The following is a 50,964-nucleotide window of genomic DNA, read 5'->3' as shown; positions in this document are numbered from 1 at the left end:
CTTTCAGCTCCAAAAACGAGTTTGCCGAAACACCAAAACCTAAACAGGAACCTGGAAAGGAAAACTTGGTGCCCATGGCGGGAATCGGACCCGCGACCTCTCCCTTACCAAGGGAGTGCTCTACCACTGAGCCACATGGGCGAGGACGTCGGCTGCGCCGCCGTCATCTGAAAATCAACACCAGCCCGTTCGGCCAACTGGAGCGGGAGACGGGAATCGAACCCGCGTCATCAGCTTGGAAGGCTGGGGTTCTACCATTGAACTACTCCCGCCGCGCTGTCAGTTGCACCAACCGCTGGCTAACAATCTCTGCTCAATCACTTCGTCGCTGGTGGAGGAGGCTGGATTCGAACCAGCGTAGGCGTAAGCCAACAGATTTACAGTCTGCCCCCTTTAGCCACTCGGGCACCCCTCCGTCGCGAAGCCTTTGATTATGCCACGGTTTTTTGACGCCGTGCAGCCCCCGTGCGCATCGCGGGGTCAAGTCACCAGACGACGGGGCTCTGGCCTTGCCCGACCAGCCAGCGGTTGACTTCCGAAAAGTGCCCGCAGCCCAGGAATGGCGTGGGCGGGCGTCGGGCCGACAGGGGCGAGGGATGGTTGGCCTCCCGGACCGCATGGCGCCGGGTGTCGATGGCGGCGCGTTTTTTCTGGGCGTGCGCACCCCAGAGCAGGAAGGCCTTGGCCGGCCCGGTCTGGCTGCAGTGGCGGATGACCGCATCGGTGAACGCTTCCCAGCCCTGCCCGGCGTGGCTGACGGGCAGGCCGTCCTCGACCGTGAGGCAGGTGTTGAGCAGGAGCACGCCCTGCTCGGCCCAGCGCACCAGCGAGCCGTTGGCGGGCAGCGGCAGCCCCAGGTCGCGCTGGAGTTCCAGAAAGATGTTGCGCAGGCTCGGCGGCGGCTTGATGCCCGGCGCGACCGAGAAGGCCAGCCCCTCGGCCTGCCCGGCACCGTGGTACGGGTCCTGCCCGAGGATGACGACGCGGACGCCATCGGGCGGGGTGAGTGCCAGCGCCCTCAGCGGGTGGGGCGGGTAGACGGTGGCACCGGCCTGCAGCCGCTGCCGCAGATGCCCGGCCAGGGCGCGACCGGGCTGCGAAGCCGCAAAGGCATCGCGCAGGCCGGCCCAGCCGGGGTGGACCGGCCACGCCGCCAGATCGGCATCGGTCAGCCGGTCGTGAAACACGGCTGCGCTCAGGCGAACAGCTCGGCCAGTGCCAGGCCCGGTTCGGGCGCGCGCATGAAGGCCTCGCCCACCAGGAAGGCGTGCACGCCGGCTTCGCGCAGGGTCTGCACGTCGGCGCGCGAGAGGATGCCGGACTCGGTGATGAGCAGGCGATCGGCCGGCACGTCGGCCTTCATCGACAGCGTGGTGTCCAGCGACACCTCGAAGGTGCGCAGGTTGCGGTTGTTGATGCCCACCAGCGGGGTCTTGAGTTTCAGGGCACGGTCCAGCTCGGGGCGGTCATGCACCTCCACCAGCACCGCCATGTGCAGGCTGCGGGCGATGGCCTCCAGATCGGCCATCTGCGCGTCGTCCAGACAGGCCGCGATCAGCAGGATGGCATCGGCCCCCATGGCTCGGGCCTCGAACACCTGGTAGGCGTCGACCATGAAGTCCTTTCGCAGCACCGGCAGGTCGCAGCTGGCGCGGGCCTGCTTGAGGTAGTCCGGGCTGCCCTGGAAGAACTGGCGGTCGGTCAGCACCGACAGGCAGGCCGCGCCGATGCTGCCGTCGCCCTCGGCGTAGCTCTGGGCGATGTCGGCCGGGATGAAGTCCTCGCGCAGCACACCCTTGCTGGGGCTGGCCTTCTTGACCTCGGCGATCACCGCGGCCTGGCCGCGCCCGATGCGCTGGCGCAGGGCACCTTCGAAATCGCGGGTCAGCACCCGGCTCTCGGCGTCGGCCCGCACCAGCTCCAGCGGCTTCTTCTTGCGGGCGGCCGCGATCTCTTCGTGCTTGACCGCCACGATGCGGTTGAGGATGTCGCTCATGTCGGGTCCGTTCAGGCGGCAAAGGCCTTGAGTTGTTCGAGCTTGGCCAGCGCGGCACCGCTGTCGAGCGTCTGGCGGGCCAGGGCGATGCCGGCCTTCATGTCGGGAGCCACATTGGCGGCGTACAACGCCACGCCGGCGTTCAGACAGACGATATCGGTGGCGGCCTTCAGCGCCGGGTCGGCCCGGCGCTCCAGCACGCCCATGAGCATGGTGCGCGAGGCCTCGGGCGTGTCCACGCGCAGCGCCCGGTTGCTGGCCATGGTCAGGCCGAAGTCTTCGGGGTGGATCTCGTACTCGCTGATCTCGCCGTCGCGCAGCTCGCCCACCAGCGTGGCCGCCCCCAGCGATACCTCGTCCATGCCGTCGCGGCCGTACACCACCACCGCGTGCTCGGCGCCCAGGCGCTGCAGGGCACGCACCTGGATGCCGACCAGATCGGGGTGGAACACGCCCATGAGGATGTTGGGCGCGCTGGCCGGGTTGGTGAGCGGGCCCAGGATGTTGAAGATGGTCTTGATGCCCAGTTCCTTGCGCACCGGGGCCACGTTCTTCATGGCCGGGTGGTGGTTGGGCGCGAACATGAAGCCCACGCCGACCTCGGCGATGCAGCGGGCAATCGCGTCGGGCGCAAGGTTGATGTTCACGCCCAGGCTCTCCAGCACGTCGGCACTGCCGCTCTTGCTGGAGACACTGCGACCTCCGTGCTTGCTGACGCGGGCGCCGGCCGCGGCCGCCACGAACATGCTGCAGGTGCTGATGTTGAAGGTGTGCGAGCCGTCGCCACCGGTGCCCACGATGTCGACCAGGTGGGTCTTGTCGGCCACGTGGACCTTGGTGGAGAACTCGCGCATGACCTGCGCGGCCGCCGTGATCTCGCCGATGGTTTCCTTCTTGACGCGCAGGCCGGTGATGAGCGCGGCCATCATGACCGGGGACATCTCGCCGCCCATGATCATGCGCATGAGGTGCAGCATCTCGTCGTGGAAGATCTCGCGGTGCTCGATGGTGCGCTGCAGGGCCTCCTGCGGCGTGATCTTGTGGCTGTGCATGGGTCGGTCTCCGGAGAGTTTTTTATGAGGCAGGGGAATCGGTCAGGGCCAGGCGCACGCCGAAGCCGATGAAGAGCACGCCGCTGGCGCGGTCCATCCAGTGCATGGCGCGGCGCACGCGGTCCACCCGGCGCGCCGCCCAGGCCGACAGCCAGGCGTAGCCCAGCGTGACCGGCAGCGCATTGATGCTGAACAGCACACCCAATGCCAGAAAAGCCAGGGTCTTGTTCGCCGCATCGAGGGCGATGAACTGCGGCAGGAAGGCCAGGAAGAACAGGGCCACCTTGGGGTTGAGCACGTTGGTGAGGAAGCCGCGCCAGAACACGCGCTTCAGCGGCGCGGCCTCGGTGGCGGCATCGGGGTTCCACTGGCCGGGGGCCGCGCGCAGCAGACGCCAGCCCATCCACACCAGGTAGGCCGCACCGATCACCTTGACCACGGTGAAGGCGGTGGCGGACGCGGCCAGCAAGGCCCCCAGTCCCACCGTGGCCACCGCCACGTGCACGAAGCAGCCGGCAAAGATGCCCAGCGCCGCCACCATGCCGGCGCGCGCACCCTGGCGCAGCGAGGTGCTGACGATGTAGAGCACGTCCGGCCCCGGGGTGAGGTTGAGCAGCCAGCCGGCCGCGATGAACAACAGGAGCTGCGGCAGATCGGGCATGGCGGAGTCCGGTTCAGTAGATGGCGGGTGCGCTGGCACTGCCGGAAGTGGGCAAGGCAGGCGCGGCGAAGAAGCGCCGCACGCTGGCCACGGCCCGGTCGATGCCGTCGGCATCGACATCGAGGTGGGTGACGAACCGCAGGCCGATCAGGCCGGTGGCCAGCACGCCGTCGCGCGCCAGGTGGGCCAGCAGGTCGGGACCCCGGCCACCGTCCACATCGACGAACACGATGTTGGTCCGGGCCGACCGCACACGCAGGCCGGCGATGCCCTGCAGGCCCGTGGCCAGCCGCTGCGCCAGCGCATGGTCGTCGGCCAGGCGCTGTACATGGTGGTCCAGCGCGTGGCGGGCGGCGGCGGCCAGCAGGCCGGACTGGCGCAGGCCGCCGCCGACCATCTTGCGCCAGCGGCGCGCGCGGTCGATCAGCTCGCGCGATCCGCACAGGGCCGAGCCCACCGGCGCACCCAGGCCCTTGCTGAAGCAGACCGACACGCTGTCGAAACGGTCGACGATGCGGCGCAGCGCGGCGGTCACGTCACCGCCCGGGCCGGCATCGGCCACGGCGGCATTGAACACGCGGGCGCCGTCCAGGTGGGTGGCCAGGCCGTGCTGCCGCGCCAGATCGGTGGCCTGCTGCAGGTAGTCCTGCGGCATGGGGTGGCCGTTCCAGGTGTTTTCCAGGCACAGCAGGCGGGTGCGGGCGAAGTGCGGGTCGTCGGGCTTGATGGCCGCGGCGATGTCGGCCAGCTGCATGCGGCCCTGCGCGTCCTGCACCAGCGGCTGCGGCTGGATGCTGCCCAGCACCGCCGCACCGCCGCCCTCGTAGCGGTAGGTGTGGGCGTTCTGGCCGACGATGTACTCGTCGCCCCGGCCGCAGTGGGCCATGATGCCGCACAGGTTGCTCTGGGTGCCGCTGGCCATGAACAGCGCGGCCTCCTTGCCGGTGAGTGCGGCCAGCTGTTCCTGCAGGGCGTTGACGGTGGGGTCGTCACCGAACACGTCGTCGCCCAGGGGCGCGGCCATCATGGCCTCGCGCATGGCGGGCGTGGGCTGGGTGACGGTGTCGCTGCGCAGGTCGACCGTCTTCATGCCTGCTCCAGGAAGTTCTTCAGCATGGCATGGCCGTGCTCGGTCAGGATGCTTTCGGGGTGGAACTGCACGCCCTGGATGGGCAGGGTCTTGTGGCGCACGCCCATGATCTCGCCGTCATCGGTCCACGCGGTCACTTCCAGCTCGGCCGGGCAGTCGCTGCGGCGGATCGCCAGCGAGTGGTAACGGTTGACGGTGAAGCGCGCCGGCAGGTGGGCGAACACGCCCTGCTGCGTGGTGGTGATGTCGCTGGTCTTGCCGTGCATGAGCTCCTGCGCCCGCACGATGGTGCCGCCGAAGGCCGCGCCGATGCTCTGGTGGCCCAGGCACACGCCCAGGATGGGCAGGCGGCCGGCGAAATGGCGGATGGCGGGCACCGAGATGCCGGCCTCGGCCGGCGAGCACGGGCCGGGGGAGATCACCAGCCGGTCCATCTGGCCGGCGTCCAGCCGGGCCTGCAGATCGTCCACCGTGACCTCGTCGTTGCGCACCACGGTCACGTCGGCACCCAGCTCGCCCAGGTACTGGACGATGTTGAAGGTGAACGAGTCGTAGTTGTCCACCATGAGGACTTTCATGCGGGTGCTCATTCCAGGCCCTCCTCGACGAGTTCGGCGGCGCGCAGCAGCGCACGCGCCTTGTGTTCGGTCTCGCGCCATTCCATCTCGGGCACCGAGTCGGCCACCACGCCGGCCGCCGCCTGCACATGCAGGGTCTGGTCCTTGATGACGGCGGTGCGGATGGCAATGGCCACGTCCATGTCGCCGGCATAACTCAGGTAGCCGCAGGCACCGCCGTAGATGCCGCGCTTGACCGGCTCGAGCTGGTCGATGAGTTCCATGGCGTGCACCTTGGGGGCACCGGTCAGGGTGCCGGCGGGGAAGGTGGCCTTGAGCACGTCCATGTTGGTCATGCCCTCGTTCAGGATGCCCTCGACGTTGCTCACGATGTGCATCACGTGGCTGTAGCGCTCGACCACGAAGGCCTCGGTCACCTTCACGCTGCCCACCTGGGCAATGCGGCCGATGTCGTTGCGGGCCAGGTCGATCAGCATGACGTGCTCGGCGCGTTCCTTGGGGTCGGCCAGCAGCTCGGCCTCGGTGGCCTTGTCCTTCTCGGGCGTGGCGCCGCGCGGGCGGGTGCCGGCCAGCGGGCGGATGGTGACCTTCTCGCCCTCGTCGGTGTGCTCCTGGCGCACCAGGATCTCCGGCGAGGCCCCCACCACATGGAAGTCGCCGAAGTGGTAGTAGTACATGTAGGGCGAGGGGTTGAGCGAACGCAGCGCACGGTAGAGCGAGAGCGGGCTCTCGGTGTAGCGCTTGCTGATGCGCTGGCCCACCTGCACCTGCATGAAGTCGCCGGCAGCGATCAGCTCCTTGGCGCGGTCCACGGCGGCCAGGTAATCGGCCTTGGCAAAGCTGCGCTCGGCCGGATGCCCCTGGCTGGCCTTGACCACGGGTGCGGCCACCGAGTACTTCAGCGCGTCCTTGAGTTCGCGCAGCCGCTTCTTGCCGTTGGCGTAGGCCTCGGGCAGGGCCGGGTCGGCATAGACGATGAGGTAGAGCTTGCCCGAGAGGTTGTCGATGACCGCCAGCTCCTCGCACTGCAGCAGCAGGATGTCGGGCGTGCCCAGGGTGTCGGGCGGGCAGGTGGCTTCGAGCTTCTTCTCGATGTAGCGCACCGCGTCGTAGCCGAAGTAGCCGGCCAGACCGCCGCAGAAGCGCGGCAGGCCGGGGCGCAGGGCCACCTTGAAGCGCTGCTGGTAGGCGGCAATGAAATCCAGCGGGTTGCCGTGGTTCGTCTCCACCACCACGCCGTCACGCACCACCTCGGTCCGGGCCTGGTCGCCGAAGCCGCTGGCCCGCAGCAGGGTGCGGGCCGGCAGGCCGATGAAGCTGTAGCGGCCGAAGCGTTCACCGCCCACCACCGATTCCAGCAGGAAGCTGTGGGCACCGTCGCCCCGGCCATGGGCCAGCTTGAGGTAGAGGGAGAGCGGGGTTTCGAGGTCGGCAAAGGCCTCGACCATCAAAGGAATGCGGTTGTAGCCCTGCTGGGTCAGGCTCTTGAATTCGAGTTCGGTGATCATGTCGGGTTCTTCTGCGGCACCGGCCCGGCAGAGGGGGACGGTGCGGGGTCCGGGGGGTTCCGGCCATCAGGCCGGGTCGGCGGATACCGGGCCGGGGCCGGGCATCCCGCGAGGGGAGGAGGACGTTTACGCTGGCTTGCGCCAGGGCCAGGCTCCCCGGCCGGGGCGGCACGGCAGCTCGCTGCAGAGGAACTCGGAGGGCGTCGACATGATCGGCACACTATAGCAAACGCCGCCACGACCCCCACGGCGGCAGACCCCAGCCATGCTTTTGTCTTAAGGCGCAACCCGGTGCCGCCCGGGCATCCCGCCGGGGACAATTCAAAAAGCACAACCGTTCGATTTTTTGCCATGAAGCTGACCGACCTGCGCCCGCTGGCGCGCCCCCTCATCGCCCTGGGCCTGGCCTGCGCCCTGACCGGTGCTCAGGCCGCCACCATCGACGTGGCCGGCGTCAAGCTGGAAGACCGCATCACCTTGGCCGGTTCGCCCTTGCTGCTCAATGGCGCCGGGGTGCGCTACAAGGCGGTGTTCCAGGTCTACACCGCCGGGCTGTACCTGGAGCGCAAGGCCACCACGCCGGACGAGGTGCTGAACGCACCCGGCCCCAAGCGCATGACCATCACCATGCTGCGCGACATCGACTCGGGTGAACTGGGCAAGCTGTTCTCGCGCGGCATGGAAGACAACATGGAGCGTGCCGCCTTCTCGCGCCTGATTCCCGGCGTGCTGCGCATGAGCGAGGTGTTCAGCAAGCACAAGAAGCTGGTGGCCGGCGACACCTTCCACATCGACTGGGTGCCCGGCACCGGCACGGTGCTGACCATCAAGGGCCAGGTGGAGGGCGAGCCCTTCAAGGAGCCCGAATTCCACCAGGCGCTCATGCGCATCTGGCTCGGCCCCAAGCCGGCCGACAACCTGCTCAAGGACGCCCTGCTGGGGCAGCAGAAGTCAGGCCAGCAGCGCCGGAACTGAGGCCAGCGAGTCCACCAGCGCATCGTGCGGTGCGCTGACAATCGGCTCGCCGTGGTTGTAGCCGTAGGTCACCAGCGCCACCGGGCAGCCGGCCGCACGGGCGGCCAGCGCATCGTTCTGTGAATCGCCCACCATCAGCGTGGCGGCCGGCTGTGTGCCCAGCGCCTCGCAGGTCTTCAGCAGGGGCAGCGGATCGGGCTTGACCCGCTCGAAGCTGTCGCCGCCGAACACCTGGACAAAGTAACGGTGCAGCCCCTTGGCCTGCAGCAGGTCGCGGGCAAAGGCCAGCGGCTTGTTGGTGAGGCAGGCCAGCGGCAGCCCCCGGGCCTGCAGCAACCGCAGGCCCTCCTCCACACCCGGGTAGACCGCACTGTGCGCGCCGTTGATGGCCCGGTAGTGCGCCTGGTAACGCGCCCAGGCCTCGTCCTGCAGGGCGGCGGCACCGGCCTCGTCGAGCCCGCCGAGGCGCAGGGCCGAGCGGATCAGGTGCGCCGAGCCCTTGCCGACCATGCGCTCGATGTCGGCCCGGGTGACGCCGGGGCGACCCAGATCACCCAGCGTGGCGTTGAGGGCGACGTCGAAATCGCCCAGGGTGTCGACCATGGTGCCATCGAGATCGATGATGACGGCCCCCACGCTCCACCGCTGCGCGGGTCGCTGCCCCCCGAGGGGGCTGACCGGGTAATTCAATGGTTCGATTCCGGGCGCCTTCATGAACGATCTCCCACGGCCTGATAAGCCTGGTGAGGATCGTTGGGCTCCTCCGGGCGGGTCATGACCAGACGCCCCTGACGCATCAAGGGCCGCAGATAACTCTGGCGAACCACCTCGGGGTTACGCCTCAGCACCTGTGCCAGTTGATCAACCGACCATGGCCGAAGACTGCACAGGGCGACCACCAGATCCTGGATCTCCTGGGGAGGATGGCGACGGCCGATACCCCCAAGGGACGCGGCCAGAGACCCTGGCAATCCATCCAGCAAGGCCGCCCTTGCCGCACTGGCTACGTCAGGCAGAAGCTTGCTGGGCAAGGCATCGGGGTTGCTAGTTAAGTCACCGGGGTTACCAGATAAGCGATCCGGGTTACCAGATAAGCCCTGTGGAATCAGGCGGTCGGACGCCACGTAGTAAGTCGCAGAACCGCGCCCTTTCTGAATCAGCAATCCGGCATCGCGCAGCCGCCTCAGAGAGGCACTGGCAGTCAAGGTATCGACCTTGGTCAGCGCCCTGAAGCTGGCATTGTCGATAGCCCCAGCCTCGCGCACCACGATGAGCGCTTTGGCTTCATCGCTGCTCAGCTGCGCATCCCTGAACCTGGCCAGCCACGCCACATCCTCCGCGCCCAGAAAATGGTGGAAGAAATACCGCGCCACGAACTGGTCCTGACCCCGGTCGGACTCGAAAAGGGGGGGTGTCAGACCGGCCAGCTCCATGGTCTCGCGCATCACCCGAATGCCACTGCCCTTGGTTTCGGCGAACCGGGTTTCATGCAACACGGCGGCGATGCGGGGGTTACGGGGCTCACTGCCGGGTTCACCCAGGTGCTCTGGTGACTTGAGCGAGAAGCCCGGATTGCGGATCTCCAGCCGGTTGGCATACCGGATGATCTGCACCGGACTGTGGCTGCGGTAGCTGCGGTGCATCAGGGCATTGACCAGCGCCTCCCGAATCACCCGCTGCGGGATCACCGGTTTGTCCTGCCTCTGCAAATCACCTTCCTTCAGATCGAAGCCCTTGGGCAAGTCATCGAGGACGGCCGCCTGGGCGCGGCGAATGAGGCGAAACATCGAATCACGCAACTCGATGGTGTCGAAGCGGCGCTCCGGATCGGGCACCCATTCGCGGCCGGGCACCCGGATGTAGTCGACGCGCATCAGCGGGAAACAGCGGCGCAGTGCCTTGGGGGTTCCGAACAGCATGAGACCCGCCAACGTAGGACGCCAGACAACCGGGCTGACTTGGGTGTCTGGAGCGATGCATCCCAACGCACGCAGCAGCTCTTCGTCACTCCAGCGCAGCTCTTCTGCATCGGGGTTGGCCTCGGCACGGGATTGGCGGTAATCGGCCAAGGCTTCCTCTGAAAGGTCCTCCAGCGTGGCATCAGGAACCAAACCAGCATCAAAACTGTCCCGCTGACGCCCCTGGTAGAACACCGCAAGGTCGTCATCGGTGCAATGCTGGTCAGTGCTTCCAATACGACGAAACGCGCCACGGGGCAGATTCTGACTCTTGAAGTGAACAGGTTTGTCCCTGGACTGTGCTTCGGGAACAAACACAACGATCAGGGCTTTTCCTTCCACCTGCTCCGTACTGAGCTCCACCCGGACCGGTACGTTGAAGACATCCCGGCACTGGGTGGCCAGCTCGGCACACAACCGGTCAGGCTGGGAAACACCCTCCGCCCGGTAGCTGGGGAACAAAGCCATGTCGTCGCGCACTGCACCCAGCAGCAACCAACCCCCTCCCAGTCCGGGTTCATTGGCAAATGCGCAGACCGTCTCCAGCAATGACCTTCCGACATCGCTGGCACGTTTGGCCTCGATGCGCTCTGTTTCGTCCAGCAGATTGAGGCTTTGCAGCAGTTCGATCGCTGTCGTCATGGCTGGGCCGGAATGGTTGAGACCGTCTTGCCGATCACGCCAGCGCAGCCCGCATCTGGTTGATGACGGCCTGGTAGTCGGGCTTGCCGAAGATGGCGCTGCCGGCCACGAAGGTGTCGGCGCCGGCATCGGCCACGCGGCGGATGTTGTCGGGCTTGATGCCGCCGTCCACCTCCAGGCGGATGTCGCGGCCACTGGCCTCGATGCGGCGGCGGGCCTGCTCGATCTTGCGCAGCGCCGAGTCGATGAAGCTCTGGCCACCGAAGCCGGGGTTGACGCTCATGATCAGGATGAGGTCGATGTCGTCGATCAGCCAGTCCAGCACATCCAGCGGCGTGGCCGGGTTGAAAGTCACGCCGGCCTTGCAGCCCCGGGCCTTGATGGCCTGCACGCTGCGGTGCGGGTGGTCGCTGGCCTCGGGGTGGAAGCTCACCAGATCCGCCCCGGCGTCGATGAAGGCACCGGCCAGGGCGTCCACCGGCTGGATCATGAGGTGCACGTCGATGGGCACCGGCGTGCCGTCGGGCTTCTTCGCGTGGGGCTTGAGCGCCTGGCAGACCATGGGGCCGAAGGTCAGGTTGGGCACGTAGTGGTTGTCCATCACGTCGAAGTGGATCCAGTCGGCGCCGGCCGCCACCACGTTGCGGACCTCCTCGCCCAGGCGGGCAAAGTCGGCGGACAGGATGGACGGGGCAATGCGGTAGGTGGGGGCGGACATGGACGTTTCCTGATGGATGACCGGCCTTCGGGCCGGAAAAGCCGCATTTTCGCAGGGCTTGCAGGGACTTGGCGGCGCCGCGTTAACATGCCGCCCATGCCCAAATACCTGTTCACCGTCGAGGCCGAGCCGCAGTACCTGAGCGAGCAGTCGGCACCCGAGGAAGACCAGTACGCGTTCGCCTACACCATCACCATCACCAATACCGGCGAGGTGCCGGCGCAGCTGATCGCGCGCCACTGGATCATCGACGACGCACGCGGCCACACCGAACAGGTCAAGGGCCTGGGTGTGGTGGGCCACCAGCCGCTGCTGCGGCCCGGCGAATCGTTCCAGTACACCAGCGGCACCCGCCTGGCCACCCCCACCGGCAGCATGCGCGGCAGCTTCCTGTGCGTGGCCGAGGACGGTGAACGCTTCGAGGCGCCGGTGCCCGAGTTCGCGCTGCGCGCCGATGGCGCCGGCCCTGGCGAAGCCCCCGCCCGCGTGCTGCACTGATCAGCACCCCCATCGCGCTGGCGGCCCGCGCATCTTTCATCTGACCGCATGATCCCACAGACCTTGCTCGCGGCCCTCGATGCCGACGCGCCGCTGGCGCAACGCCACCTCTGGCTCATGGAGACCCTGCGCTGGGTGCGCGGTGATGGTGCCGACGTGATCGGCGCCGTCGCCCGCATGCGCGCCCTGCTCGACGCGCTGGACGCCGACCCCGCGCTGCGCCAGCGCTGGCGCGCCTGGTGGCGGGTGTTCGGCGAGACGGTGGACATCACACCGCTGCTGGCCGACCACGGCTTCGCGCCCCGCACCGCCTTCCTGAGCGAATTCGGCCACCGGGTGCGGCGCAAGCTGCTGCCCGGCACCCCCGAGACCACCGACCTGGCCGAGCTGTTCAACCTGCTGCTGCCCACGGCCTTCGATGTGCAGTGGATCAAGGCCCTGGACACCGCCACCCTGCAGCGCATGCAGGCCACCCTGCTGGAGCCGGACGACAGCGCACGCTGGACCGCCGAACTCATGGACGCGCTCACCTACTGCGTGAGCCAGGTCAGCGCCAGCGGCTTTGCCTCCGAGGTGCGGGTGCGCATGTCGCCGCAGGCCCAGCGGGAGCGGGCCTTCCATGCCCTGCCGGCCACGCTGGAGTCGCTGCGACAGGCCGTGCAACAGCACGGCCCCCGCAGCCCCGAGGCGCTGCAGGCCGCCGAGGCGCTGACCGGCCAGCTCGATGCCTGCCGCCAGGCCGCCTACACCGTGTACGCCCACCTGGAAGACCACGGCGTGTCGGTCGGCATCGTGTTCCGGCTGCGCCAGCTGCGCGAGCGCATCGTGCGCATCAAGGTACTGCTGGACTGCCTGCAGAGCGAACAGCCGGGCCGGGCCACCGCCGCGCTGCTGGCCGAGCTGGTGCAGGTGGGGCTGGACAGCCGCAGCATCCGGGCCCTGATCGCTGCCAGCTCGCACCTGACCGCCGCCAAGGTGGCCGAACGCAGCGCCGAGAGCGGCGAGCACTACATCACCCGCAACAAGGCCGAGTACCGCGACATGCTGGGCAAGGCCGCCGGGGGCGGCGCGGTGCTGGGCTTCACCACCTGGATCAAGTTCGCGCTGTACGGGTTGAGCCTCTCGGCCTTCTGGGCCGGCTTCGCGGCCGGCCTGAACTACGCGGCCTCCTTCGTGCTGATCATGCTGCTGCACTTCACCGTGGCCACCAAGCAGCCCGCCGTGACGGCACCGGCCATGGTGGCCAAGCTGCGCGACATCAAGGCCACCGGCGCGGTGCGCCGCTTCGTCGACGAGGTGGCCAACCTGTTCCGGTCCCAGGTGGCGGCCATCGTGGGCAACATCGGCCTGGTGATTCCGGTGGTGCTGCTGATCAGTGCGCTGCTGCACTTCGGCACCGGCACCGCCATGATCGACACCGCCAAGGCCGAGCACACGCTGCACGACCTGAGCATCGTCGGTCCCACCCTGTTCTTCGCGGCCTTCACCGGGGTGCTGCTGTTCGCCTCCAGCATCGTGGCCGGCTGGGTGGAAAACTGGTTCGTGCTGCACAAGCTGGACTCGGCCATGGCCCACAACCCGCGCTTCACCCGGGTGCTGGGCCGCGAACGCGCCGGCCGCTGGGCCGCCTTCATGCGGCGCAACATCTCGGGGCTGACGGCCAACATCTCGCTGGGCTTCATGCTGGGTCTCACACCGGCGTTTGCACAGTTCTTCGGCCTGGGCCTGGATGTGCGCCACGTGACACTGTCGGCCGGCCAGATCACCGCCGCCGGCTTCGCCCTGGGCCTGGACGTGCTGACCCAGCCGGCCTTCTGGGGGGCGGTGGCGGCCGTGGTGCTGGTCGGACCGATCAACCTCACCGTGAGCTTCTACCTGGCCTTCCAGCTGGCGCTGCGCTCGCAGAACATCAGCCAGGTCAACCGGGCGCTCATCCGCGCCGCGCTGTGGCGCCGCCTGCGCGTCGCACCCCTGAGCTTCCTGGTGCCACCGGCCAACCCGCCCGAAGACGACGACACCGCCGAGGCCACCCCGCCGCAGCATGGGTGAGTTCGAGCTGATCCGCCGCCACTTCCAGCGCGCCGCGCCGGCCGACAGCGCGGTGGTGCTGGGCGTGGGCGACGACTGCGCCCTGCTGCAGCCCCCGCCCGGCGAGCAGCTGGCGGTGTCCACCGACATGCTGGTCGAAGGCCGGCACTTCTTTGCCGGCATCGATGCGATGGCGTTGGGCCACAAGGCACTGGCGGTCAACCTGAGCGACCTGGCCGCCATGGGCGCACGGCCGCTGGGCTTCACCCTGGCGCTGTCGCTGCCGGCGGTGGACGAGGCCTGGCTGTCGGCCTTCTCGCAAGGCTTGCTGGCACTGGCCGAGCGGCACGGCTGCCCGCTGGTGGGTGGCGACACCACGGCCGGCCCCTTGAACCTGTGCATCACCGTGTTCGGCAGCGTCCGGCCGGGCCTGGCGCTGCGCCGCGATGCCGCGCAGGCCGGTGACGACCTCTGGCTCTCCGGCTGCACCGGCGAAGCGCGGCTGGCGCTGGAGCGGCGGCTGGGCACGGCCTGGGCGCAGGCCGTGGCGCTGGACGCCCACACCCAGGCCACCCTGGAAGCTCGCCTGCACCGGCCCGAACCCCGGCTCGCCCTGGGGCGGGCGCTGGCCGGCGTGGCCCGGGCAGCGCTGGACGTGAGCGACGGCCTGGCCGGCGACCTGGGCCATGTGCTGGCCGCCAGCCGGGTGGGCGCCTGCATCGACGAAGCCGCCCTGCCCCTGGCCCCGGCGCTGGCGGGCCTGCCCGACACCTGGCGCCGCGAATGCCTGCTGCACGGCGGCGACGACTACGAGCTGCTGTTCACCGCCGACCCCGCCCGGCGCGCCGAGGTGCAGGCGGCCGCACAGGCCAGCGGCACGGCGGTGAGCCGCATCGGCCGCATCGAAAGCGCGCCCGGCCTGCGCCTGAACACGGCGGATGGCCGCCAGGTGGACTGGCCGCTGCGCGGCTTTGACCATTTCGGCACCTCCGGATAATCCGGGCATGTCCTTCCCCGACGCCAGCACCGCCGAAGCCCCTGCCGCACCCGCCCCGGTGCTGCGCCCCACCCTGTCCTTCCTGCTGGCCCACCCGGCGCACTTCATCGCGCTGGGAGGGGGTGCCGGCCTGTCGCGGCTGGCCCCGGGCACCGCCGGCACGCTGTGGGCCTGGGTGGCCTTTCTGGTGCTCAACCCGTTCCTGTCGGCCGCCGGCTGGGGCCTGCTGATCGCCGCCGCCACGCTGGTGGGCTGGTGGGCCTGCACCGTGACCGCGCGCCACATGGGCGTGGCCGATTCGGGCCACATCGTGTGGGACGAGGTGGTCGCCTTCTGGCTGGTGCTGTGGCTGGTCATGCCCACCGGTTTCTGGGGACAGCTGGTGGCGTTTGCGCTGTTCCGGCTGTTCGATGCGGTCAAGGTCGGCCCCATGGCCTGGGCCGACCAGACCTTCAAGGGCTTCGGTCCGCGCGGGGGCTTCGGCATCCTGCTCGACGACTTTGCCGCGGCTTTCTGCACCCTGCTGGTGATCGCGCTCTGGCGCTACTGAGGCTCCTCGCCATGCCCCTCGACATGCCGCCACACACAGCAGCCCTGGTCGAAGCCCTGGCCCATGCCCTCACCGCGCGCGGCTGGATGATGGCCACCGCCGAGAGCTGCACGGGTGGCCTGATCGCCGGGGCCTGCACCGACCGCGCCGGGTCCAGCGACTGGTTCGAGCGTGGCTTCGTCACCTATTCCAACGCCGCCAAGACCGAGCTGCTGGGCGTGCCGGCCGACCTGATTGCGGCGCACGGCGCCGTGAGCGAACCGGTGGCCCGCGCCATGGCCGCTGGCGCGCTGGCCCATGCCCCGGTGCAGCTGGCCGTGGCCGTGACCGGTGTGGCCGGCCCCGGCGGCGGCAGCGAAGCCAAGCCGGTGGGCACGGTATGGTTCGGCTGGGCCACACCGCAGGGCGTGGACACCGAATGCGTGCGTTTTGACGGCGACCGCGCCGCCGTGCGCCAGGCCACGGTGGCCCATGCGCTGGCCGGGCTGCTGCAGCGGCTGGACTGAACCCGCGTCTGCAGGCGATGGCCGAGCCGTTCAAGAACCTGATCTCGCCGGCCACGGTGCAGCACATGGCGCAGCACCTGGGCCGCACCACCCCCGGCTTCGACGCCGAACGCTTCCAGACCCTGGCGCTGCACCAGCAGGCGGAGCTGGAGCTCAAGGCCCGCATCCTGCGCATCGCCGATGCCCTGGCCGCGACATTGCCGCCCGATTTCAGTGCCGCCTGCGATGCGGTGGAGGCCGCCCTGGCCCCACCCCTGCCGCTGGACGCCCACGGCGAACCTGTCACCACGGAGGCCGCCCTGCACCCGCAAGGCCTGGCCGGCTGGAGCATCTGGGCGGTGGGCGAATGGGTGGCCCGCGCCGGCGTGCCGCTCGATGCCGCTTTGTGGCCCCGCGCCCTGGCCTGCCTGCACGCGCTCACCCAGCGCTCCACCGCCGAATTCGCCATCCGGCCCTTCCTGCAGGCGCACCCGCAGCGGGTCTGGCCCACGCTCATGGCCTGGGTGTCCGACCCCAGCGCCCATGTGCGGCGCCTGGCCAGCGAAGGCAGCCGCCCGCGCCTGCCCTGGGGCCTGCGCCTGCAGGCGCAGGTGGCCGACCCCTCGCCCGGCCTGCCGCTGCTGCAGGCCCTGCAGGACGACCCCAGCCGCTATGTGCGGCGCAGTGTGGCCAACCACCTCAACGACATCGCCCGCGACCACCCACACGTGGTGAGCGGCTGGCTGGAACGCCACCTGCCCGACGCGCCCGAACCCCGGCGTCAGCTACTGCGCCACGCCAGCCGGGGACTCATCAAGGCAGGCCATGGCCCCACCCTGGCGGTGTGGGGCCTGGGCGTGCCGCTGCAGGGGCAGGCCCGGTTCTCGCTGGACGCGGCGCAGGCGGCCATCGGCGGCGGCATCGGCCTGCAAGTCGAACTGCTTTCGACCTCCGACCAGGCCCAGGCCCTGGAGATCGACTATGTGGTGCACCACGCCCGCGAGCGGGGTGGCAGCTCGGCCAAGGTGTTCAAGGGCTGGCGCTGCCAACTTCAACCCGGGGCCGGGCTGACCCTGAACAAGCGCCACAGCCTGCGCCCGGTCACCACCCGCACCCTGTGGCCCGGGCCGCACCGCGTCGAACTGCGCATCAACGGACAGACCCTGGCCGAGGCCGGCTTCGAGCTGCGCCGCGCCACCCACTGAAGGACCCCGCATGAGCACACCCCACACGCCCTGGTTCGATGGCTTCACCCTGCACACCGTGGACCTGCCGCACGGCCCGGCCAGCGTGCGCGTGGGCGGCCGCGCCGATGCACCGGCCCTGGTGCTGCTGCACGGTTTTCCGCAGACCCATGTGCTGTGGCACCGCGTGGCGCAGCACCTGGTCGACCGTCACCGACTGCTGCTGCCCGACCTGCGCGGCTACGGCGCCTCGGCCGCACCACCGGATGCGCCCGACCATGCCCAGGCCAGCAAGCGGGCCCTGGCGCAGGACGTGGTGGACGTGGCGGCTGCCCTGGGCATCGACCGCTTCTTCCTGTGCGGGCACGACCGGGGCGGGCGCGTGGCGCACCGGCTGGCTCTGGACCATCCGCAGCGCGTGGCGCGGCTGTGCGTGATCGACATCGCACCCACGCTGGACATGTACGAGCGCACCGACATGGCCTTTGCCCGGGCCTACTACCACTGGTTCCACCTGATCCAGCCGGCGCCGCTGCCCGAGACCATGATCGGCGGCAACGCCCGTGCCTACCTGCACGCCAAGCTGGGCGGCTGGGGCACGGGGGGCATGAGCCACATCGAGCCCGAGGCGCTGCAGGCCTACGAGGCCGCGTTCTGCCGGCCCGAGGCCATCCACACCGCCTGCGAGGACTACCGGGCCAGCGCCGGCATCGACCTGGTGCACGACCGGGCCGGCCGCGAGCAGGGCCAGCGCATCGCCTGCGACACGCTGGTGCTGTGGGGCGAGCGCGGCGTGGTGCACCGCTTCTTCGATCCGCTGGCCCTGTGGCAGGCACAGTGCGCCGGCACGGTCAGCGGCCATGCCATGCCGGCCGGGCACTTCATTCCGGAAGAACTGCCCGAGGCCACCGCCGAGGCGCTGGCCCGCTTCATGGTGTGACGGCGCTCAGGCGCCGTGGCACTTCTTGTACTTCTGGCCGCTGCCGCAGGGGCAGGGGTCGTTGCGGCCGGGGGTGGGCGCCTGGCGCACCGGCTCGCTGCGCGGACCCAGGCTGCGCCAGATCTGGTGCAGGTCGTACACCGCCCAGATGGCCGCCCCGAAGGCATTGAGGCGCTCGTCGCTCACGCTGGGCGGGCCGTCTTCCACATGCAGGTTGACCTCGGGTTTTCCGGTGTCGTCCTCGGTCAGGGCCACGATGCGCTCCAGCGCCTCGTCGATCCACTGCGCCGTCTCGCGGTCGCGCACCGGCGCCCATTCCTCGCTCCAGTTCTCCACCACGAACATGAAGCCCAGCGCCCAGACCTGGGCGTAGGCCGGCAGACCGTCGTCGTCGATCTCGGGCCGCTCTTCGAGCGGCAGGGCGGCAATGGCACCGCGCACGTCCATCACCTCGGGGTGGTAGCTGCGCTCGTCCTCCAGCGTCTCCACCGGTGCCTGCAGGGCTTCGACCACCTCGGTCATGCGCCGATGCCACAGATCCATGAAACGTTGGTAACGATCGGTGCTGGCGAAGTGGGTGCCCTCCTCCTGCGGCACCGTGGGCAGATCGCCCACACCCAGCAGCACCGGCAGCCACTCGGCCGGCTCGACGGGGCGCCGGGTGCAGGCCAGCGCGGCCATGGCGCCTTCCAGGAATTCCCATTGCGGCACCTCGTCGTCGCGCTCGCGCAGCTCGTCCAGCAGCTGGTCCAGGGTGTCGAAATCGGTGGGCTCCAGCGGAGCGGCGGATGGGGTGGTCATGGTGCGCGGGGCGGTGAAAGACAAGGAATTGACCGGCAAAACCGTGTCAAAAGAGGCGAAAAAGGCCGGCCAGTGTAGCGGCGTGCGGTGGCAAGATGCGCCCATGCTCGACCGACTCAACCAGCTCTACCCGGTGCGCTACACCGCCCTGGCCTTCTGTGTGGTGGCCAGCCTGCTCAGCCTGTTCACCCTGGTGGGCTTCGGCATCGGGGGCCTGTGGTTCCTGGTGTTCACCGGCCTGAGCGTGCGGGGCTTCATGGACCTGCGCCAGACCAGAAGCTCGGTGCTGCGCAACTACCCGGTCATCGGCCACCTGCGCTTCATGCTGGAGATGATCCGCCCCGAACTGCGCCAGTACTTCCTGGAAAGCGACAACGAGGCCACGCCGTTCTCGCGCAGCCAGCGCAGCCTGGCCTATGCCCGGGCCAAGGCCGAGACCGACAAGCGCCCCTTCGGCACGCAACTGGACGTGCATGCCGACGGGCACGAGTGGATCAACCATTCCATCAGCCCCACCCAGCTGGCCTCGCACGATTTCCGCCTCACCATCGGCGGGCCCGACTGCACCCAGCCGTATTCGGCCAGCGTGTTCAACATCTCGGCCATGAGCTTCGGCGCCCTGTCGGCCCCGGCCATCGAGGCGCTGAACGCCGGTGCCAGACGCGGCGGCTTTGCGCACGACACCGGCGAAGGCTCCATCTCGCGCTGGCACCAGGTGCACGGCGGCGACCTGATCTGGGAGATCGGCTCGGGCTATTTCGGCTGCCGCGACACGCAGGGTCACTTCGACCCGGTGCGCTTTGCCGAACAGGCCACCGACCCGCAGGTGCGCATGATCGAGATCAAGCTCAGCCAGGGCGCCAAGCCCGGGCACGGCGGCGTGCTGCCAGGCCCCAAGGTCACGCCCGAGATCGCCGCGGCGCGCGGCGTGCCGGTGGGACAGGACTGCGTGTCGCCGGCCTCGCACAGCGCCTTCTCCACGCCGCTGGAGCTCATGGCCTTCGTGGCGCGGCTGCGCGAGCTCTCGGGCGGCAAGCCGGTGGGCATCAAGCTGTGCATCGGCCATGTGTGGGAATGGTTCGCCATGGTCAAGGCCATGCAGGTCAGCGGCACCACGCCGGACTTCATCGTGGTCGACGGGGCCGAGGGCGGCACCGGTGCCGCGCCACTGGAGTTCACCGACCACGTGGGCGCGCCGCTGCAGGAAGGCCTGCGGCTGGTGCACAACACGCTGGTGGGTGTGAACCTGCGCGACCGCATCCGCATCGGTTGCGCCGGCAAGGTGATCAGCGCCTTCGACATCGCGCGCGCCATGGCGCTGGGCGCCGACTGGTGCAACAGCGCGCGCGGTTTCATGTTCGCACTCGGCTGCATCCAGGCCCAGACCTGCCACACCGGGCGCTGCCCCACCGGCGTGACCACCCAGGACCCGCTGCGCCAGCAGGCGCTGGTGGTGCCGGACAAGGCCACGCGGGTGTTCCAGTTCCACCAGAACACGCTCAAGGCGCTGCAGGAACTGGTGCAGGCGGCCGGCCTGCAGCACCCGAATCAAATCGGTGCCCACCACCTGGTGCGCCGCCTGAATGCCAACGAGGTGAAGCTGCTGTCCAACCTGCTGCCCACGGTGGCACCGGGTGCATTGCTGGGCGACACCGGACCGGCGAGCGGCCTGCACCCGGCCTTCACCACCTGGTGGGCGCGCAGCCGCGCCGAAGCGTTTTCGCTGGGCTGAGACCGCCCCGGGGAGGGCGTCAGAGCCGGCGGGCGTCGTCGGCCAGCACCTCTTCGCGCTCCACCTGGCCGGCCGCGTTGTAGTGGCGCCGGCGCAGCAGCTCGCCGCCGGGGCCGTGCTCGTCGTCGCGCAGGCGCTGGCCCTTGGGGCCGTAGTAGCGCTGCCAGCCCCACAGCCGTCCGAAGCGTTCGGTGTTGACGGCGGCGGGCTGGCCGTTCTCCCAGAAGCTGCGGGTCAGGCGCTCCTCGTGCCGGCCCTGGCGGCGGATCTGCTGGTCCAGCTTGAGCTGGCCATTGAGGTACCACTGGCGCAGCCGCTGCTCGCGGCCCTGCGCCCAGACCACCTCCTGGGTGAGCTGGCCGCCATCGGCCCAGTCGCGCACCGTGCCCTCGCGGCCTTCGAAGGTGTCGGCCGGGCGTTCGATCAGCACCGTCTCGGAGCGCAGCCGGCCCGAGGGGTAGAACACGCGCTTGATGCGCCGGTCCGGCTGGCCGGCCTTCTGCTCGAAGACCTCGGAGCGCACGACCGATCCGTTCTCGCCCACCACCGTGAGTTCGCGCAGCACGCCACCCTGGAAGGTGACCGTGCCCAGGGTGCGCGCGGCATCGCGCTGCAGCGTGGTCTGGCGGGGCTTGCCGTCGTGGCCGCAGAGTTCCAGGTCTTCCGGCACCAGGTGCACCGGGGCGCAGCGCAGCTCGGTGGGGCGGCCGTCGGGCAGCCGCGTGAGCGAGAACTGCACCTTGGCGCCGGTGACGAACTGCAGCCGCTCCAGGGCGCCGTTGTCGTGAAAGGTTTTCTGCGGCCCGACCGGTGTGCCGGCCTCCAGCAGGGCCTCGCTGCGCAGCACGCCTCTGGCATCGAAGCGGCGCACGATGCCGTCGCGCTGGCCCAGGCCGTTGAGCTTGAATTCCTCGCGGGTGCCGTCGGGTGCGGTGCAGCGCAGGGCACCACCGCCCATGGGTTCGCAGCGGGTGCCGGGCGGGGCGTCTGCCGCGGCCAGCGGACCGGCAGCGCACACAGCCAGCAGGGGGCCGCTCAGGCGACGGAGGACGGTTCGGGCCACAGATCGGGCGGCGGGTCGGAATTCCATTGTCGGCACACACAAACACCCAGCCGGCTCAGCCGACGCGCCATGCACAGCACGGCCGCGTCCTTGCTCACCAGGGTGGCGCGGTGCGCCACGGCCAGGTCGATGAACTTCTGATCGTCGCCATCCTTGCAGGTAAAGGGCGCCTTTGCAGCCGTGGGGACAAGGCGGACCATGGCGTCGAAGGCGTCCAGCGCCGCCGTGCGCTCTGGCGATCCGGCCGGGGCGCGGCGCAGGATCTGCGGGTAGTCCAGCACGCGCCGCCATTCCTCGCGGGTGGCCTCGGTGGCCAGCCATTGCAGCCGGCCCTCGGCCAGGGCCTGGCGCAGCGGCCCCACCGCCGCATCGTCGAACACCAGCAGGTCCAGGGCGATGTTGGTGTCGAGCACCACCGCAGCGGCGGTCATGTTCACTGCGGCGTGGCCGGGCGCGGCTGTCGCGCCTGCAGGTCGAAACGGAACAGCCGGCACTCGATGGGACCGTTCCACAGCGGCACCCGGCGCGATTCCTTGAAGCGCATGCGCCCGGGCAGCTTGAGGTCGGGCGTGAGCAGCCAGGCGGTCCAGCCGGCGTAGTGGCCCTTCCAGTGCGCGGCCAGGCGTTCGAAGAATTCGGAGGCATCGGCGCCGTCGCTCATCTGCGCGCTTTCGCGGCCGTGCGGCTCGGCCGGGGCGGGCGCAGTGCGCGCACCCACGGTGAAGGTGCGCGGGGCACGCTGGCGCGCCCGCTCGGCCGCGTTCTGGCCGGCCACACCGGCGGCCGCAATGCGCTCGCCATAGGGCGGGTTGAGCAGCAGCACGCCGGGGCGGGTGGTGGGTGGCATGCGCTGCAGCGCGTCACCGCCGCGCAGATCGAGCGCGTGGGCCACACCGGCGCGCTCGGCGTTGCGCTGGGCAAAGTCGACCATGCGGAAGGACACGTCGCTGCCGAACACGATGGGGGCATGGCCTTCGGGCCACACCCGCTCTGCCTGCACCGCCTGATCCCGCAGGCCCTGCCACACATGGGACTGGTAGGGCAGCAGCTTCTCGAAGGCAAAGCGACGGTTCAAGCCCGGCGCGATGCGCAGCGCCATCTGCGCCGCCTCGATGGCCACGGTGCCGCTGCCGCAGCAGGGGTCGTACAGCGGATCGATGTCGTCCAGCGATGCGGCCGTGGCGCCGTTCCAGCCGGTGGCCGCGATCATGGCGGCGGCCAGGGTTTCCTTCAGCGGGGCATCGCCCTTGTCCTCGCGCCAGCCGCGCTTGAACAACGGCTCGCCCGAGGTGTCGATGTAGAGCGTGACGGTGTCGGTGGTGAGGTGGGCATACAGGCGCACATCGGGCCAGGTGGTGTCCACGCTCGGGCGTTCGCCCCGCTTGGCACGAAAGCGGTCGCACACCGCGTCCTTGATCTTCAGCGCCGCGAAGTTCAGGCTGGTCAGCGGGCTGTGCTGCGCCGTGATTTCGACCTTGATGGTCTGCTTCGGCGTGAACCAGATCTCCCAGGCCACCTCGGACGCCGCGTTGTACAGGTCCTGTTCGCTGCGGTAGCCGCCATGCCAGAGCCGCACCAGCACCCGCTGGGCCAGCCGGCTGTGCAGGTTGAGCTGCAGCGCATCGCGCCACGAGGCCTGCAGCGACACACCGGCCCGCGCCTTGTAGACGCGCTCGGCGCCGGTGATGCGCTGCACCTCGTCGGCCAGGAAGTCCTCCACGCCGGCGGCGCAGGGCAGAAAGAGATGCAGTTGGTTCACAGGGATTTGCGTAGGTTCGCCGGGGCGATGCGCAGCGCCTCGCGGTACTTGGCCACCGTGCGGCGGGCACATTCGATGCCCTGCTCGCGCAGCAGGTCGGAGAGCTGGTTGTCCGACAGCGGCTTGCCCGGCTCTTCGGACGCGATGAACTGCTTGAGCAGCGCCCGCACCGCCGTGCTGGACGCATTGCCGCCGGTCTCGGTGCCCAGGCTGGAGCCGAAGAAGTACTTGAGTTCGTAGGTGCCGAACGGCGTGGCCATGTACTTGGCGGTGGTCACGCGGCTGATGGTGGATTCGTGCAGGCCCAGTTCGTCGGCGATCTCGCGCAGCACCAGCGGGCGCATGGCGAGTTCGCCGTGCATGAAGAAGTTGCGCTGCCGCTCCACGATGGCGCTGGAGACCCGCAGGATGGTGTCGAAGCGCTGCTGGATGTTCTTGATGAACCAGCGCGCTTCCTGCAGCCGCTGCTGCATGCCGGCATGGCCGGCGTCACCGCCGCCGCGGTTCTGCCGCAGCGCTCCGGCGTACACATCGTGCACCCGCAGGCGCGGCATGACCTCCGGATTGAGCGACACCTTGAAGCCGCGCCCGGCGCGCTCGACGATCACGTCGGGCACCACCACGTTGCGCTCCACGTCCACAAAACGGCGGCCCGGCTTGGGTTCCAGGCGCGAGATGAGGGCGAGTGCCCCGCGCACGGTGTCGTCATCGGCGCCGGTGAGGGCGCACAGGCGCTTGATGTCGCGCTTGGCCATGAGCTCCAGCGGGTGCCCGACGATGGCCAGCGCGGCACGGGCCACCGGCGTGTTGCGCTGCTCCAGGATCTGCAGGCGCAGGCATTCGGCCAGGTTGCGGGCCCCCACGCCGGTGGGCTCCATGTGCTGCAGCCACTGCAGGGCAATGGCCAGGCGCTGGGTGGTGGCTTCCTGCAGGGCCAGGGCCGCATCGGCATTGACCGCCGTGTCGGTGCCTTCCAGGTGCATCAGGCCCAGAGCGAGCGAGGGCAGGTCTTCGTCCAGGTAGCCGTCGTCGTTGAGCGACTCGATCAGGTACACCAGCGCCCGCAGGTCTTCTTCGGAGATGCGCAGGCAGCGGGCCTGGTCGTGCAGAAACGCCTGCAGCGTGACCGGGATGCTGGCCAGGTCGGCGGCGCTGGCGGTGTCGTCGTCGCCGTCGTTGCGCTGGCGGGCCGGGGCATCACCGCCCCACTCGCTGTCGTCGGCCACGATGTCCACCGTGCCGTCGCCCTCCCAGCTTTCCTCCACCGGGGTGGCGCCGTCCAGGCGGGCTTCGAGATCGACCTCCGAGCTCTCGGTGCCCGCGTCGGTGCCCGGGCCGGCGGTGTCAGGCAGGCGGTCGGCGCCGGGCGCCAGCAAGGTGTCGGCGATCTGCTCACCGGCGCTCACCGGGGCGTCGGTCTGCTCGATGCCGAAGGCCTCGCGCTCTGCGGTGTCGTCGGAACGCTCCAGGAACGGGTTCTCGTCGAGCATCTGCTCGACCTCCTGCGCCATCTCCAGCGTGGAGAGCTGCAGCAGGCGGATGGACTGCTGCAGCTGGGGCGTGAGCGCCAGATGCTGCGAGACCCGGAGCGACAGTCCTTGCTTCATCGCGTGGGGGCCATCTTTACATCCGGAAGTGTTCGCCGAGGTAGACCCGGCGCACGTCCGCGTTCTCCACGATCTCGGCCGGCGTGCCGCTGGTCAGCACATGCCCGTCGTTGATGATGTAGGCCCGGTCGCAGATGCCCAGCGTCTCGCGCACGTTGTGGTCGGTGATCAGCACACCGATGCCGCGCGAGCGCAGGAAACCGATGATGCGCTGGATCTCGATGACGGCGATCGGGTCGATGCCGGCAAAGGGCTCGTCGAGCAGGATGAAGCGCGGGTTGGTGGCCAGCGCGCGGGCGATCTCGACCCGGCGGCGTTCACCGCCGGACAGCGCCGGGGCGGGCGAATCGCGCAGGTGGTCCACATGCAGCTCCTGCAGCAGGGCATCCAGCCGCTGCTCCACCACCGCCCTGGACAGGGGCCGGCCATCGTCGTCCTCCTGCAGCTCCAGCACGGCACGCACGTTGTCGGCCACCGACAGCTTGCGGAAGATGGAGGCTTCCTGCGGCAGGTAGCCCAGGCCCAGCCGCGCGCGGCGGTGGATGGGCTGGCGCTCGATGGACTGGCCGTCCAGCAGGATCTGCCCGCCATCGGACCGCAGCAGCCCCACCAGCATGTAGAACGAGGTGGTCTTGCCGGCGCCGTTGGGCCCCAGCAGGCCCACCACTTCGCCCTTGAACACGGCCAGGGACACATCCTTCACCACCAGCCGGCTGCCGTAGGACTTCTTGAGGCCCTTGGCCTCGAGCCGGCTGACCTGGGCATTGGCGGTCAAGGACGGCCTCCCTCGATCTGGCGGCTGGGTTGCAGCGTGGCGCCGTCGGCCGGCGGACGGGCAGCCGGCGCCTGACCGGCCGGAGCGGGTTTGGGGTTCGGGGTGAGCATGGCCCGCACGCGGCCGGACGGGTTGCCCGGACCGCGGGCCGCCTCGCCGCCGTCCACGGTGAACACGTCGGTGGTGTTGTTGTAGACGATGACGTTGCCCAGGGTCTCGTCGTTGAGCTGGGTGCCCTTGTAGCGGCGCATGACGGCGTCACCGGTGAACTTGACGGTGTCGGCGCGGCTGTCGTAATCGATGCGTTGGGCCTCGCCTTCGATGAATTCGTCCACGCCCTCGCGCTTCTGGCGGAAGAACGCCCGTTGACCGGTGGCCACGCCGAACTGGTTGCCGGCGGTGTCCTGCCGCACCTCCACCCGGGCACCGCGGATGACGATGGTGCCCTTGGTGATGATCACGTTGCCGGTGAAGACGCTGGTCTGGCGGGCGTCGTCGTAGCGCAGGGCGTCGGCCTCGGCATTCATGGGCTTGTCGCGGTCGGCTTTTTCGGCATGGGCCGTCGGCGCGCTGCACAGGGCCGCCAGCAGGCACCAGGCCGGCAGGCGGGACAAGCTCGAAAAGGGGAATGCAGGCATGGTCGTCCAGGGCACGAAACTTGCATGCATTGTAACGACGAGGCCCCGTCGAAACGGGGCCCCGCGAGAGAGAAAAAGGCAGGGCTTCAGGCCTTGCAAAAAAGGCAGGGCTTCAGGCCTTGCGGACCTCGGCGATCAGTGCGCTGGCCACCGTCAGGGTGCGGGGACCCTGGCCGCTGATGTAGTAGCGGCCGGCCACGCCCATGGCGGGCGTGCCTTCCACCGCATAGGCCTCCTGCAGCGAGGCGGCCTGCTGGGCCTTGGTGCCGATGGCGGCCGAGTTGAAGATCTCGGTGAACCGGGCGCGGTCCAGACCCTGCTTGACCACCCAGTCGGTGATGGGGCCGGCCGTGGTCAGCGGCAGGCGCTGGCCGTGGATGGCCTCGAACACCTTGGCGTGCAAGGCCTTGACCTGGTCCATGGCTTCCAGGGTGTAGTACAGGCGCTGCATGGGCACGAAGGCCGGGCTGAAGGCCACCGGGACGCGGCGCACCGTCACATAAGCGGGCTGGCGGGCGATCCACTCCTCGAAGGCGGGCTCGAAGTTGGCGCAGTGGATGCAGCTGTAGGCGAAGAACTCCACCACCTCGACCTGGCTGGGCGGCGCCTGCACAGGGGCCGGCTTGGCCAGGCGCTGGTAATCGGTGCCTTCCTTGGGCGCGACGCGCTGGGCGAAGGCCGGCAGGGCGGTTCCGGTCAGGGTGACGGCACCGGCGGCCAGGAGGGAACGGGAGAAATCACGGCGTTGCATGCGTTGGGGCTCCTGAAGGGAATGGCGTTTGGGCGGGGTTGGCCGGACAAAAGTTCCCGGGTGGCCGCTCGTCAGCGCTGGACGCGCACCAGGGCCGACTCCACCCCGTTCACATTGAGCTGCTCCTGGGTGAGTTCGGCCAGGGCTTTCTGGGTGAACGGACCGACGCGCACGCGGTACACGGTGCGGCCGTTCTGCTCGCGTTCGCTGACCTGGGCGTCGATGCCCATCATGGCCAGCTTGGCGCGCTGGGTCTCGGCGTCTTCGGGGGTGCGGAAGGCCCCGGCCTGCACGAAGTAGTTGAACGGGTCCAGACCGGGTGCGGCGGCCGCCGTGGGCGGGGTGGCGGCACCGGCGGCGGGCGCCTGACCGGTGCGCTGCTGCATCAGGTCGCCCAGCGGGTCGGCCGGGGTCTTGCCAGCGGCCGGGGCGGTGGCGGGCGCCGGCAGGGGCTTGCCGTCGGCGGGCGGGACCGACACCGTGCCGGCCGCCGTGTCGCCCGTGGCCGGTGCGGCCGGCGCAGGGGCTGCACCCGGCGTGCGGGTGGCCGCGGCGTTCGGGTTCCAGCCCTTGTTGCGCTCGGCTTCCTTGGCATCGGCGCCGGCATCGCGGGACAGGCCCCGGTCCACGAAGGGCACCGGCACCTTGGTCACATACACGGCCACGGCCAGCGCCGCGCCCAGGCCCACCAGGAGACCGGCCACGAAGCCGATGAGGGTGCCGCCCAGGGCATGGCGGGGACGGGAAACGGGAGTCTTCTTCATGGTGGGTGGGCCCTTACATCTTTTGCGGAGCACTCACGCCCAGCACAGCCAGGCCATTGTGCAATACCTGTGCGGTGGCCGCGACCAGGGCCAGGCGGGCCCGCTTGACGCCTTCGTCGTCCACCAGGATGCGCTCGGCGTCGTAGTAGCTGTGGTAAGCCGCTGCCAGCTCGCGCAGGTAGAAGGTGACGTCGTGCGGCGCAAAGTCGCGCGCGGCGTCGCTCAGCATGCCGGGGTAGCGGGCCAGCAGCAGCATGAGGGCCTGCGCCGCCGGCGTGTCCAGGGCCGAGAGGTCGGCGTCGCGCAGGGTGGCCACGTCGCCGCCCCAGCTGGCCAGCACCGAGCAGATGCGGGCGTGGGCGTACTGCACGTAGTACACCGGGTTGTCGTTGTTCTTCTGGACCGCCAGATCCACATCGAAGGTGTATTCGGTGTCGGGCTTGCGGCTGAGCAGGAAGAAGCGCACCGCGTCCTTGCTGGTCCACTCGATCAGGTCGCGCAGCGTGACGTAGCTGCCGGCGCGCTTGCTGATCTTGACCTCTTCACCGCCCCGCACCACGCGCACCATGGTGTGCAGCACATAGTCGGGGTAGCCCTGGGGAATGCCGACACCAGCAGCCTGCAGCCCGGCACGCACGCGGGCAATGGTGCCGTGGTGGTCGGTGCCCTGGATGTTGATGACCTTGGTGAAGCCGCGCTCCCACTTGGCGATGTGGTAGGCCACATCCGGCACGAAGTAGGTGAACGAGCCGTCGGACTTGCGCATGACGCGGTCCTTGTCGTCGCCGTAATCGGTGGACTTCAGCCACAGCGCGCCGTCCTGCTCGTAGGTCTTGCCGGCGGCCACCAGCTTGTTCACCGCCGCTTCCACCCGGCCGCTGGTGTACAGGCTCGACTCCAGGTAGTAGTGGTCGAACTTGACCTGGAAGGCCTGCAGGTCCAGGTCCTGCTCGTGGCGCAGGTAGGCCACGGCGAACTGGCGCATGCCGTCGAGGTCGTTCACGTCGCCGCTGGCGGTGAACTCGCGGTCGTCGGCCTTGACCGTCTTCTTCGCCAGAAAGTCGTTGGCGATGTCCTGGATGTAGTCGCCGTTGTAGGCAGCTTCGGGCCAGCCGGCATCGCCGGGCTTGAGGCCCTGCGCCCGCAGCTGGGTGCTGGTGGCCAGGGTGCCGATCTGCACGCCGGCGTCGTTGTAATAGAACTCCCGCCACACGTCCCAGCCCTGGGTGCTGTAGAGGTTGCAGATGGCATCGCCCAGGGCGGCCTGGCGGCCGTGGCCCACATGCAGCGGGCCGGTGGGGTTGGCCGAGACGAACTCCACCATGAGGCGCTGCCCGTTGGCGGGCTGGCTGCCGAAGGTGGTGCCGGCCTGCAGCACCTCGCGCACGATCTGCTGCTTGGCCTCGGGCTTGAGGCGGATGTTGATGAAGCCGGGGCCGGCGATCTCGATGTCGGCCACCCATTGCTGGTAGACCGGTTGCGCCAGCAGCGCCGTGCGCAGCGACTCGGCCACCGCACGCGGGTTGAGCTTGAGCGGCTTGGCCAGCTGCATGGCGGCGGTGACGGCGAAGTCGCCGTGGGCCGCCACCTTGGGCGATTCGAAGGCGGCGCGGGCGCCGGCACCGGGCGAGAGCCGCTCCAGTTCGGCCGACAGGCCGGCCAGCAGGTCGTTCTTGATGGTGAGCATAGGGGTCGGATTTTAGGCGGCGGCCCCCAGGTGCTCCCGGGCAGCGGCCTTCACCGCCGCCGTCAGGCGCTGGGCCGACGGCGGCTCGTGCGCCCAGTGCTGCCAGTACAGGGCCACGTCCACCGTGGCGCCGGGCAGCAGTTCCTGCAGTTCGGGGCGGTGCCGCAGGTTCTGCTCGGGCACCATGCCCCAGCCCAGGCCCAGGCCGATGGCGGTCTCGAAGGCATCCACCGCCGGCACGAAGTGGCGCGGGTAGTTCACGTCCTTCAGGCCGAAGTGCTGGGCCAGAAAGGCGTCCTGCAGCGCGTCCTTGCGGTTGAAGATGACGGCCGGGCAGGCCAGCAGCCGGTGCGCCGACACCGCGCCGCGCGGCGTGCGGCAGCGCTGCACCACCGCCGGCGCGGCCACGCAGCGGTAACGCATGACCCCCAGCGGCTCGGCCACGCAGCCCCGCATGGGTTCGGCCAGGGTGGTGACGCAGCCGATCACGTCGCCGCTCTTGAGCGCGTCGTGGGTGTGGTCCTGGTCGTCGATCAGCACCTCCAGCGTGAGCCGGTGGCGCATGAGCAGGGCGTTCACCCCCGGCAGGAACCAGCTGGCCACCGAGTCGGCATTGATGGCCACGCTCAGGTTCTGCCAGGCACCGCGCCCCGCCTCGGGCGCGCCCCGCAGGCCGGACAGCAGGTCGGCCTCCATCAGCCGCACCTGCCGCACATGGCCCAGCAAGGCCTGGCCGGCCGCCGTGGCATGCACCTTCCTGCCACGCACCAGCAGGCGCTGGCCCAGCGCGTCTTCCAGCGAACGGATGCGCAGCGAGATGGCCGCCACCGTGAGCGAGAGCTGGCGGGCGGCGGCGGCAAAGCTGCCGGTGTCGGCCACGGCGGCCAGGGCATCGAGTTGGCGGGCGTCGAGCATGAAGATCCCGGGGGAAACACCATCAAGAAAATCTTGATGGAATTGAAAAGAAGCTAATTCAGTTTAAACGTTTGTGGTTTGCCGGCACCATGCAGCCATGCCTGTGCACACAGGCCCCCTTTCCCGGATGTTTCCCATGGTCCTCACTGTCCCCACCTTCACCGCCGGCATGGTGCTCAGCCTGTCGCTCATCATGGCCATCGGCCCGCAGAACGCGCATGTGCTGCGCATGGGCCTGCAGCGCCAGCACCTGTGGATCACCGTGGCCACCTGCGCGCTGGCCGACATCGTGCTCATCGGGCTGGGTGTGCTGGGGCTGGCACAGCTCGGTGGCCTGTCGGACAAGCTGCAGGGCGCGCTGATCGGCGCCGGTGTGCTGTTCCTGGGCCTGTACGGCTGGCAGGCCTTCCAGCGCTTCCGCCAGAGCGCGGTGCCGGCGCAGCCGGGCGCAGCGCACGCCGTGGGCCCGGCACCCACCAGCCGCCGCCAGGCCGTGTTCTCCGCCCTGGCCTTCTCCTGGCTCAACCCGCACGCCTGGCTGGACACCGCCGTGCTGATCGGCACCGCCTCGCTGGCCTACGGCGAAGCCAGCCGCAGCTTCGGCCTGGGTGCGGCCGCCGGTTCGGTGGTGTGGTTCCTGGTGCTGGGCTGCGCTGCCTTCTGGCTGGGCCGGCGGCTCAACTCGCTGCGCATCTGGCGCCTGCTGGACGGCGCGGTGGCGCTGATGATGTGGGGCACGGCGCTGTGGCTGCTGGCCTCGCTGGCATGAGGCCGGCGGGGCCGCTCAGCGCCCCGCCCAGTACTCCGCCCGCCCGTACTCGTGCTTGAGGAAATCGATCCACAGCCGCACCCGCAGGGCCAGGTGGCGGCGCTGGGGGAAGAGCGCGTAGATGCCGTTGGGCGGCGCGGCGAAGTCGTCCAGCACGCTGACCAGGCGGCCGGCGCGGATGTCGGCCTCCACCTCCCAGGTGCTGCGCCAGGCAATGCCCTGGCCACCCAGGCACCACTCGTGCAGCACCTGGCCGTCGCTGCAGTCCAGCGGGCCACCGGGGCGCAGGTGCACGATCTCGCGGCCACCGCCGGAGGCGGCCGGCACCGAGAAGGCCCAGCCCCGGGTCTGTGAGGCATCGCTGGACAGGGTGAGGCAATCAAAGCGCACCAGGTCGGCCGGGGTGGCGGGCCGGCCGTGGCGCTGCAGGTAGGCGGGGGCGGCCACGCACAGGCGGCGGTTGTCGGCCAGGCGCACGCTCACCAGGGACGAATCGGGCAGATCGCCCACCCGCACGGCGCAGTCGTAACCCTCGCCGGCCACGTCCACCACCCGGTCCGACAGGTTCAGGCTGAGCGTGACCTCGGGGTGCAGCTCGCGAAAGCGCGGCACCAGCGGCGCCACATGGCGGCGGCCGAAGCCGGCCGGCGCGGTGATGCGCACATGGCCGCTGGCCTTGACGCCGCCCGCACTCACGCTGGCCTCGGCATTCGACAGATCGGTCAGCAGGCGCTGGCAGTCCTCCAGGAAGGCGCTGCCTTCGTGGGTGAGGGTGATGCGCCGGGTGGTGCGCACCATGAGCTTGACGCCCAGGCGGGCTTCGAGGGCGTCGATGCGGCGGCCGATGATGGCCGGCGCCACGTTTTCCTGCCGGGCCGCCGCCGTGAGGCTGCCGCGCGAGGCGACCGCCACGAAAGTTTCCAGTTGCTTGAGCTTGTCCACCGGGGCAGGTTACCGCACCCGGCAGGGGTGCACACAGGGCTGGCGATATTGACAAGCCCCATGGCGCCCTGACAATGGCTCGCATACACGGAGGGGTAAGGAGATTCATGGCCATGACGGGCACTGCGCTGCCGGACGTCGTGTCGCCTTCTGCGCGCCTGCCGGCGCACGCCGAGGGCCGCACCGGGGATGTTGCCGGACCGCACGACGGGCCGCAGGCCGCGCCATTCAGCCTGCGCCGTCGCTTTGCGCTGGCCAGTCTGGTGGTGATCACGGTGATCGCCATCGGCCTGGGCTGGATGCTCTCGCGGGTGCTGACCGAGCGCATGCTGCAGCGCGAGGCCGAGGTCACCATGCACTTCGTGCAGAACGTGCTGAGCACCGACAGCACCTGGCTGTACTTCCGCCGGCCCGACGACCCTCTGCTGCGCGGCGCCTTCCTGCAGTCCATGCGGCACATCGTGACCATGCGCGAATCGGTGCGGAGCAATGCCTACGACCTGCGCGGCCATGTGCTGTGGTCCAGCGACGAGGAGCTGATCGGGCAGAGCTTCGACCACAACGCCGAACTCGCCGAGGCGCTGCAGGGCCGGGTCGTGGTGGAGGCCGACCTCACCGAACCCGGCCAGTTCAGCAAGGCCGAGCACCAGGGGCTGGTGCACCAGGGCGCCTTTTTCGTGGAGATCTATTTCCCGGTGCGCGACCCGCAGAGCGGTGCCGTGCTCGGCGTGATCGAGGTCTACAAGATCCCGGAAAAGCTCTCCAGCGACATCCACCAAGGCCTGCGCCAGCTGTGGCTGGCCTGCTTCGGCGGGGCGGTGCTGCTGTTTGCGGTGCTGTACTGGATCGTGGCCCGGGCCGACCGCCTCATCACGCAGCAGCAGCAGCGGCTGACCGAAGCGCAGCGCACCGCCTCCACCGTGGAACTGGCCAGTGCGGTGGCGCACAGCCTGCGCAATCCGCTGGCCTCCATCCGCTCCGCGGCCGAACTGCTGCAGGACGGGCCGGGCCGGTCGGAGGACGTGCGCGAACTCAGCGGCGACATGATCGAGTCGGTGGACCGCGCCAACCGCTGGATCACCGAGCTGGTGCACGTGGCCCAGGCGCCGCAGCTGCACCCGCAGGCCCTGGACCTGGTGGCCCTGGTGCAGACCTGCCTGCAGGAAATGGCGGGCGAACTGACCCGGCGCCACATCCAGCTGCGGGTGGAGCCCACCGGGGCGCTGCCGGTGCTGGCCCACAGCGCCACCCTGCGGCAGGCGCTGCTGAGCATCATTGCCAACGCCGCCGAGGCCATGCCGCACGGCGGCCGGCTGGAGGTGGGCTGGACCCGGGGCGACGGGCTGCTGGGCGTGTACCTGGCCGACAACGGCACCGGCCTGTCCGCCGAGGCCCGGCAGCGGCTGTTCCAGCCGTTTGCCAGCAACAAGGTCGGCGGGCTTGGCATGGGCCTGGCGCTGGTCAAGCGCATGGTCGAGCAGTGGCAGGGCGAGCTGCTGGTCAGCGCCGAACAACCCCGCGGCACCCGGGTGGAGATCCGCCTGCCGCAACCTGCCGGCCCGAAGCCGGGCCGTTGATCCGGAGACCCCATGGCGACCTTGCTGGTGATCGAGGACGAACCCGCGCTGGCGCGCCACATGGCACGCTACCTGCGCCAGTACGACCATGTGGTGGAAGTGGCCAACGACGGGCCGTCCGGCCTGGAGGCGGCCCGAAGGCTGCAGCCCGATCTGGCCATCGTGGACTTCCAGCTGCCCGGGCTGGACGGGCTGGAGCTGATCCGCGCACTCAACCGCGAGCACCGCCGCATCCGCACGGTGATGGTGTCGGGCCATGCCAACGTGGCGGTGGCGGTGCAGGCCATGAAGGCCGGCTCGTCCGACCTGCTGACCAAACCGGTACCGCTGCGCAGCCTCAAGCAGGCGGTGGACCGGGCGCTGGAAGAACCGCTGCAGGCCGGCGGTGAGGCTCCGCGCTCCACCGCTGTGGCGCACACCATCCTGGGCCACTCGCGGCCGCTGGCCGGCCTGCGCGAACAGGTGTCGGCCCTGGCGCGGCAGGAACCCGGCGACGGCTCGGCGCCCCCGCCCATCCTGTTCTGCGGTGAAACCGGATCGGGCAAGCTGCACGCGGCGCGGGCGGCGCATGCCACCGGGCCGCGCGCGGCCGAGCCCTGGGTGGAGATCGACTGCCTGGCGCTGCACCAGGGGCTGGACGCCGCGATGGCCGCTGCCGCGCCCGGTGGCGGCACGGTGTTCCTGAAGGACGTGGGCGATCTGGACGAGCACGGACAGGCCAGCCTGCTGCAGATGCTGGAGCGGCGCCAGTACCGGCTGCCCCGGGGCGGCGTGGAGCCCCTGCGGGCACGGCTCATGGCCGCCTCGGGCCACGATCTGGATGCCCTGGTGCGGCAGGGGCGGTTCAAGGCCGAGCTGCTGTACCGGCTGCAGACCTGCGCGGTCCGGGTGCCGCCGCTGCGCGCCTGCACCGACGACCTGGCCCTGCTGGCGCGGCACTTCGTGGCCCTGCACACCGGCCGTTACCGCCTGCCGGCCATGCAGCTGGCGCCGGCCGCCGAGGCCGCCCTGATGATGCACAGCTGGCCGGGCAACCTGCGCGAACTGAGCAATGTGATCGAACGCGCGGTGATGATCTGCCCGGGTGGCCGGGTGGAGGCGTCGCACCTGCTGCTGCCCGCCGGACCGGCCACCTCGTCCTTCGGCGCGCTGTCCGAACTCAGCGACTGCCTGCGCACCGACGAACTCGACCGCGCCGGGCTGGTGCGCGCCCTGGAAGAGCACCGCTGGGACCTGCATGCCACCGCGCGCATGCTGCAGATCGAGCCGGACCAGCTGCAGCGGCGCATGGACCGGCACGGGCTCTACGGGCCGACCTGAGCGGATTACCCCACAAAAAGTGACGAATCCCTCGCGTGACAGGGGATGAATCGGCGTTGAAGTTGCGAATACAGTCCACGGTATGGACCAACCCCGTGCCGTGCTCTTTGACGCCTATGGAACGCTGTTCGACGTGTACAGCGTCGGGCTGCTGGCCGAGCAGCTGTACCCGGGGCTGGGCGGCGCCCTGGCCCGCCAGTGGCGCGACAAGCAGATCGAATACACGCGGCTGGTGACCACCAGCGGCCACGGCGAGCATTACCGCCCGTTCTGGGACCTGACCGAGCGCGCCCTGCGCCACACCCTCAAGACCCTGGTGCCCGGTGCCCGCACCGACTGGGACGCCCACGCACCGGCCGCCACCCGGCTCATGAACCAGTACCGGCACCTGTCGGCCTTTCCCGAGAACCGCGAGGTGCTGCAGGCCCTGCGCGGGCGCGGCATCACCACCGGCATCCTGAGCAACGGCGACGCCGACATGCTGGGCATCGCGGTGCGCAGCGCCGGCCTGGACGGCCTGCTCGACCATGTGATCAGCGTCGACCCGATCCGCCTGTACAAGACCCACCCCCGCGCCTACGCCCTGGGCGAGGCGGCCACCGGGCTCAAGGCGGGCCAGGTGCTGTTCGTCAGCAGCAATGCCTGGGACGCGCTGGCCGCCGCCTGGTACGGCTACCGCACCCTGTGGGTGAACCGCCAGAATCTGCCCTTCGAGGAACTGGACACCCAGCCCGAACGCAACGCCAGCTCGCTGCGCGGTGTGCTCGATTTTTTTGCCTGATCCCCTCACCCATCCTTCCACTTCACCCATCACCACCATGACCCAGCGCACCACCATCCACGGCCTGCAAGTGGCCACCGAGCTGTTCGATTTCGTCAACCAGAAGGTGCTGCCGGGCACCGGCATCGACCAGGCCGCGTTCTGGAAGGGCTTCGACCAGATCGTGGCCGACCTGGCCCCCAAGAACGCCGCCCTGCTGGCCGAGCGTGACCGCCTGCAGGCCGAGCTGGACAAGTGGCACAGCGCCAATCCCGGCCCGGTGCGCGACATGATGGCCTACCGCAAGTTCCTGGAGACCATCGGCTACCTCGTGCCGCAGCCTAGGAATGTGAAGGCCACCACCAAGAACGTGGACGCCGAACTCGCCACCCAGGCCGGCCCGCAGCTGGTGGTGCCCATCCTGAACGCCCGCTACGCCCTGAACGCCGCCAACGCCCGCTGGGGCAGCCTGTACGACGCGCTGTACGGCACCGACGTGATCAGCGAGGACAAGGGCTGCGAGAAGGTCGGCAAGAAGGGCGGCTACAACCCCAAGCGCGGCGCCAAGGTCATCGAATGGGCCCGCCACGTGCTGGACCGCACCGCCCCGCTGAAGAAGGGCTCGCACGTCGGCTCGACCGGCTACAAGATCAACAAGGACGGCGAACTGGTCGTCTCGCTGGCCGACGGCGGCACCAGCAAGCTGGCCGACAAGTCGCAGCTGGTGGGCTACCAGGGCGAGCCGAAGAACCCGTCGTCGGTGCTGCTGGTGCACAACGGCCTGCACCTGGACATCCGCATCGACCGCAACACCCCCATCGGCAAGACCGATGCCGCCGGCGTGTGCGACCTGGTGGTCGAAGCCGCCCTGTCCACCATCCTGGACCTGGAAGATTCGATTGCCGCCGTGGACGCCGAGGACAAGGTGGTGGCCTACAGCAACTGGCTGGGCATCCTGCAGGGCACCCTGGTGGAGACCTTCCAGAAAGGCGGCCAGACCCTCACCCGCGGCCTCAACCCCGACCGTGAATACACCGCCCCCGACGGCAAGACCGTGCGCCTGCACGGCCGCTCGCTGATGTTCCTGCGCAATGTGGGCCACCTCATGACCAACCCCGCCATCCTGTGGGGCAAGGACGGCCAGGAGATCCCCGAGGGCATCATGGACGCGGTCATCACCACCACCATCGCCCTGCACGATCTGAAGCGCACCAAGAAGGACGCCATCCGCAACTCGCGCAAAGGCTCGGTCTACATCGTCAAGCCCAAGATGCACGGCCCGAAGGAAGTGGCCTTTGCCGCCGAGCTGTTCGGCCGCGTCGAGCAGCTGCTGGGCCTGCCGGATTCGACCGTCAAGCTGGGCATCATGGACGAGGAGCGCCGCACCTCGGTCAACCTCAAGGCCTGCATCGCCGCCGCCGCCAGCCGCGTGGCCTTCATCAACACCGGCTTCCTGGACCGCACCGGCGACGAGATGCACACCGCCATGCTGGCCGGCCCCATGGTCCGCAAGGGCGACATGAAGGCCAGCGCCTGGATCCAGGCCTACGAGCGCAACAACGTGCTCGTCGGCCTGCAGTGCGGCTTGCGCGGCAAGGCCCAGATCGGCAAGGGCATGTGGGCCATGCCCGACCTGATGAAGGCCATGCTGGAGCAGAAGATCGCCCATCCCAAGGCCGGCGCCAACACCGCCTGGGTGCCCAGCCCCACCGGCGCCACCCTGCACGCCATGCACTACCACCAGGTGCTGGTGAGCGACGTGCAGAAGGGCCTGGAGAAGATCGACGCCGACGCCGAGCGCGACAACCTGCTCACCGGCCTGCTGACCGTGCCGGTGTCGAGCAACCCGAACTGGAGCGAGGCCGAGAAGCAGGCCGAGCTCGACAACAACGTCCAGGGCATCCTGGGCTATGTGGTGCGCTGGGTCGACCAGGGCGTGGGCTGCTCCAAGGTGCCCGACATCAACGACGTGGGCCTGATGGAAGACCGCGCCACCCTGCGCATCTCCAGCCAGCACATCGCCAACTGGCTGCACCACGGCATCGTCACCGAAGCCCAGGTGCGCGAGACCTTCGAGCGCATGGCCGCCAAGGTGGACAAGCAGAACGCCGGCGACAAGCTCTACCAGCCCATGGCCGGCAACGTCAAGACCAGCAAGGCCTACCAGGCCGCCCTGGACCTGGTGTTCAAGGGCAAGGAACAGCCCAGCGGCTACACCGAGCCGCTGCTGCACGCCTGGCGCCTGAAGGTCAAGGCGGGCTGATCGGCTGCCCGGTTCATGGTTTCGTCAAGACTTGAACCGGGCCGACACCTATGCTGGGGCTCCCCCGATCACAGAGGAGCCTTTCATGCAAGCCGATGCCCAACATCTGCGGCCCTGGTGGCCGCAGCACCACCTCGACAGCCTGCACCCCCCCACCGAACTGAGGCCCTGGCTGCTGCACACCGGTTCCCTCACCGCGCGTCTGGCCACCCGCTGGCCCGATCTGCAGGTGTCGCTGGTCCATGTGGGCGAGGGCCGGCTCACCCCCGAAGAATGCGCGCGGCTGAGCTGCGGGCCGCAGGCCACCGGCTGGATCCGCTGCGTGTCGCTGCGGGGCGGCGGGCACACCCGGGTCAGGGCGCGCGCCGTCATCCCCGAATGGCACAGCTACAACCCCTGGTCGGATGTGGCCTACCTGGGTGAACGCTCGCTGGGCGACTGGCTGTTTGCACAGACCGGCGTGCTGCGCAGCCCCTTCGAATGGGCCAGCCCCGACGGCCCGGAGGGTGCGGGCAGCTGGGCCCGGCGCTGCTGCTACGCCCGCCACGGCGCCTCCCTGCTGCTGACCGAGTGGATGGTCGACCTGGAGACCGAACCCGCACCGACCGACACCGGCCCCACTCCGCTACCGCCCCTCACCCCCTCTGCGTCCCGAGAAACGGCATGACCGCTGCGGCACCCCGATGCACCTTCCTGGCCTTCGACGCCACCGACAACGGCGACGACACCGGCACCTGGGAAGCCATGGCCAGCGCCCCTGCGGGCGACCCGATGCTGCTGCGCATCGGCCAGGAGATGCAGGCGGTGGTGCTGTGGCTGGCCGACCAGGCGCCCGGGCCCCGGGGTCCGCAGGAGGACGGCGGCGCATGGGATGCCGACATCGCCACCACCCATGACGGCGACTGGACCACCCTCACCCTCACGCTGACCGGCCCATGGGACTGGGGATCGGGCTGTGTGGCGGCGCTCCAGGAGGCCGGTGGCCCGGGGGTTGCTTGAAGCCGGGGCATGAACCCCGACCCATCCCTCTCCCCTGCCCCCGCCACCCACCTCGCCACCCTGCCGGCCCCGCCAGGGGCCGCGCCGGTGCTGAGCAAGCTCGACAGCGCCCTGCTGAACATCCTGGTCAAGGACGGACGCGCATCGTTCGCCGACATCGCGCGCCAGCTCGGCATCTCGCGCGCCCATGCCCGGGCGCGGGTGCAGGCACTGCAGGCCAGCGGTGTGATCGAGTTGTTCGGCGCGGTGATCAACCCCGAAAAGCTGGGGCAGGTGGTGTCCACCTTCCTCGACATCCAGGTCTCGCCGGTGGCGCTGGAGGCGGTGGCCCAGGAGCTGGCCGACTGCCACGAGGTGGTGAGCCTCTACATCATGAGCGACCTGCGCAGCCTGCATGTGCATGCGCTGACCGACAGCGTGCCGACCTTCGAGGCCTTCGTGCGCCGGCACCTGTTCAACCGTCCGGAAATCCTGTCGGTGGACTGCAAGACCCTGCTCACCCGCGTCAAGAACCGGCGTGGCGGCGCGCGGCTCTGAGCCGGGCGTCGGATTTGGTGCGCCTGCACCGACGGGGTGCGCGATGAACATTTGTCAACGGTGCGGCGGCGGCGGCCAACGTTGGCATGCCAACAGTCACCAAATGGAGCCGACGGCCCACCAAACGATCACCAGATCGGCCGATGCAAAACATTCGGCACCGAACCCGCGGCCGGCCACGCCCAGGATCGGGCTCCCCGACCGAGAGGGGCGGAATGGCATCCCTACCGAAAATCCTTTTCAGATCAATGATTTATCAGGATTTTTGCGGTTGGCACGGTGGTTGCTGAGCGGGTGGGAGTCTGCCGAACAAACGAAACAGCGGCAGCCAGCGACCCTCGCCCACACCCCCTCACCCACAGGAGTTCCGCCATGTCCCTGATCCGTCGCCAATTCCTCTCTCGCGCCGCCGTTGCCGGCAGCGTTCTCGGCGCCCCGGCCATCGTCAACGCCCAGTCGGCCAAGTTCAACTGGAAGATGACCAGTGCCTACGGCAAAGGCTCGCCCTTCTACATGGACGGCCCCGGCAGTGCCACCGACCTGGCCAAACGCATCCGCGAGATGTCGGACGGCCGCCTGAACATCCAGGTGTTCGGCGCCGGCGAACTGATCCCGGCCTTCGAGGGGTTTGATGCCGTGCGCGCCGGCACGGTGGAGATGAACCACGCCAACGCCTACTTCTGGACCGGCAAGACCGCCGCGGCCCAGTACTTCACCGCCGTGCCCTTCGGCATGAACTTCCAGGGCATGAACGGCTGGCTGTACGACGGCGGCGGCATCGACCTGTGGAACGAGGTGTATGCCCCGTTCGGCATGGTGGCCATGCCCTGCGGCAACACCGGCGTGCAGATGACCGGCTGGTTCAAGAAAGAGATCAAGAGCGTGGCCGACCTCAAGGGCCTGAAGATGCGCATCCCTGGCCTGGCCGGCAAGGTGTACGCCAACCTCGGCGTGGACGTGAAGGTGCTGCCGGGCGGCGAGATCTTCCCGGCGCTGGAGCGCGGCGTGATCGACGCGGCCGAGTTCGTGGGCCCGTTCCAGGACCGCCGCCTGGGCCTGCAGAAGGCCGCCAAGTTCTACTACACGACCGGCTGGCACGAGTCGTCCACGGTGTCGGAACTGCTGATCAACAAGGCCGCCTGGAACAAGCTGCCCAAGGACCTGCAGGCCATCGTGAGCAACGCCGCTGCGGCCTGCAACGTGATCAGCGAGGGCTGGTGCCAGAAGGCCAACTCCGAGGCCATGGAAGACCTGATCAAGAACCAGGGCGTGATCGCCCGCCCGCTGCCGGACGACGTCATCAAGGCCCTGCGCGCCGAGACCGAGAAGGTGCTGGCCGAGGCCGTGGCCAAGGACCCGCTGACCAAGAAGGTGCACGACTCCTACATGGCCTTCAAGGCCAAGTACGACCGCTGGAGCGAGATCAGCGAAGAGGCCTACCACCTCAAGGTTCGCGGCTGAAGGCGGAGTCACCATGCAACAACCCCTGTCGAAGGCGGCAGGGGGCATCGAGGCGGTCATCGACCGCCTCGGGTCCCTGACCGCCTGGATTGCCCTGGCCATGATCGGCCTGGTGGCCACCAACGTGGTGCTGCGCTACGCCTTCAGCTTCGGCTCGGTGTGGGCGCAGGAACTGGAATGGCACCTGCTGGCCGCCCTCATCCTGCTGGGCATGAGCCATGCCCTGCAACGCGGCGACAACGTGCGCGTCGACCTGTTCTATGCGCGCTTCTCGCCGCGCACCAAGCAGGTGGTGGACGTGGTCTCCGCATTGCTGCTGATCGCCATCAGCGTGCACTTCATCCAGCTCTCGCTGGGCTATGTGGAGCAGTCGCGCTCGATCGCCGAGGCCTCGCCCGACCCGGGCGGCATTCCCTACCGCTGGCTGGTGAAGTCGCTGATTCCGCTGGGCTACGGCCTGCTGGTGCTGCAGCAGCTGGCGCACCTGGTGCGGCTGTTCCAGCAACAGCACACGCCGGTTGGCAACGGCGCGAAGGAGGACGGCCATGTTTGAGATGTCGACCTACGCCGTCTTCATGCTGGTGGGCTTCTTCGTCCTGCTGATGATCGGCATTCCGGTGGCCATCAGTTTGGCCACCGTGGGTTTCGTGTTCGGCTGGCTGGGCTTCGGCGACGGCCTGTTCAACCTGCTGCCGGCGCGTTTCTACGGCATCGTCTCGGGCTACCAGTGGATGGCCATACCGCTGTTCGTCTTCATGGGGGTGATGCTGGAGAAATCGCGCCTGGCGGACGACCTGCTGGACGTCATGGGCCACATAGCGGGCGGCACCAAGGGCGGCATGGCGGTGGGCATCGTGCTGTTCGGTGTGCTCATGGGCGCCACCACCGGCATCGTGGGTGCGACCATCATCACGCTGGGCCTGCTGACCCTGCCCACGCTGATCCGGCGCGGCTACGACAAGAGCGTGGCCTGCGGCGTGATCTGCGCCTCCGGCACGCTGGGGCAGATCATCCCGCCCAGCCTGATCCTGATTTTGCTCTCCGACATCATGCAGCTGTCGGTGGGCACGCTGTTCGCCGCTGCGGTCGGCCCCGGCATGCTGCTGGCCGGCGTGTACATCGTCTACATCCTGGTCATGGGATGGCTCAAGCCGGCGTCCATGCCGCCGATTCCGGTGGCCGAGCGCGACGCCGTCTCGCGCGGCGAGCTGTGGAAGCGCTTCTTCAAGGTGCTGTTGCCGCCGGTGCTGCTGGTGGTGGCGGTGCTGGGCTCCATCGTGGGCGGCGTGGCTGCGCCCACCGAAGCCGCTTCCATGGGCGCCGTGGGCGCGGTGCTGATCACGGCGTTCTCGGGCCGCTTCACGCTCAAGACGCTCAAGGACACCGCGCTGGAGACCAGCAAGATCACCGCCATCATGATGTTCATCCTCATGACCGCGCAGGTGTTCGCCCTGGCCTTCCGCGGCCTGCATGGCGAGGAGCTGATCGCCAGCCTGTTCGAGTCGCTGCCGGGCGGCGTGAACACCGCCATCTGGTTCATGATGCTGATGATCTTCGTGCTCGGTTTCTTCATCGAGTGGATCGAGATCAGCTACATCGCGGTGCCGCTGTTCCTGCCCATCCTGCTCAACATGGGCGTGGACCCGGTGTGGCTGGCCATGCTGATCACGGTGAACCTGCAGTCGAGCTTCCTCACGCCGCCCTTCGGCTGGGCGTTGTTCTACCTCAAGGGGGTGGCGCCACCCGAGGTGAACATCAAGGACATCTACCGCGGCGTGATCCCCTTCATTGCGCTGCAGCTGCTGACCCTGGTGCTGCTGTTCTTCTACCCGTCGATCGCGCTCTGGCTGCCCAAGGCCATCGGCTGGTAAGGACCCCCCATGGAACTGTTTGCACAACACAGCGGCCTGTGGCTGCTGGGGCTGGCTGCGGCCCTGGCGGTCACCGGCCTGGTGGCCGGCGTCATGGCCGGCCTGCTGGGGGTGGGCGGCGGCATCGTCATCGTGCCGGTGCTCTACCACCTGTTCACGCTGCTGGGCATCGACGAGTCGGTGCGCATGCACGTGACGGTGGGCACCTCGCTGGCCACCATCATCCCCACCTCCATCATGTCCAGCCGGGCCCACCGGCGCAAAGGCAGCCTGAACATGGACCTGATCCGTGCACTGATGCCCGGCGTGGTGGTGGGAGTGGCGCTGGGCTCCATCGCCAGCCGCTTTCTGGACGGCAGCGTGCTGACCGCCGTGTTTGCGGCCGTGGCGCTGCTGGTGGCACTCAACATGGCCTTCAAGCGCGACGGCTTTGCCGTGGCCGACGGCCTGCCCGGCCGCGCCGGCACCGCCCTGCTCGGTGGGGGCATTGGCGGCGTGTCCACGCTCATGGGCATCGGTGGCGGCACACTCTCGGTCCCGCTGCTCAATGCGCTGAAGGTGCCCATGCACACCGCCGTGGGCACCGGGGCCATGCTGGGCATGGTCATCAGCATCCCGGGCGCGCTGGCCTTCGTGGTCAACGGCCTGGACGTGCCGATGCGCCCGCCGTTGTGCCTGGGCTATGTGAACCTGCTGGGCTTTGCGCTCATCGTGCCGGCCACGCTGATGACCACCGGATGGGGTGCAACACTCGCGCACCGCATCGATGCCCGCCGGCTGCGGCAGGTGTTTGCGGCCTTCCTGGCGCTCACCTCGCTGCGCATGTTCTATGGCCTGCTGACCTGAACCGAATCGACAACCAACGACATCCACGGAGACAACCCATGATCCACACCCTCAAAGCCCTGGGCGGCATGCAGGTGGCACCGCACCACCTGGCCGCGCAGGCCGGCCGCGACGTGCTGCGCGACGGCGGCAACGCGGTCGAGGCCATGGTGGCCGCTGCCGCGGCCATTGCCGTGGTCTACCCGCACATGAACGCCATCGGCGGCGACGGCTTCTGGCTGATCCACGAACCTGGCAAGGCCCCGGTGGCCATCGACGCCTGCGGCCCGGCCGCCGCGCTGGCCACGCGCGACTTCTATGCCGGGCTCGATGCCATCCCGCCGCGCGGCCCCACCGCCGCCCTGACCGTGGCCGGCACCGTGGGCGGCTGGCAGAAGGCCCTCGACGTGGCCTCGGCCTGGGGCCCGGGCCTGCCGCTCTCGCGCCTGCTGCAGGACGCCATCCGCCATGCCCGCGAGGGCGTGGCCGTGACCACCAGCCAGTCGGCCCTCACCCGCGAGAAGCTGCCCGGCCTGAAGGACGCGCCCGGCTTCGCCCAGACCTACCTGGTGGACGGCCAGCCGCCCGAGCCCGGCCATGTGCTCAAGCAGCCCGCACTGGCCCGCACCCTGGCCCAGCTGGCCGAACGTGGCCTGGACGATTTTTACCGCGGCGAACTGGCGCAGCGCATCGGCGCCGAGCTGGAGCGCGTGGGCAGCCCGGTGCGTACCAGCGACCTGGCGGCCTACCGGGCGCAGATCGTCGAGCCGCTGGCGGTGCGCCTGAACGACAGCACGGTCTACAACCTGCCGCCGCCCACGCAGGGCCTCTCGGCCCTGATGATCCTGGGCCTGTTCGAGCGTCTGGGCGTGACCGAAGGCGAGGGCTTTGCCTACCTGCACGGCCTGGTCGAATCCACCAAGCGCGCCTTCCGGGTGCGCGAACGCGTGGTGACCGACCCGCAGCGCCTGCCGGCGGATCCGCGCAGCTTCCTCACGCCGCAGGCGCTGGACGAACTGGCCGCCCAGATCGACCCGGCCCGCGCCCTGCCCTGGCCCGATGTGGCCAAGCCCGGCGACACCATCTGGATGGGTGCCATCGACCGCGAAGGCCGCGCGGTGAGCTTCATCCAGAGCGTGTACTGGGAATTCGGCTCCGGCACCGTACTGCAGGACAGCGGCATCTGCTGGCAGAACCGGGGCACCAGCTTCTCGCTCGACCCCAAAGCCCTCAACAGCCTCAAGCCCGGCCACAAGCCCTTCCACACGCTGAACCCGTCGATGGCGCTGTTCGACGATGGCCGCGTCATGCCCTACGGCACCATGGGTGGCGAAGGCCAGCCGCAGACGCAGGCCGCCGTGTTCACCCGCTATGCCCGCTTCGGCCAGGGCCTGCAGCAGGCGGTGACTGCGCCGCGCTGGCTGCTGGGCCGCACCTGGGGCGACGTGAGCACCACGCTCAAGCTGGAAAGCCGCTTCGACCCGGCGCTGGTGCAGGCCCTGCGCGACGCCGGCCATGTGGTCGAGGTGCTGCCCGAGGCCTTCAGCGACACCATGGGCCACGCGGGTGCGCTGGTGCGGCACCCGAACGGCATGATCGAAGGCGCGGCCGATCCGCGCAGCGACGGCGCGGTGGCCGCGGTCTGACGCAGCCGATCAGCGCAGCCGGGCCACGTCGAGTGCCGTCACCTCGCCGGCCCGGTTGCCCCAGGACTGGCGGATGAAACTGGCCACCGCCGCCACCTCGTCGTCGTTGAGCTGGCTGCGGTAGGGCGGCATGCCATAGGGCCGGGGGTGGGCCTGGGTGGCCGGCGCGAAGCCGCCGCTCAGGATGGCCTGCACCGCATTCACCGGGCTGCTCTGCGTGACGGCGCGGTGGCCGGCCAGGGGCGGGTAGGCACCCGCCGCGCCTTCGCCCGCATCGCCGTGGCACTGGGCGCAGTGCTGCTCGTAGAGCTGGCCGCCCCGGGTGAGCACCACATCGGGTGCCGGCTCGAAGCCGGGCTGCTTCACCGGCTGCACCGGCAGTTCGGTCAGGTAGACCGCCATGGCCCGCAGATCGGCCTCGGGCAGGTGCTGGGTGCCGTGCAGCACCACCTCGGCCATGGGCCCCAGGGTGGAGGCATGGGCGTTGCGCCCGCCGGCCAGCAGGGCCACGGTGGCGTCCACGCCCCATTTCTGGGTGCCGCCCTCGGCCGGGTCGTGCAGTGAAGGCGCCCACCAGCGGCCGTCGGGCATGAGGCCACCGGCAAAGCGGTCGACCGAACCACCCCCGAACGCGTCGCGCTCGGCGTGGCAGGCGGCGCAGTGCGCCACGCCGGTCACCAGGTAGGCGCCCCGGTTCCACTCGGCGCTGCGGGCCGCATCGGGCTGGTAGGTGCCGGGCGTGAAGTACAGGATGCGCCACAAGGCCAGCGCGGCCTGGGTGTTGAACGGGAACCGCAGGCCGTGCTCGCGCGCCGGCTGCGACACCGGCGGCAGGGTGCGCAGGTGGGCATACAGCGCGTCCACGTCCTCGGCCGTCATGCGGGTGGTGTGGTTGTAGGGGAAGGCCGGGTAGAGCAGGCGGCCGTCGCGCGACTGGCCATGCTGCAGGGCGCGGCGGAAATCGCCCGCGCTCCAGCGGCCCAGGCCGGTGTCGGGATCGGGCGTGAGGTTGCTGGCGTAGATGGGGCCGAACGGCGTGCTGACGGGCCGGCCACCGGCCCAGGGTTCGCCGCCGCGCGCGGTGTGGCAGGCCATGCAGTTGCCGGCGGCGGCGAGCTGCGCGCCGCGTTCCAGCAGGGCCGGCGTCACGGTCACCTCCACCGGCTGCACCGGCACGCCCTGCAGCTCGGTGCGCACCGCAAAGGCCATGAGGGCCGCGCCCAGCAGCAGGCCGCCGGCCACCCACCCGCCGGCCCGCACCGGGCGCCCGCCCGCCCGTTGAGAAGACGTGCTCATCGGGCGGCCCCCTTCGCGACCGCAGGGGCCTGCAGATCGCGGCCGCAGTCCATGGGCAGCAGGGCTGGCAGGCGGTCGACGGGCTTGGCGTCGGCCGGCACCGGCTGGGCCGCCAGCCAGGCGGCCACGGCGGTCACGTCCGGCCCGCTCAGGCGCTTGGCCACGGTGCCCATGCAGTCGGGCGCGGTGGCGCGGCGCAGGCCGGTCTGCCAGCCACCCAGCTGGCTGATGAGGTAATCGCGCGGCAAGCCCAGCAGCCCCGGGATGGCCGGCTGCACACCGGTCATGCGGTCGCCGTGGCAGCTGTTGCACGACGGTATCTGGCGCGAGGCATCGCCCACCTTCACCAGCTGCTCGCCCCGGCGCAGCTGGGCCGGGTCCACGCTGGCGGGCGCGGGGGGCGGATAAGGCAGGTCCAGGCCGGCAAAGTACTGCGCCATCTCCAGCAGATAAGCATCGGTCAGCGGGTCCAGCAAGGCCGTCATGCCCACGGCCTGGCGGCGGCCGGCCTTGAAGTGCAGCAGCTGGTTGTAGAGGTAGCCCACCGGCTTGCCCGCAATGCGGGGAAAGTAGCCGTCGGGCGTGGCACGCCCCTCGGCACCATGGCAGGCGGTGCACACCAGCATGCGCTGGGCCATGGTGTCGGGGATGGTGTGGGGCGGGGCGGCCAGTGCCGGCGCCATGAACGCGGCGGCGGCCAGGGCCCAGGGCCAGCGGCGCACCCGCAACAGTGATTCAGGAAACATGACTCGCTCGAGACCCCTGCAGGAGTGGGGGCCAGCCTTTGAAATTACCATACCCCCTCACCCCATGAATGCGCCCACCCCGGTCGACCCCACCCGCTGCCCCCTGTGCGGCGCCGACAACCGCTGCGCGATGGAGCTGGAACGCGCCACCGGGCAGCCCCAGCCGCCGTGCTGGTGCACCACCACCACCTTTGCACCCGACCTGCTGGCGAGGCTGCCCGACGCCGCCCGGGACCAGGCCTGCATCTGCGCGGCCTGCGTGGCGGCCCACCAGGACACCGCCCGACCATGAGCAACGCCAGCGTGCAGGCCCTGCGGGAACGCCACGGCGAGCGCTACCGCTGGCTGCTGCTGCTGTCGGTGATGGTGGGGACCATGGCGTCCATCATGTCGTCGACCATCATCAACGTGGCCATCCCGGACATGAGCCACCACTTCACGCTCGGGCAGGAGCGCGCGCAGTGGGTGAGTTCGGGCTTCATGGCCGCCATGACGGTGTCCATGCTGACCACTCCCTGGCTGCTCGCGCGCTACGGCTACCGCGCCACCTACGCCGGCTGCATGTGGCTGCTGCTGGTGGGCGGCGTGGCCGGGGGCATGGCCAACGACTACCCGCTGGTGCTGGCCGCCCGCGTGGCCGAGGGCCTGGCCGCCGGCGTGGTGCAGCCGATTCCGGCCATCATCATCCTGCGCGCCTTCGAGCCCAGCGAACAGGGCCGGGCCAGCGGCATCTTCGGCATGGGCGTGGTGCTGGCCCCGGCACTCGGCCCCAGCATCGGCGGGCTGCTGGTCGACCTGTTCGGCTGGCGCTCCATCTTCTTCATGGTGGTGCCGTTCTGCCTGGCGTCGTTGTGGCTGGCGCGGCGCTACGTGCCCGACGTGGCCCCCGGCGGCCAGGCCGCCAACCCGCAGGGCGCGGCGCTGGACTGGCGTGGCCTGCTGCTGGCCGCAGCCGGCACGCTGTGCCTGCTCAATGGCCTGGTGGAACTGCAGGGCGGCACGCCGCTGACCGCCGCCGTGCTGCTGGGCTCGGCGGCGGCACTGCTGGTGGGCTTCGTGGCGCTGCAGCGGCGCACCCTCAAAGCCCGGCAACGCCACCCGGACCAGGGCATCGACCCGCTCATGAACCTGTCGCTGTTTGCCGACCGGCGCTTTGCCATGGGCAGCATCGTGGCCTTCATCTACGGCGTGGCGCTGTTCGGCTCCACCTACCTGCTGCCGGTGTTCATGCAGCTGGGCCTGGGGCTGTCGGCCTCGTATGTGGGCACCATCCTGCTGCCGGCCGGCCTGGTGCTGGCGGTGTGCATTGCGGTGGTGGGTCGCCTGGCCGACAAGCAACCCACCCACCGGCTGGTGAGCATCGGCCTGGTGCTGCTGGCCGCCTCGTTCGCGCTCATGACCACCATCCGGCTGGAACACCCCGCCCTGATCGTGCCGCTGCTGGTGGTGTGGGCCATCCTGGGCCGCATAGGCCTGGGCTTCATCCTGCCCTCGCTCAACATCGGCGCCATGCGCGGGCTGGAGCGGCACCACATCCCGCAGGGTTCGAGCGTGATCAATTTCCTGCGCATGCTGGGCGGCGCGGCCGGCGTGAGCCTGTGCGGCATCGTGCTGGAGTGGCGGCTGGCGGCACGCGGGGCGGGCCTGGAGGCCGCCGCCAGCACCCCGGCCCGCATTGCTGCCTTCGACGACACCTTCCTGATGCTCGCCGGCATCTGCGCCCTGGCCCTGGTGGCCGCCCTGCGCCTGCGCGACAAGGCCTGAAGCACAATCGGCCCATGTGCCAACTGCTGGGCCTGAACTGCGCCACCCCCACCGACGCCACCTTCAGCTTCACCGGCTTCCGGGAGCGGGGCGGCCACACCGACCACCATGCCGACGGCTGGGGCATCGCCTTCTTCGAGGGCAAGGGCCTGCGCCTGTTCATCGACCACGAGAGCGCGGCCCAGTCGCCCATGGCGGCCTTCCTGCAGGCCTACCCGCTCAAGAGCCGCAACATCATTGCCCATGTGCGCAAGGCCACGGTGGGCGAGGTGGCGCTGGAGAACGCCCACCCTTTCGTGCGTGAACTGTGGGGCCGGCAATGGGTGTTCGCCCACAACGGCGATCTCAAGGACTACCAGCCCCGACTGCACAGCCACTTCCGTCCGGTCGGCAGCACCGACAGCGAACGCGCCTTCTGCTGGCTGATGCAGGAGCTGCACAAGTCGCACGCCGCCCTGCCCACGGTGCAGGAGCTCACCCGCACGCTGCGCGAGCTGGTGCCGCAGATCCGGGCCTTCGGCACCTTCAACTTCCTGCTCTCCAACGGCGAGGCCCTGTGGGCCCATTGCAGCACGAACCTGCACTGGCTGATCCGCCAGCACCCGTTCCAGGCCGCCACGCTGAAGGACTGCGACTGGACGGTGGACTTCGCCGCCATCAACCAGCCCGGCGACCGCGCGGCGGTGATCGTCACCACGCCACTGACCAGCGACGAGACCTGGACCGCCTTCGAGCCGAACGAGCTCAAGGTGTTCGTGGACGGGCTGCCGCTGGAGGCCGAGGCATGAACGCCTGGCTGGCCCTGGGCATCGCCATTGCGGCAGAGGTGATCGGCACCAGCGCGCTCAAGGCCAGCGTCGGCTTCACCCGCTTCTGGCCCTCGGTGCTGGTGGTGGTGTCTTACGCAGTGGCCTTCTACAGCCTGTCGCTGGTGCTCAAGACCATCCCGGTCGGGGTGGCCTATGCGGTGTGGTCGGGGCTGGGCATCGTGCTCATCACGCTGGCGGCCTTTGTGCTGTTCGGCCAGCGCATCGACACCGCCGGGCTCATCGGCATGGGGCTGATCGTGGCCGGCGTGCTGGTGCTCAACCTGTTCTCGAAGGCGGCGGCGCACTGACGCCGCGCCCACCCGACCGGCCTGCGCGCCGCTGCTCGCGCAGCATGAACAGATAGAGCCCTTCCACCTTGTCGCGCGCCCACGGGGTCTTGCGCAGGAAGCGCAGGCTGGAGGGGACGCTGGGGTCGATGTTGAAGCAGCGCACCGGTATGCGTTCGCCCAGGCCGTCCCAGCCATAGCAGGCCACCAGCTCGTCCAGCATGGCCGCCAGGGTGACGCCGTGCAGCGGGTTGTTCGCCTGCCCCTCGGGTGGCGACGGGGCGTCGCTCATGCGCGGTCCTTGAGCGCAGCTTCGAGGGCATCCACGAACATCGCCGGCACATCGAAGCCGGTCTGCTGCTGGATCTCCTGGAAGCAGGTCGGGCTGGTGACATTGATCTCGGTCACGCTGTTGCCGATCATGTCCAGCCCCACCAGCAACAGGCCGCGCGCGGCCAGCACCGGCGCGATGGCTTCGGCCACCCTGCGGTTTTCGTCCGACAGCGGCTGGGCCACGCCCTTGCCGCCGGCCGCCAGGTTGCCGCGCACCTCGTCGCCCTGCGGAATGCGGGCGAGCACGAAGGGCGCCACCTTCCCGCCAATGAGCAGCAGGCGCTTGTCGCCCTGCACGATCTCCGGCAGGTAGCGCTGCACCATCACGCTGGTGGTGCCACCCTGGTTGAGCGTCTCGATGATGGAGCCCAGGTTCATGCCGTTGTCGGTGACCCGGAAGATGCCCA

52 protein-coding genes and 3 tRNA genes (1 of these 55 cut by a window edge) are annotated in these 50,964 nt (G+C 69.6%); 26 read left to right on the top strand and 29 right to left on the bottom strand.

Translation table 11 applies throughout. The features are described from left to right. Positions 1-66: 66 nt before the first annotated feature. The 10 genes from WD026_RS13425 to trpE form a co-directional block, all read right to left on the bottom strand. Positions 67-141 (bottom strand) — tRNA-Thr (locus tag WD026_RS13425). A 57-nt stretch (positions 142-198) separates the two neighbouring features. Next, positions 199-272, bottom strand: a tRNA-Gly gene (locus WD026_RS13420). A 57-nt stretch (positions 273-329) separates the two neighbouring features. After that, positions 330-415: transfer RNA gene (locus WD026_RS13415), tRNA-Tyr, on the bottom strand. Between the two features lie 70 nt (positions 416-485). Beyond that, on the bottom strand, positions 486-1,187 hold the full coding sequence (locus WD026_RS13410; RefSeq protein ID WP_425724160.1) for a uracil-DNA glycosylase: 702 nt from the start codon (positions 1,185-1,187) through the stop codon (positions 486-488). Positions 1,188-1,195: 8 nt separating this feature from the next. Beyond that, positions 1,196-1,996 (bottom strand): indole-3-glycerol phosphate synthase TrpC, encoded by an 801-nt coding sequence (gene trpC, locus WD026_RS13405; protein ID WP_425724159.1) that lies wholly within the window; start codon positions 1,994-1,996, stop codon positions 1,196-1,198. A gap of 11 nt (positions 1,997-2,007) precedes the next feature. After that, positions 2,008-3,048 (bottom strand): anthranilate phosphoribosyltransferase, encoded by a 1,041-nt coding sequence (gene trpD / locus WD026_RS13400; RefSeq protein ID WP_425724158.1) that lies wholly within the window; start codon positions 3,046-3,048, stop codon positions 2,008-2,010. 22 nt (positions 3,049-3,070) lie between these two features. Continuing rightward, entirely contained in the window at positions 3,071-3,709 is a 639-nt protein-coding gene (locus tag WD026_RS13395) for a LysE family translocator (RefSeq protein WP_425724157.1), read from the bottom strand. Positions 3,710-3,722: 13 nt separating this feature from the next. Beyond that, complete coding sequence (gene ltaE, locus WD026_RS13390) at positions 3,723-4,799, bottom strand: low-specificity L-threonine aldolase (RefSeq protein WP_425724156.1); 1,077 nt, start codon at positions 4,797-4,799, stop codon at positions 3,723-3,725. Then, entirely contained in the window at positions 4,796-5,377 is a 582-nt protein-coding gene (locus WD026_RS13385; protein WP_425724155.1) for an anthranilate synthase component II, read from the bottom strand. The genes ltaE and WD026_RS13385 overlap by 4 nt, the downstream gene beginning before the upstream one ends. Before the next feature lie 8 nt (positions 5,378-5,385). Next, positions 5,386-6,885: an anthranilate synthase component I gene (gene trpE, locus WD026_RS13380; RefSeq protein ID WP_425724154.1), complete on the bottom strand. Its 1,500-nt coding sequence runs from the start codon at positions 6,883-6,885 to the stop codon at positions 5,386-5,388. A gap of 351 nt (positions 6,886-7,236) precedes the next feature. Between trpE and WD026_RS13375 the strand changes: the two genes are divergently transcribed. Further along, complete coding sequence (locus WD026_RS13375; RefSeq protein ID WP_425724153.1) at positions 7,237-7,860, top strand: chalcone isomerase family protein; 624 nt, start codon at positions 7,237-7,239, stop codon at positions 7,858-7,860. On the opposite strand, the gene gph is transcribed toward WD026_RS13375, so the two are convergent. The 3 genes from gph to rpe are packed head-to-tail and all read right to left on the bottom strand — an operon-like array spanning position 7,837 to position 11,178. Beyond that, the gene (gph, locus tag WD026_RS13370; protein ID WP_425724152.1) at positions 7,837-8,574 is read right to left on the bottom strand and encodes a phosphoglycolate phosphatase; all 738 of its coding nucleotides are present in this window, start codon (positions 8,572-8,574) and stop codon (positions 7,837-7,839) included. The genes WD026_RS13375 and gph overlap by 24 nt on opposite strands. Continuing rightward, the gene (locus WD026_RS13365) at positions 8,571-10,460 is read right to left on the bottom strand and encodes an ATP-binding protein (protein WP_425724151.1); all 1,890 of its coding nucleotides are present in this window, start codon (positions 10,458-10,460) and stop codon (positions 8,571-8,573) included. The genes gph and WD026_RS13365 overlap by 4 nt, the downstream gene beginning before the upstream one ends. Before the next feature lie 34 nt (positions 10,461-10,494). Beyond that, positions 10,495-11,178 (bottom strand): ribulose-phosphate 3-epimerase, encoded by a 684-nt coding sequence (gene rpe, locus WD026_RS13360; RefSeq protein WP_425724150.1) that lies wholly within the window; start codon positions 11,176-11,178, stop codon positions 10,495-10,497. 96 nt (positions 11,179-11,274) lie between these two features. On the opposite strand from rpe, the gene apaG reads away from it, so the two are divergent. From apaG to WD026_RS13325, 7 genes are read left to right on the top strand one after another with little or no spacing between them, the layout of a single operon-like run. Then, complete coding sequence (apaG, locus tag WD026_RS13355; RefSeq protein WP_425724149.1) at positions 11,275-11,676, top strand: Co2+/Mg2+ efflux protein ApaG; 402 nt, start codon at positions 11,275-11,277, stop codon at positions 11,674-11,676. 48 nt (positions 11,677-11,724) lie between these two features. Next, positions 11,725-13,725 (top strand): site-specific recombinase, encoded by a 2,001-nt coding sequence (locus WD026_RS13350; protein WP_425724148.1) that lies wholly within the window; start codon positions 11,725-11,727, stop codon positions 13,723-13,725. Further along, positions 13,718-14,701 carry a thiamine-phosphate kinase gene (thiL, locus tag WD026_RS13345; RefSeq protein WP_425724147.1) on the top strand — a complete coding sequence of 328 codons (984 nt, stop codon included), beginning with the start codon at positions 13,718-13,720 and terminating at the stop codon, positions 14,699-14,701. Before WD026_RS13350 ends, thiL begins: the two co-directional genes overlap by 8 nt. Before the next feature lie 7 nt (positions 14,702-14,708). Next, positions 14,709-15,251: a phosphatidylglycerophosphatase A family protein gene (locus tag WD026_RS13340; protein ID WP_425724146.1), complete on the top strand. Its 543-nt coding sequence runs from the start codon at positions 14,709-14,711 to the stop codon at positions 15,249-15,251. A 23-nt stretch (positions 15,252-15,274) separates the two neighbouring features. Next, the gene (locus tag WD026_RS13335; protein WP_425724145.1) at positions 15,275-15,757 is read left to right on the top strand and encodes a CinA family protein; all 483 of its coding nucleotides are present in this window, start codon (positions 15,275-15,277) and stop codon (positions 15,755-15,757) included. Positions 15,758-15,774: 17 nt separating this feature from the next. Beyond that, complete coding sequence (locus WD026_RS13330; RefSeq protein ID WP_425724144.1) at positions 15,775-16,941, top strand: DNA alkylation repair protein; 1,167 nt, start codon at positions 15,775-15,777, stop codon at positions 16,939-16,941. 10 nt (positions 16,942-16,951) lie between these two features. Continuing rightward, positions 16,952-17,860 carry an alpha/beta fold hydrolase gene (locus WD026_RS13325; RefSeq protein ID WP_425724143.1) on the top strand — a complete coding sequence of 303 codons (909 nt, stop codon included), beginning with the start codon at positions 16,952-16,954 and terminating at the stop codon, positions 17,858-17,860. 6 nt (positions 17,861-17,866) lie between these two features. On the opposite strand, the gene WD026_RS13320 is transcribed toward WD026_RS13325, so the two are convergent. After that, positions 17,867-18,661 (bottom strand): UPF0149 family protein, encoded by a 795-nt coding sequence (locus WD026_RS13320; RefSeq protein ID WP_425724142.1) that lies wholly within the window; start codon positions 18,659-18,661, stop codon positions 17,867-17,869. Between the two features lie 103 nt (positions 18,662-18,764). Here WD026_RS13320 and WD026_RS13315 point away from each other — a divergent pair, with 103 nt between their 5' ends. Further along, complete coding sequence (locus tag WD026_RS13315; protein ID WP_425724141.1) at positions 18,765-20,393, top strand: FMN-binding glutamate synthase family protein; 1,629 nt, start codon at positions 18,765-18,767, stop codon at positions 20,391-20,393. A gap of 19 nt (positions 20,394-20,412) precedes the next feature. Here the strand turns inward: WD026_RS13315 and WD026_RS13310 are convergent, their stop codons facing one another. The 10 genes from WD026_RS13310 to WD026_RS13265 form a co-directional block, all read right to left on the bottom strand. Further along, positions 20,413-21,456 carry a hypothetical protein gene (locus WD026_RS13310; protein WP_425724140.1) on the bottom strand — a complete coding sequence of 348 codons (1,044 nt, stop codon included), beginning with the start codon at positions 21,454-21,456 and terminating at the stop codon, positions 20,413-20,415. Then, positions 21,429-21,887 carry a putative toxin-antitoxin system toxin component, PIN family gene (locus tag WD026_RS13305; protein ID WP_425724139.1) on the bottom strand — a complete coding sequence of 153 codons (459 nt, stop codon included), beginning with the start codon at positions 21,885-21,887 and terminating at the stop codon, positions 21,429-21,431. The genes WD026_RS13310 and WD026_RS13305 overlap by 28 nt, the downstream gene beginning before the upstream one ends. Before the next feature lie 2 nt (positions 21,888-21,889). Continuing rightward, complete coding sequence (locus WD026_RS13300; protein ID WP_425724138.1) at positions 21,890-23,215, bottom strand: THUMP domain-containing class I SAM-dependent RNA methyltransferase; 1,326 nt, start codon at positions 23,213-23,215, stop codon at positions 21,890-21,892. Then, positions 23,212-24,822, bottom strand: coding sequence for an RNA polymerase factor sigma-54 (gene rpoN, locus WD026_RS13295; protein WP_425724137.1), 1,611 nt, complete (start codon positions 24,820-24,822; stop codon positions 23,212-23,214). Before rpoN ends, WD026_RS13300 begins: the two co-directional genes overlap by 4 nt. Positions 24,823-24,838: 16 nt before the next feature. Further along, on the bottom strand, positions 24,839-25,597 hold the full coding sequence (lptB, locus tag WD026_RS13290) for an LPS export ABC transporter ATP-binding protein (RefSeq protein WP_425724136.1): 759 nt from the start codon (positions 25,595-25,597) through the stop codon (positions 24,839-24,841). Further along, a complete protein-coding gene (gene lptA / locus WD026_RS13285) occupies positions 25,594-26,235 on the bottom strand; it encodes a lipopolysaccharide transport periplasmic protein LptA (protein WP_425724135.1) in 642 nt (213 codons plus the stop codon). Before lptA ends, lptB begins: the two co-directional genes overlap by 4 nt. A 112-nt stretch (positions 26,236-26,347) precedes the next feature. Next, entirely contained in the window at positions 26,348-26,986 is a 639-nt protein-coding gene (locus WD026_RS13280) for a thiol:disulfide interchange protein DsbA/DsbL (RefSeq protein ID WP_425724134.1), read from the bottom strand. Between the two features lie 71 nt (positions 26,987-27,057). Then, positions 27,058-27,750, bottom strand: a complete 693-nt coding sequence (locus WD026_RS13275) for an SPOR domain-containing protein (RefSeq protein ID WP_425724133.1) — start codon at positions 27,748-27,750, stop codon at positions 27,058-27,060. A 13-nt stretch (positions 27,751-27,763) separates the two neighbouring features. Continuing rightward, the gene (gene argS, locus WD026_RS13270; RefSeq protein WP_425724132.1) at positions 27,764-29,437 is read right to left on the bottom strand and encodes an arginine--tRNA ligase; all 1,674 of its coding nucleotides are present in this window, start codon (positions 29,435-29,437) and stop codon (positions 27,764-27,766) included. 12 nt (positions 29,438-29,449) lie between these two features. After that, positions 29,450-30,352 (bottom strand): HTH-type transcriptional regulator ArgP, encoded by a 903-nt coding sequence (locus WD026_RS13265; protein ID WP_425724131.1) that lies wholly within the window; start codon positions 30,350-30,352, stop codon positions 29,450-29,452. Between the two features lie 136 nt (positions 30,353-30,488). Here WD026_RS13265 and WD026_RS13260 point away from each other — a divergent pair, with 136 nt between their 5' ends. After that, positions 30,489-31,121, top strand: a complete 633-nt coding sequence (locus WD026_RS13260; protein WP_425724130.1) for a LysE/ArgO family amino acid transporter — start codon at positions 30,489-30,491, stop codon at positions 31,119-31,121. Between the two features lie 15 nt (positions 31,122-31,136). On the opposite strand, the gene WD026_RS13255 is transcribed toward WD026_RS13260, so the two are convergent. Then, on the bottom strand, positions 31,137-32,063 hold the full coding sequence (locus tag WD026_RS13255) for a LysR family transcriptional regulator (protein WP_425724129.1): 927 nt from the start codon (positions 32,061-32,063) through the stop codon (positions 31,137-31,139). Positions 32,064-32,176: 113 nt separating this feature from the next. Between WD026_RS13255 and WD026_RS13250 the strand changes: the two genes are divergently transcribed. From WD026_RS13250 to WD026_RS13195, 12 genes are all read left to right on the top strand, one after another. Beyond that, positions 32,177-33,640, top strand: a complete 1,464-nt coding sequence (locus tag WD026_RS13250) for a sensor histidine kinase (RefSeq protein ID WP_425724128.1) — start codon at positions 32,177-32,179, stop codon at positions 33,638-33,640. 12 nt (positions 33,641-33,652) lie between these two features. Beyond that, positions 33,653-34,960, top strand: coding sequence for a sigma-54-dependent transcriptional regulator (locus WD026_RS13245; RefSeq protein WP_425724127.1), 1,308 nt, complete (start codon positions 33,653-33,655; stop codon positions 34,958-34,960). A gap of 82 nt (positions 34,961-35,042) precedes the next feature. Beyond that, positions 35,043-35,741, top strand: a complete 699-nt coding sequence (locus WD026_RS13240; RefSeq protein ID WP_425724126.1) for a haloacid dehalogenase type II — start codon at positions 35,043-35,045, stop codon at positions 35,739-35,741. 37 nt (positions 35,742-35,778) lie between these two features. Next, positions 35,779-37,983: a malate synthase G gene (locus WD026_RS13235; RefSeq protein WP_425724125.1), complete on the top strand. Its 2,205-nt coding sequence runs from the start codon at positions 35,779-35,781 to the stop codon at positions 37,981-37,983. A gap of 85 nt (positions 37,984-38,068) precedes the next feature. Continuing rightward, positions 38,069-38,650 carry a chorismate--pyruvate lyase family protein gene (locus tag WD026_RS13230; RefSeq protein WP_425724124.1) on the top strand — a complete coding sequence of 194 codons (582 nt, stop codon included), beginning with the start codon at positions 38,069-38,071 and terminating at the stop codon, positions 38,648-38,650. Beyond that, positions 38,647-38,982, top strand: a complete 336-nt coding sequence (locus WD026_RS13225) for a hypothetical protein (protein ID WP_425724123.1) — start codon at positions 38,647-38,649, stop codon at positions 38,980-38,982. The genes WD026_RS13230 and WD026_RS13225 overlap by 4 nt, the downstream gene beginning before the upstream one ends. A 9-nt stretch (positions 38,983-38,991) precedes the next feature. Further along, positions 38,992-39,519, top strand: coding sequence for an Lrp/AsnC family transcriptional regulator (locus WD026_RS13220; RefSeq protein ID WP_425724122.1), 528 nt, complete (start codon positions 38,992-38,994; stop codon positions 39,517-39,519). A 372-nt stretch (positions 39,520-39,891) separates the two neighbouring features. Beyond that, positions 39,892-40,980 (top strand): TRAP transporter substrate-binding protein, encoded by a 1,089-nt coding sequence (locus WD026_RS13215; protein ID WP_425724121.1) that lies wholly within the window; start codon positions 39,892-39,894, stop codon positions 40,978-40,980. Between the two features lie 13 nt (positions 40,981-40,993). After that, complete coding sequence (locus WD026_RS13210; protein WP_425724120.1) at positions 40,994-41,533, top strand: TRAP transporter small permease subunit; 540 nt, start codon at positions 40,994-40,996, stop codon at positions 41,531-41,533. After that, positions 41,526-42,851, top strand: coding sequence for a TRAP transporter large permease (locus tag WD026_RS13205; protein ID WP_425724119.1), 1,326 nt, complete (start codon positions 41,526-41,528; stop codon positions 42,849-42,851). Before WD026_RS13210 ends, WD026_RS13205 begins: the two co-directional genes overlap by 8 nt. Before the next feature lie 9 nt (positions 42,852-42,860). Continuing rightward, positions 42,861-43,697 carry a sulfite exporter TauE/SafE family protein gene (locus WD026_RS13200; protein WP_425724118.1) on the top strand — a complete coding sequence of 279 codons (837 nt, stop codon included), beginning with the start codon at positions 42,861-42,863 and terminating at the stop codon, positions 43,695-43,697. A gap of 38 nt (positions 43,698-43,735) precedes the next feature. Further along, on the top strand, positions 43,736-45,322 hold the full coding sequence (locus WD026_RS13195) for a gamma-glutamyltransferase family protein (RefSeq protein WP_425724117.1): 1,587 nt from the start codon (positions 43,736-43,738) through the stop codon (positions 45,320-45,322). A gap of 9 nt (positions 45,323-45,331) precedes the next feature. On the opposite strand, the gene WD026_RS13190 is transcribed toward WD026_RS13195, so the two are convergent. Then, positions 45,332-46,618, bottom strand: coding sequence for a cytochrome c (locus WD026_RS13190; RefSeq protein WP_425724116.1), 1,287 nt, complete (start codon positions 46,616-46,618; stop codon positions 45,332-45,334). Further along, the gene (locus tag WD026_RS13185; RefSeq protein WP_425724115.1) at positions 46,615-47,364 is read right to left on the bottom strand and encodes a c-type cytochrome; all 750 of its coding nucleotides are present in this window, start codon (positions 47,362-47,364) and stop codon (positions 46,615-46,617) included. The genes WD026_RS13190 and WD026_RS13185 overlap by 4 nt, the downstream gene beginning before the upstream one ends. A gap of 64 nt (positions 47,365-47,428) precedes the next feature. On the opposite strand from WD026_RS13185, the gene WD026_RS13180 reads away from it, so the two are divergent. The 4 genes from WD026_RS13180 to WD026_RS13165 are packed head-to-tail and all read left to right on the top strand — an operon-like array spanning position 47,429 to position 50,245. Continuing rightward, complete coding sequence (locus WD026_RS13180; protein WP_425724114.1) at positions 47,429-47,656, top strand: cysteine-rich CWC family protein; 228 nt, start codon at positions 47,429-47,431, stop codon at positions 47,654-47,656. Then, positions 47,653-49,128, top strand: a complete 1,476-nt coding sequence (locus WD026_RS13175) for an MFS transporter (RefSeq protein ID WP_425724113.1) — start codon at positions 47,653-47,655, stop codon at positions 49,126-49,128. The genes WD026_RS13180 and WD026_RS13175 overlap by 4 nt, the downstream gene beginning before the upstream one ends. Before the next feature lie 14 nt (positions 49,129-49,142). Next, positions 49,143-49,916, top strand: a complete 774-nt coding sequence (locus tag WD026_RS13170) for a class II glutamine amidotransferase (RefSeq protein ID WP_425724112.1) — start codon at positions 49,143-49,145, stop codon at positions 49,914-49,916. After that, a complete protein-coding gene (locus WD026_RS13165) occupies positions 49,913-50,245 on the top strand; it encodes an SMR family transporter (protein WP_425724111.1) in 333 nt (110 codons plus the stop codon). Before WD026_RS13170 ends, WD026_RS13165 begins: the two co-directional genes overlap by 4 nt. Here WD026_RS13165 and WD026_RS13160 read toward each other — a convergent pair. After that, positions 50,214-50,516, bottom strand: a complete 303-nt coding sequence (locus WD026_RS13160; protein ID WP_425724110.1) for a VF530 family DNA-binding protein — start codon at positions 50,514-50,516, stop codon at positions 50,214-50,216. The two genes, WD026_RS13165 and WD026_RS13160, sit on opposite strands and share 32 nt — an antisense overlap. Beyond that, a protein-coding gene (gene gshB, locus WD026_RS13155) for a glutathione synthase (RefSeq protein WP_425724109.1) crosses the window boundary here: on the bottom strand, positions 50,513-50,964 show its final stretch. Its footprint extends 505 nt past the window's final position; only the last 452 of its 957 coding nucleotides appear in the window; the start codon falls outside the window, past its right edge; the stop codon is at positions 50,513-50,515. Before gshB ends, WD026_RS13160 begins: the two co-directional genes overlap by 4 nt.

The sequence above is a fragment of the Hydrogenophaga sp. R2 genome, from assembly GCF_049843595.1.
Lineage (GTDB): Bacteria > Pseudomonadota > Gammaproteobacteria > Burkholderiales > Burkholderiaceae_C > Hydrogenophaga.
The sequence above is the reverse complement of the archived record's forward strand: the minus strand, read 5'-3'. Positions and strand labels throughout refer to the sequence as shown.

Bases quoted from the DNA above. Each gene is read 5' to 3' on its own strand.
- trpC (WP_425724159.1), bottom strand. From the start codon at position 1,996: ATGAGCGACATCCTCAACCGCATCGTGGCGGTCAAGCACGAAGAGATC.
- trpD (WP_425724158.1), bottom strand. From the start codon at position 3,048: ATGCACAGCCACAAGATCACGCCGCAGGAGGCCCTGCAGCGCACCATC.
- WD026_RS13395 (WP_425724157.1), bottom strand. From the start codon at position 3,709: ATGCCCGATCTGCCGCAGCTCCTGTTGTTCATCGCGGCCGGCTGGCTG.
- ltaE (WP_425724156.1), bottom strand. From the start codon at position 4,799: ATGAAGACGGTCGACCTGCGCAGCGACACCGTCACCCAGCCCACGCCC.
- WD026_RS13385 (WP_425724155.1), bottom strand. From the start codon at position 5,377: ATGAAAGTCCTCATGGTGGACAACTACGACTCGTTCACCTTCAACATC.
- trpE (WP_425724154.1), bottom strand. From the start codon at position 6,885: ATGATCACCGAACTCGAATTCAAGAGCCTGACCCAGCAGGGCTACAAC.
- WD026_RS13375 (WP_425724153.1), top strand. From the start codon at position 7,237: ATGAAGCTGACCGACCTGCGCCCGCTGGCGCGCCCCCTCATCGCCCTG.
- gph (WP_425724152.1), bottom strand. From the start codon at position 8,574: ATGAAGGCGCCCGGAATCGAACCATTGAATTACCCGGTCAGCCCCCTC.
- WD026_RS13365 (WP_425724151.1), bottom strand. From the start codon at position 10,460: ATGACGACAGCGATCGAACTGCTGCAAAGCCTCAATCTGCTGGACGAA.
- rpe (WP_425724150.1), bottom strand. From the start codon at position 11,178: ATGTCCGCCCCCACCTACCGCATTGCCCCGTCCATCCTGTCCGCCGAC.
- apaG (WP_425724149.1), top strand. From the start codon at position 11,275: ATGCCCAAATACCTGTTCACCGTCGAGGCCGAGCCGCAGTACCTGAGC.
- WD026_RS13350 (WP_425724148.1), top strand. From the start codon at position 11,725: ATGATCCCACAGACCTTGCTCGCGGCCCTCGATGCCGACGCGCCGCTG.
- thiL (WP_425724147.1), top strand. From the start codon at position 13,718: ATGGGTGAGTTCGAGCTGATCCGCCGCCACTTCCAGCGCGCCGCGCCG.
- WD026_RS13340 (WP_425724146.1), top strand. From the start codon at position 14,709: ATGTCCTTCCCCGACGCCAGCACCGCCGAAGCCCCTGCCGCACCCGCC.
- WD026_RS13335 (WP_425724145.1), top strand. From the start codon at position 15,275: ATGCCGCCACACACAGCAGCCCTGGTCGAAGCCCTGGCCCATGCCCTC.
- WD026_RS13330 (WP_425724144.1), top strand. From the start codon at position 15,775: ATGGCCGAGCCGTTCAAGAACCTGATCTCGCCGGCCACGGTGCAGCAC.
- WD026_RS13325 (WP_425724143.1), top strand. From the start codon at position 16,952: ATGAGCACACCCCACACGCCCTGGTTCGATGGCTTCACCCTGCACACC.
- WD026_RS13320 (WP_425724142.1), bottom strand. From the start codon at position 18,661: ATGACCACCCCATCCGCCGCTCCGCTGGAGCCCACCGATTTCGACACC.
- WD026_RS13315 (WP_425724141.1), top strand. From the start codon at position 18,765: ATGCTCGACCGACTCAACCAGCTCTACCCGGTGCGCTACACCGCCCTG.
- WD026_RS13305 (WP_425724139.1), bottom strand. From the start codon at position 21,887: ATGACCGCCGCTGCGGTGGTGCTCGACACCAACATCGCCCTGGACCTG.
- rpoN (WP_425724137.1), bottom strand. From the start codon at position 24,822: ATGAAGCAAGGACTGTCGCTCCGGGTCTCGCAGCATCTGGCGCTCACG.
- lptA (WP_425724135.1), bottom strand. From the start codon at position 26,235: ATGCCTGCATTCCCCTTTTCGAGCTTGTCCCGCCTGCCGGCCTGGTGC.
- WD026_RS13280 (WP_425724134.1), bottom strand. From the start codon at position 26,986: ATGCAACGCCGTGATTTCTCCCGTTCCCTCCTGGCCGCCGGTGCCGTC.
- WD026_RS13275 (WP_425724133.1), bottom strand. From the start codon at position 27,750: ATGAAGAAGACTCCCGTTTCCCGTCCCCGCCATGCCCTGGGCGGCACC.
- argS (WP_425724132.1), bottom strand. From the start codon at position 29,437: ATGCTCACCATCAAGAACGACCTGCTGGCCGGCCTGTCGGCCGAACTG.
- WD026_RS13265 (WP_425724131.1), bottom strand. From the start codon at position 30,352: ATGCTCGACGCCCGCCAACTCGATGCCCTGGCCGCCGTGGCCGACACC.
- WD026_RS13260 (WP_425724130.1), top strand. From the start codon at position 30,489: ATGGTCCTCACTGTCCCCACCTTCACCGCCGGCATGGTGCTCAGCCTG.
- WD026_RS13250 (WP_425724128.1), top strand. From the start codon at position 32,177: ATGACGGGCACTGCGCTGCCGGACGTCGTGTCGCCTTCTGCGCGCCTG.
- WD026_RS13245 (WP_425724127.1), top strand. From the start codon at position 33,653: ATGGCGACCTTGCTGGTGATCGAGGACGAACCCGCGCTGGCGCGCCAC.
- WD026_RS13240 (WP_425724126.1), top strand. From the start codon at position 35,043: ATGGACCAACCCCGTGCCGTGCTCTTTGACGCCTATGGAACGCTGTTC.
- WD026_RS13235 (WP_425724125.1), top strand. From the start codon at position 35,779: ATGACCCAGCGCACCACCATCCACGGCCTGCAAGTGGCCACCGAGCTG.
- WD026_RS13230 (WP_425724124.1), top strand. From the start codon at position 38,069: ATGCAAGCCGATGCCCAACATCTGCGGCCCTGGTGGCCGCAGCACCAC.
- WD026_RS13225 (WP_425724123.1), top strand. From the start codon at position 38,647: ATGACCGCTGCGGCACCCCGATGCACCTTCCTGGCCTTCGACGCCACC.
- WD026_RS13220 (WP_425724122.1), top strand. From the start codon at position 38,992: ATGAACCCCGACCCATCCCTCTCCCCTGCCCCCGCCACCCACCTCGCC.
- WD026_RS13215 (WP_425724121.1), top strand. From the start codon at position 39,892: ATGTCCCTGATCCGTCGCCAATTCCTCTCTCGCGCCGCCGTTGCCGGC.
- WD026_RS13210 (WP_425724120.1), top strand. From the start codon at position 40,994: ATGCAACAACCCCTGTCGAAGGCGGCAGGGGGCATCGAGGCGGTCATC.
- WD026_RS13205 (WP_425724119.1), top strand. From the start codon at position 41,526: ATGTTTGAGATGTCGACCTACGCCGTCTTCATGCTGGTGGGCTTCTTC.
- WD026_RS13200 (WP_425724118.1), top strand. From the start codon at position 42,861: ATGGAACTGTTTGCACAACACAGCGGCCTGTGGCTGCTGGGGCTGGCT.
- WD026_RS13195 (WP_425724117.1), top strand. From the start codon at position 43,736: ATGATCCACACCCTCAAAGCCCTGGGCGGCATGCAGGTGGCACCGCAC.
- WD026_RS13190 (WP_425724116.1), bottom strand. From the start codon at position 46,618: ATGAGCACGTCTTCTCAACGGGCGGGCGGGCGCCCGGTGCGGGCCGGC.
- WD026_RS13185 (WP_425724115.1), bottom strand. From the start codon at position 47,364: ATGTTTCCTGAATCACTGTTGCGGGTGCGCCGCTGGCCCTGGGCCCTG.
- WD026_RS13180 (WP_425724114.1), top strand. From the start codon at position 47,429: ATGAATGCGCCCACCCCGGTCGACCCCACCCGCTGCCCCCTGTGCGGC.
- WD026_RS13175 (WP_425724113.1), top strand. From the start codon at position 47,653: ATGAGCAACGCCAGCGTGCAGGCCCTGCGGGAACGCCACGGCGAGCGC.
- WD026_RS13170 (WP_425724112.1), top strand. From the start codon at position 49,143: ATGTGCCAACTGCTGGGCCTGAACTGCGCCACCCCCACCGACGCCACC.
- WD026_RS13165 (WP_425724111.1), top strand. From the start codon at position 49,913: ATGAACGCCTGGCTGGCCCTGGGCATCGCCATTGCGGCAGAGGTGATC.
- WD026_RS13160 (WP_425724110.1), bottom strand. From the start codon at position 50,516: ATGAGCGACGCCCCGTCGCCACCCGAGGGGCAGGCGAACAACCCGCTG.